We start from the raw sequence: 57,671 nt of genomic DNA, 5'->3' as shown, positions 1-57,671 counted from the left end.
TAATATGTTTGCCTTCCTCGATAAATCGGGCATGCTGGGCGAGGCGGAGTTTGCGCGTCCCGCAGGCGTGAGCTTGCGGCGAGTATGCACCGACGCGTACCGCGAAAAGGAGTGCGCTCAAAGCGCCGAGGATCTTACGATTGATGGAGTTGAGCCCAACGAGGAGTGCGAAATTTACGGCACGAGCGAGCTTTTTTACCTGCTAAAGCACGGCCTAGTCGATCCGCAAAAGGTGCGCGCAGGAAGGTGCGCGGCTAAATTTACCGCCGTAAAGCCCGTACTAAATGACATCAACGCCAAAACCTACGAGACCGGCGCGGACGGCACGCTGCGGCTAAAGGTGCAGTGCACGGCGGTTTTCGGCGAGCGCGTATATATCAGGCTAAGCGGCGGTTCACGGGAGTTTATAGCGCTAAATTCCACCGCGTTTACGAGGGAGAATTCCGCGGATTTGGATTCCAAGCATTCTAGCACGGCGCAGCAAGATAATTTAAAGCAGAATTTAGCACAGCAAAATTTTGCAGAACAGAATTCTACAGCACAAAATTCTATGCGACAAAATTTAGCGTCGCAGAATGTAAAATCACAAAATCTTACGAAGCAAAATTCTGCGGGATTGAATTTTATAGCTGAAAATCCAGCCACACGAAATTTGGCGTCGCAAAATTCTATCTTGCAAAATTCTACAGAGCAAAATTCGGAGGCTCAAAATTTTACAGCGAAAAATTTCGCGGATCAAAATTTCTCGCAGCAAAATTTCACGGCACGAGATTTTACCACGCAAAGCCTAGCGCCTGCAAATTCTAAAGTTAAAACGGGAGAATATTTTGCGCGCACTAACGGCGAGGCTTTTACGCTTAACCTCGGCGCAGGGGATTTTGAGCTTGGCTGCTTGGATGAAAATGCAAATTTCGCTAAAGCAAATTTTAGAGTAAATGAAAGAAAATAAAAGGTTAATTTGTATATAATTTCGTAAAATTTTTGCAAAGGAATTTTATGAAGACAAAACTACTAAGCGCAGCGCTATTTTGCGCTTTGGCTAGCTTTGCCGCGGGCGTAGAGATCAAATACGCTAGCGGGGCTTACGAGATTAGCGGGGTGGACGGCAGTGGATTTAGTGTCACGCAAAAGCAGATCTTAAAATGCACTCCCAAAATCACGGGCACCTACGAAAGCGTGAGCGAGAGCTCAATCAGGCTCTATCCTAAGCCGATGCTTAGCGCCGGGGTTAATTATTCGTGCGAGGCGCGCGGGGTGCGCTTTGAGTTCGAGACAGAGCCTTTTAGCACCGAGCATATCGCGCTTCTGCGTCCGGGGTTAGTGGCAATTAAATTTAATGATGCGGTTAGTAAGGATGCTCTACAGCAAGCGACTAGAATTTACCGCGCGCAGAATTTAGCCCAAAACGATATATCCTATGAGCTTAGCTCGCACGATGATCGGAATTTTTTATTCAGCTTCGATCCTAAGGCGCAAAACGTCGTATTGCAAATAGAATCCCTCACCTCAAAAGCGGGCGCAAAGCTGCAAAATCCAGTGGAGCTGCGCACGGATGAGGAGCCTTTTAATGATAGCATTAACGCTTCAAATTTAAGTGGCGTGCAGATCCGCCCTGCGGCTCTAAAAGACGGCTCACTTGCAGCTAGAGTGTGTTTTCCTAACTATATGGACGAGCTGTCCGCCAAATACGTAAGAATCGTAGGCGTGAGTAAATTTAGCCTCACTCAGCCGCGATATTATTATTATGACGAAGATGAAGAGGGCGGCGAAAGCGACGATCCTTCATGCTACTACTATGCAGATATAGTAAGCGACGAGTTTATGCCGAATAAAAGCTACGAGATTAGACTGCTAAAGGGCTTCGGAGATAGCTCATATATTTTGCGTGACGAGATCAAGCAAAGCGTAAAAATGGGCGACAGGCTGCCTTTCGTAGCCTTTAGCGACGAGAAAAATTTTATCCCAAAATCCGCTTCGTTAGCTTTTAAAAGCTCAAACGTAAATGAGGTTAAAATTTCGATTGCTAAAGTTCCTGAGCAAAATTTTAGGTATTTTTTAAACTTTGAAAGCAACGAAGATAGTGTAGGTGGGTTAGCTAGCGAGATCGCGGTTAAGAGCTTTGATATAGGGGGCGCTAAAAACGCCGTCGCAGAGCATAAAATCGCGATGGATTTTAAAGGCTATGAGGATGGAATTTATAAAATCACGGCGTTTTACAAAGTGGGCGAAAAGATGCAAGAGGTTTCGCGCGTAGCCTATCTTAGCGACATTACGGCTCAAGTGGTGCTGCTTGAGCGCGGTGCGCTAATTTATACTTCTAGGCTTAGTAATGGCGAGGAGCTAAGCAGAGCGAAGGTTAAAATTTACAGCGATAAAAACGAGCTAATCGTAGAGGATAAAACGGACGGAGATGGAATTTTGCGATTAGAAAATATGGAAATTCTAGCCAAAAATCCGCGCTCTATCGAGATTAGCAAAGGCGATGAGCATGCGTTCGTGCTGTTTAATAACGCCGTAGCAAGCGTCGAGAAAACGATTACTGCAAAGCGTCCGTTCGTTTATCTTGCAAGCGAGCTGATAAGTCCGAACGAGCGGCTTTTAGGCACGATCGTGATGAAAAATCGCGATTTTAGCTCTTTAAAAAATACGCCGATTAAATTTAAAATTTACGATCCTAGCGGCACTGTGGTCATCACGCGCGCGCAAAACACCGATGAGTTCGGCAGCGTTAAAATAGACGAGCTGATAGGCGAGAAAAGCGGCACTTACCGCCTGGATCTCATCTATGAGGACAAAATCATCGCTTCTAAAAGCTTCAGCGTAGAAAATTTCCTCCCAAACCGCATTAAAAATGAAATTCTCACTGCTAAAGACGAATATGGCGCGGATGAAATCATAACTTTAAAGCTAAGCTCAAACTATCTTGCAGGCGCGCCGGCTGGAGATTTGAAAGGCTCGCTGGAAGCAAACGCCTATGAAAAAGAGCTAAAAATTAAAGGCTACGAGGGCTTTTCGTTTCTAAACGATCGCTTAAAGAAAAAGGGCGCTACGCAGCTTCGCAGGGCAGAATTTACGCTAAGCCCCGCCGGTAAAAAGGAGCTTGCACTCTCGCCGGCAGCAGCTGATCTTAATGTCTCTAACGCCATAAATATTCTACTAAATTTCAGCGTAACCGAGGAGGGTAAAAACGTAAGTGCATATCGCAACCTAAGCTATCTGCCTTATGATCGTATCGTAGGAATTCGCGCGAACAAGGATTTTATTTCAAGCGGAGATAGCGTAAAATTCGGCTTTGCGCTACTAGATTCCAAAACTAAAACCGACGTCAAAGGCAAGATCGACGTTGAAATTTACCGAGACGATTTTACTTACGTTTATGACGGCAACAGATACGTCGAGCAAGAAAGCTTTAATCTCGTAAGCGCCGTTAGCACCGATGCGCGCGAGTTTGAGTACAAATTCCAAAACGGCGGCAATTATCTAATCGCCGCAAACGATTACTCAAGCGGCGCGAGTGCTGGCGTGCGCGTGGACGTAAGCGGCTGGGGATATTATGGACGGGTAAACGCTAAAGACGTGCAAAGCGCTAAAATCAAACTCGCAAGCGACAAGGTTAAAGCCGGAGATAAAATTAAAGGCGTCATCAATTCTCCGGTAGAAAGCGGCGTGCTAAATATCTCGCTCGTAGGCGAGCAGGTTTACGACTATAAAATTCTATCCATAAAAGGCGGTAGCGCGGAATTTGAGCTTAGTGTGCCGGAGAATTTCGTCGGCGGACACATCAACGCTGTAATCGCGCGCGCCGCGACACCCGCTGCGATGCCGCTTAGAGCCTATGCAAACGTGCCGGTGGCGCTAGATGCGAGCTCGCACAAGGCTAATGTGCAAATCCTAGCCGAGAAAAGCTACAAAAACGGGCAAAACGCGCAGATCAGCGTAAAAAGCGAGCCAAATTCCAAAGTCATACTCTACGCAGTCGATCTTGGAATTTTAGATATCGTCTCACAAGAGGAGCTTGATGCATTTAAGGCGTTTGACGTTAGCGCGTATTTTGCGATGCGATACTTCGACATTTACGATGATCTTAGCGTGTATCAAACTACTGCTAAAGAGCTAAGCTTCGGCGGCGACGGCGTGATGGCGAAAGCTAAACGGAATTTAAGCCCGGTCGAAAACAAAAAGCAGAAAAAATTTATCAAAATGCTGATCGCAAAAGCGGATGCAAACGGCGAGGCGAAATTTGAGCTTGCGATGCCGAAAAATTTTAACTCAACGATTCGACTAAGTGCCATGGCTATCGGAGAGGCGGCTACGATCGGCTCGGCAAACGTCGAAGCTAAGGTTCGAGACGACGTGATCATAAAACCGGCAGATCTAACCTACATGGTACGCGGCGATGAAATTTCCGTGCCGCTTACGCTCATCAATACGACTGATAAAGAACAAAAGGCGGTCTTAAAGATCAGCTCATCTCCTTCGGTTGCTATAAGCGGCGGTGAGGCAAATTTCACGCTCAAACCGCTTGAGGTCAAACATACGAACTTCACCGCGAGCGCACTTGATATTGCGGATGCGAACATTAAATTTGATCTTGACGCAAACGGGCAAAAATTTAGCAACGACGTGGAATTTGACATAATCAGCCAGTTCCCGCGCTCGAAGCTATTTCACGTAAGCTATGGCAATAAGCCGGTAACGCTCAAAATCGATCCGAGTTATAAAGAAATTTATACTCACATCAGCGCTACGCCTAATGCTTTTAGCCTAGCGGACGAGCTATATCTCTATCCTTACGGTTGCACCGAGCAGCTTACTTCAAAGATGGTAGCGGTTGATTATGTCGCACGCAAAGACTCCAATAAAACCTTAACCAACCGCGTAAACGAGTATGCAAGTAGAATTTTATCTCGCCTCAAACCTAGCGGCAGTTTCGGCTACTGGAGTGCTCACGGCGTTACTAATTACTACGCTTCGATTTACGCAAGCGACGTTTTACTAGAGCTTGACGCGCGCTATAAATTCCTTAGCAATAAGCAAAGATCGCTGATATTTAGCGCCTTAAAATCAGACTACGAAGATCAAGCGACGCTTCGAGTATATGCGGATTTCGTGCTAGATCAATACGGCAAGCTGGATGACGATGAAATAAATTTCATTTACGACAACGGCCTTTATGACAACTCGCCGATGGCTCGCATCGCTATGGCTGCGATACTTAAAAAGCACAATATGACGACCGAGTTTAACTTCATGCGTGAAAAAATAAACCAAATGGATTATGATTACGCCGAAGACGGAGCGGGCTTGACGTTTGCTAGCGACATAAGAGACGCTGCCTTTAAGCTCTACGCATTCGGCAAGGCGGGCATCAAAGACGATAGCACGGCTCGCACGGTCGATGCGATCATTCGCGATCTAAAAAATATAAACAACACGCAGGAGCGAGCGAGCGTCATACGCGGATTTGATGAGTATTTTAAGGACGCGAAAAAAGATATTAGCTTTGCTTTGAAATACGACGGCGAGACGAAAAATTTCAATTCGCCGCTGGATACCAAGCTTGCGGTTAAAGACGGCGCGATAGAATTTACGCCGATGAGCGGCAATGGCGAGCTATTTTTTACCGCTCTTGGCTTTGGATATGAAAGCGCGCCTTTAAAGCATGAGGCTTTGAGCATACAGAGCCTAAACGCTCATTCTATGGATAGCAAGAGGATTGAAATTTATCGTGAATTTATAGATGCTCGCGGCAACATAGTCGATCTAAACAAGCTTAAAGTAGGGCAGAAAATTTACTCTAAGATCAGCTGGCGAGCGAATTATTATCTTTATAATTTCGTAATCGATGAGGCGATGCCTAGCTGCTTTGAGGCGGTCAATGAACGCCTAGGCTCAGCTGCGCAGGCTAGAGTCGAGGGCATGCAAGATAGCGTGGCACTAGAACACACGGAGTATTTGTATGACCGAGTGCTTCGCTTCCCAAAAAGCGGCTATTTTTACTATGATCCACGAGACGGAGAGAATAGTAGCGGCGTCATCTATACGCCAATAAACGTGATTATGGCTGGCTCGTGCGCGCTTCCTGCGATCTCTATTGAGGATATGCAATACGAGCAGGTAAATAACTACGATCTACAAACGCTTAAATTTAAAGTCGCTCGCTAGGGGCGTAGCAATTTTAAGGCTCGGCGCGGATTTTGCATTAATTGCGATTTTCGCGCCGAGTGCGCTTTTGCGTTCACAAGCATTTTGCAAACGAGCGCCTGATAAAATTTTAAAATTTTAAATCTCGCTTGCCGAATTTTCAAATTTTATATTAATCCCTAAATTTCATAGCTTTTTACTATCCATTCATAACGTTATTCTATTTGACTTACCTTTAAATTCGAGTTATCATTTCTTTTAAATATACACTTTTAATTAAAGGAGTTGCAAATGCAAGACGTATCAAGACGTAGTTTTTTAAAGATTAGCGCGGTTGGCGCCGGAGCGCTTGCGCTGGGAGCTAGTAGCGCAAGCGCGGCGCAAAACGCCAAGGACGTTAAATTTGATGAGGAATACGACATCGTCATCATCGGCACCGGTTTTGCTGGACTTGCCGCAGCGATTAAAGCTAGCGGACGCGGTAAAAAGGTGCTGGTGCTTGAAAAAATGGGTCGCGCGGGCGGAAATTCCGTCATCAACGGCGGAAATATGGCCGCTCCTATGAATAAATTTCAAGTTGCGCAGGGCATCAAAGACAGTAAGGAGCTTTTTATCGCCGATGCCGTAAAAGACGGACTCGGGCTTAACCATACCGATCTTTTGGGCGTGATGTTTGATCGCAGCAACGATGCGGTGGATCTTTTGGTGGGCTGCGGAGCGGAGTTTAGCGATAAGTTGATCTTTGAAAGCGGCCACAGCGTCGCAAGAAGCTTGCAATCAACCAACGGCTCGGGCTCGGGCTACATCCAACCGATGATGAACAAGCTTCAAAACGATTCCAACGTCACGATCAAGACCCGCACGAAATTTGACGATTTTATCGTAGACGACAGCGGCCGCGTCGTGGGCGTAGAAGCGCGCGAGGAGTATAAATTTGATCCGAAGCTCTTTAACGACGATTTGGAAAATAAAAGCGGCGAGAAAAAGAGTTACAAAGCCAAAGACGGCGTTTTGCTAGCCTCGGGCGGATACGGGCGCGATCTATGGTACCGCCAGATCCAAGATCCGCGTGTAGTACCTACGATCGATAGCACCAATCACCCGGGAAGCTCGGCAGGAGCGATGCTTGCGGCAAATAGAATCGGCGCATTTACCCTTTTAACGTCATGGATTCAGTTCCTTCCGTATTGCTCGCCCGATGAAAAGGGCTTCGGCGCCGCGGTAAATTTCACCAACCACTGCTGCAACACCTACGGTCTAACCGTCGATCCAAAGACCGGCAAGCGCTTTATGGACGAGCATGCGGGACGCAAGATCAAGGCGGACGCTTGCTTTAAGGTTATCGGCGAGAGCGAGAAAAACGACAACTATCCGGTAAATGTCTGCGACTCTCAAGCCGTCGCCGCACGAAATCCGGTCTATACCTCAAGGCCGCTGGAAGCGGGCGTCGTGAAAAAATTCGACACGCTAGAGGAACTTGCGAAGGCTTACAATCTGCCGCTGGAGCCGTTTTTAAAGACCGTGGCCGATTATAACTCTTACGTTAAAGCGGGCAAAGACCCCGAATTCGGCAAAGTGGTTGATAAGCTAGACGGCATCGACGTTTCCAAGCCGCCGTTTTACGCAAGCCGCACGATGCCGAAGGTGCACCACACGATGGGCGGACTTGAGATCAACACCAAAGCCCAGGTCATCTCCAGCCTTACTCACGAGCCGATCCCGGGGCTCTGGGCTGCAGGCGAGGTAACCGGCGGCGTGCACGGCGCAAGCAGGCTCGGAACCTACGCGATCCTTGATTGTATGGTTTTCGGAATGATCGCAGGCGAAACAATCGGGGCTTAAATTTAGCACCTGCGAAATTTCGGCACGAAGCGGGCGTAAACGCGTGCTTTGTTAAATTTCGGCGCGAAGTAGCGGTATGTGCTTTGCGCCGAAATACTACATGTGTATTTAAAATTTTCGAGACAAAGACGCAAAGTGCGCCGTAGCATTTCAAAGCATTTTAAAATTTAAAACGCTTAAAATTCCGCGGCACGAGTTTTAAATTTGAATATCGCGCACTTTAAAATTTTATAGCGGCGGCAAAATTTCGCGCAGGCGGCGAGCAAATCCGTGCGCCGTAAATTTTAAAATTTACGCCTAAATTTCGGCTAGCGGAGCGGAATTTATTCGCTTTAAATTTGCGCTTTTAAAATTTTCTTTTCTAAATTTTTAAAATTCTATCACTAAGTCTTTACGTTAAATTTTAAATTTCGCTACGTGGGTGTATAATCTATAAAATTTCAACGCAAGGAGCAAAAAATGCAAGAAATTTCAAGACGAAATTTTATGAAAATCGGCGCGGCGGGAGCTCTGGCTTTGGCTGCAAGCAGTGCTAGTGCAACGCAAAACGCCAAAGACGTAAAATTTGACGAAGAATATGACGTTGTCGTTATCGGTAGCGGTTTTGCGGGCTCGATGGCGACACTTCAGGCTCTTAAGCGCGGCAAAAAAGTGCTTATGATCGAAAAGATGGGCCGTGCGGGCGGCAATTCCGTCATTAACGCCGGCAATATGGCGGTGCCAAATAACGAATTCCAAAAAGCCGCGGGTATCACGGATAGCAAAGAGGCTTTTATCGCAGATTGCCTAAAAGACGGGCTAAATTTAAATCACGTAGATTTGCTAGGCGTCATCTACGACCGCGCAGGCGACGCTTTTGAATACCTAAAAAGCATCGGAGTGGAGTTTTCGGGCAAGGTGATATCTGCTAGCGGACACTCGCTAAAGCGCGCCGTACAGGCCAAAAATGCCAGCGGCTCGGGCTACATCCAGCCGATGCATAAGGCGATCGAGGAAAATGCAAATGCCGTAATCAAAAAGCGTACTAAATTTGATGATTTCATCGTGGACGACAGCGGTCGCGTCGTGGGCGTAAAGTGTCGCGAAGAATATAAGTTCGATCCGCAGCTTGCTAGCGACGATAGGGAAAACAAAAGTGGTGAAGTAAAATTTTTTAAAGCCAAAGATGGTGTCATTTTGGCTGCGGGCGGATACAGTTCGGATAAATGGTTTCGCGCGCAGCAGGTGCCGTATCTAAAAGACAATATCGAAACCGTAAGCCAACCAGGCGCTACCGCAGGTGCGCTTATCGCGGCGATGAAGCTAGGTGCGAATCCTTTGCAACTCAGCTGGATTCAACTAAATCCTTATACTAATCCTAGCGAGAAGGGATTTGGTACTTCTGCGCTATTTTCAAATCACTGCGCTAACGACTATGGTCTAACCGTCGATCCAAAGACGGGCAAACGCTTTATGAACGAGCACGCCGGGCGCAAGATCAAAACCGAAGCGATCTTTAAATGCATGGCGGAGAGCGAAAATAACGACAACTATCCCGTAAATATCTGCGATCAAGCCGCAGTTGATGCAAATAATCCGGTCTATACGTCAAAAGGCGTAGAAGCAGGCTCAATTAAAAAATTTAATACCTTGGAAGAGCTTGCAAAATTTTATAAAATTCCGCTGGAGCCGTTTTTAAAAACCGTCGCGGATTTTAACGGCTATGTCAAAGCAGGAAGTGACCCGGAGTTTGGCAAGCCTTTGACAAAAGCCGATGTAGGCGGTATCGACGTATCAAAAGCTCCATTTTATGCGTGCCAAACAAGCCCGAAAATTCTTTACTGCATGGGCGGCGTGCAGATCAATACCAAAGCTCAGGTTATCGACGCAGCTAGCGGCGAGCCGATCGCAGGGCTATATGCAGCGGGCGAAATCACCGGTGGCGTTCACGGCGCAAGTAGGCTCGGTACGATGAGTATGGCCGATTGTATGGTCTTTGGCATGGTAGCGGCAGAAAATATCGGCGCATAAATTTGAATTCGCGCAGCTTAGTAGACAAAATAAAATTTGCGGAATTTCTACTTGGAATTCCGCAATAAAATTTACTATGCAGTTCTGCTAAAAATTCCGCGCGACGTCCTTTCGGGCGCTGCTGTACGTAAAATTAGCGCGGAATTTAAAAGATCGTTGATTAGCCGGCATAAAAAAGCTCATCGCCAAATTAAAATTTAAAAATAAAGCTGCGGATGAATTGGCGCAGAATTTTGAAATTCCATAGAAATTCTATGGAATTTTGGCGAAGTAAAATCGCAAAATTCCTAAGCATTTACCGATAAGTCGTAGAATTCGACTCCACAAATTTTACCTCAAGGAGCATTCGAGTGCTTAGTATTTTTAAAAATCCGTCGCAGCAGAAGCTTATTTTTCTAAGCTCGCTTGCTTTTGTGGCGTTTTTTAACTTCTCGTTTTTTAAAAATATCATAAACGCCTACGGAATCTCGGGGCTAAATTTTATCTATCTTGTCTGCGACGCGGTAATTTTGATCGCCCTTTTGACGCTATTTTTTACAATTTTTAGCTCGCGCTATACGACCAAGCCGATTTTGATGATATGCTTTTTTATTTCGTCGTTTACGGCGTATTTCATGGATAGCTATAACGTCGTAATCGATTCGGAGATGATCCGCAATGCAGCCCAGACGAACTTTGCCGAGTCAGCGGATCTTTTTAGCCCGAGACTAGCGATTTACGTGCTGGTGCTGGGCGTCTTGCCCTGCGTGCTGATTGCTCGCTCGCGCGTTAGCTACCGTCCGCTTAAATTTGAAATTTTAGCTAAGCTTAAAGCGGCTGGCATTTGCATAATAATCATTGCGGCGCTGCTTTTTGGATTTAGCAAATACTACGCGTCGTTTTTCAGAGAGCATAAAATTTTACGCAGCTACGCAAATCCCGGATATTGGATCTACAGCGGCGTTAAATTTGTCGCAAAATCCAAAAAGCAAGGCTCGCAGCCTCTGATGCAAATCGCTACGGACGCGCATATCGATGAAAATTCTACAAGCTCAAAAAAGCTCGTCGTCGTAGTCGTGGGCGAAGCGGCGAGAGCGGATAGATTTTCGCTAAACGGCTACGAGCGAGATACTAATCCGCTACTAGCCAAAGAGCAGGGTGTCGTAAGCCTAAGCAATACCCATTCTTGCGGCACTTCGACGGCGCAAAGCGTGCCATGCATGTTTTCGCTGCTAAATCGCGATGAATTTAGCGTCGAAAAGGCTGCAGAGGAGCAAAACGTATTAGACATACTAAACCGCGCTGATGACATGGCGATTTTGTGGCGCGATAATAATTCCGATTCCAAAGGTGTGGCGCTGCGCGTAAAATATCAGGATTTTAAAATTCCGCAAAATAATCCGATCTGCGACGTGGAGTGTAGGGACGAGGGGATGCTTGCGGGGCTTTATAAATTTGTCGCCGAAAACGCGGGCAAAGATGTATTAATCGTGCTGCATCAGATGGGCAATCACGGGCCTGCGTATTTTAAGCGCTATAAGAAAGAATTTGAAAAATTTAGCCCCGTTTGCCGCGATAACGAGCTTGAAAACTGCTCGCAGCAAGAAATTTCAAATGCCTACGATAACGCGATTTTATACACGGATTATTTTTTAAGCAAGGTTGTAGAATTTTTAAAACCATATTCTAAGACGTACGAAACGGCGATGATCTATATGAGTGATCACGGCGAGAGCCTCGGCGAGGGCGGCGTTTATCTGCACGGCATGCCCTATCTTTTCGCTCCCGAGGCGCAAAAGCATATCGGTGCGATTGTTTGGCTAGGTGAGGGAAAAATGCGCGAAAGATACGATCTGAGCGTACTTAAATCACATAAGGATGACGCTTTTTCGCACGATAATCTTTTTCACACGCTGCTTGGAATTTTTGAAGTAGATACTAAAGTGTATAACAAGGATTTGGATATTTTAAGCGGAATGAAAAATTAGAATTTTGCACTAAATTTCGTCGTAAATTGTGAGTGAAATTTTAGCAATAAAAAATTTTATTGGCAAAATTCTAATTTAAGCTTAGTTTGAAATTTTACCTAAACTTGAGCAAAATCTGCTCTAAAATTTTTTATGCAAAAGCTAATGCAGAGGCAAAGTGCTGCAAAAGCTTAATCTCTCATTTATCGTTGCGAGCTATGAATTTTTTAAATTTCATTAGAAATTTTACGTGCAGTTTTGATAAATGCCTGCGCTAGATGGTTTAGACGTTTGCCTTTTTTGTAGGCGATTATCAGCGTATTATCGAGCTCGCGCGCGCCTACATCAAAGAGCTTTATCCTACTTGCCTTATCTTCTTTTATCATCTGCGGTATGCTAAAGCACGCTCCCACGCCGCTTGCGACGATAGCATTGGCGATATCGAAAGTCTCCGTGCGACACAGCACTTTCGGCGCAAATCCCGCAGCAGCAAAAAATGCATCTATCTGCTCGGCGCTTCTTAGGCTTTGATTAGGCAGGATGAATCTTTCCTCTTTTAAGCGCGAAATGTCAATTTTAGGAACAGATTCGTTTTTAAACTCAAGCGAGAGCGGATGGGTGAAGCTTAGAGCGACATAGGTTTTTTGCGTTAGAATTTTAACCCCGTCAAGCCCGCTCATATCGATGGGTAGTATTAGCATACCGACATCAAGATCACCTTGAAGTAGCATTTCGCGAATGCTAAGCGCAGAAGAAAACTGCGTGATTTGTAGATCCGAATCCTTAAATTTCTTGCAAAACATCGGCAGTAGCGACGGTAGGAGATTATAGCCGTTTTGCGAAAAACCGATGCGAATTTTATCATTTTTTACGCCGCTTATTTCAGAGATATCGCTTTTTAGGTCGTTTATGGCGTCAAAAATGACTTTTGCTTTACTAGCATAAATTTTTCCCGCGTGCGTAAGCGAAATGGGATTACTCGTGCGGTTAAAAAGCTGCGTTCCAAGCTCACGTTCCAGTGATAAAATGCTCTGTGATAGCGACGGCTGCGGGATTTTAAGTGCCTCGGCAGCCTTAGTAAAGCTACGGAATTCTGCTACTTTTAATACTAGCTCCATGCGATGCAAATTCATTTAGCCTCTCCAATTGATAATTTAATTCTTATGAAATGATACACTAAATAATATTTGACTTATGTTAAAAATGAAACTAAAATTACGCTTTTAGTTTAGAACTTTAAACTTAAGCTAAGAATTTCTCAAATGGAGAGGAAAATGAGCGAATCAAATTTCAATAGACGTGATTTTTTGAAATCGGCCTGTATCAGCGTCGGCGCGCTTAGCCTTAGCGGCTGCGTGGATACCGACAAAAGTAAAAGCGAAGGCGGCGGCAACGAAGGCGGCCTTCCTAGTGTGGATGTACTCGTTATCGGTTCGGGAGGCGCGGGTTTGCGTGCAGCCGTAGCGGTAAGAAAGAGTAATCCAAATCTTAGCGTAGTCGTGGCTACGAAGATGATGCCTTCGCGCAACGCCACCTGTATGGCGGAAGGCGGTATCAACGGCGTTACTAGTTTCAGTGGCGGCGATTCGTATAAACTCCACGCCTACGACACCGTAAAGGGCGGCGCATATCTCGTAGATCAGGATGCTGCGATTAAATTTTGCGAGCTTGCGGGCCCTACGATTGCCGAGATGGATTACATCGGCACGCTATTTTCCAGAAACGCCAGCGGCGGCGTGGATGGCAAAGAAAGCGGCGTCCCGGGCGGCGTAGCGCAGCGCTTTATGGGCGGCGCGTCTAAAAAACGATGCAACTATTCCGCCGATAAGACGGGTCATATCTTGATGCACGCTTGTTTTGACGATGCGGTTAGCAACGGCGTGAAATTTTTAATCGATCACGAGCTTCTTGAGATCAGCGCGCCTGAGGGCAAATGCGAGGGCGTCGTACTTCGAAATATCCAAACCGGCGATTTTTATCCAGTGCTTTGCAAAGCCTTGGTAATAGCAACGGGCGGATATACGAGGATGTTTTACAACCGCACCTCGGTGCCTTATATCGCTACCGGCGACGGTATTGCGGCAGCGCTGCGCGCGGGTCTTGGATTTAGCGATCCGGAGATGGTGCAGTTTCACCCCACAGGCATCAAAAGCGGCGGCGCGCTCATCACCGAAGCGGCGCGCGGCGAGGGCGGGTATCTGCTTAATAACAAAGGCGAGCGCTTTATGAAAAACTACCACGAAAAGATGGAGCTTGCGCCGCGCGATGTCGTAGCTCGCGCGATCGAAACCGAGATCCGCGAGGGCAGGGGATACGGCGAGGGGCTCGGCGCATACGTGCTGCTTGACGTAAGACATCTCGGAAAAGATAAAATTTTAAAAGCCCTTCCTAAGATCAGACACACCGCCATTTTGTTTGAGGGTATCGATCTAATCGAACAGCCGATTCCGATTCGTCCGACGGCACACTACTCGATGGGCGGCATCGAAGTCGCAAAATTTGACGATATGAGCACTAAAATTTCGGGGCTTTACACTGCTGGCGAAGCGTCTTGTATTTCGATCCACGGCGCAAACCGCTTGGGCGGAAATTCTTTGACCGACGCAGTCGTAACGGGCAAACTCGCAGGACTAGGCGCAGCGGATTATGCCGCGAAGCAGGAGGGATTCGGCTCGGGTAAAAGAGCGAGCGAGCTGGCGCAAAAATGGCAGGCTAAATTTAAGCAGATCGCAAACGGCTCGGGCAAGGCAAACGAGATGTATGAGTTGCGCGAAGAGCTAGGCGCGCAGCTTTGGGATAATATGGGCATCTTTAGAACCGGCGAGAAGCTCGATCTGCTTTCGCAAAATTTAGAGAGTATCAGAGCGCGCTACGACGAGCTGCACGTTGCGGATGCAAATCCGGTTATGAATACCGCATTTACTGACTACGTCGAGCTTGGAAATTTGATCCTGCTTGCGCGCTGTGCGTGTTTGGCTGCGCAAAAGAGGCTGGAAAGCCGCGGCGCGCATACCAGAGAGGATTATCCGAAGCGCGACGATAAAAATTTCTTAAAGCACAGTATCGTGACGATGAACGATGCAGGCGAGCTAAGCTTGGGCTACAAAGAGGTCGTCGTTACGGAATTCTCTCTTGACGGAAGGAAACCTCAATGAAATTTATCATAGACCGCTTCGACGGAAGCAAAAATTATAAGCAAGCCTATGAGCTTAGTTTAGAGCAGATCAAAGGAAAGACCCTGCTTGGAGTTTTGCAGTTTATAAAGCAAAATTTAGACATCACTTTAAATTTTACCGCAGCGTGCCGTATGGCGATATGCGGAGCTTGTGCCGTGAGGGTAAACGGACACTCATATCTTGCCTGCGATACCAAGATGGAGGCTCTGCTTGCGGAGTATGAAAACCCCGATAGCTTTACGATCTCGCCGCTAAATAATTTCCGAGTGATTTCGGATCTAGTGGTGGATTGGGAGCCAAGTATCGAGAATTTAAGAAAAATCAAACCTACGATCACGCCTAAGAAAGAATTTAGCGCAGAGAAAGGCTGTAAGCAAAGCCCGGAGCAGATGGAACGCGTAAAAAAGCAGTGGGATTGTATTCTTTGCGGATGTTGCGCTAGCGAATGCAATAAGCTTGGAGCCGATGCGAGCGATTATATGCAGCCCTTTGTTTTTACGCATGCTAACCGCGCCGCGTTTGATTCAAGAAGCAGGGACGCTATGCCTCATCTAAAGCCTACGGTACTAAACGGATTATGGCTATGCGTGCACTGCCAAGAGTGCGCCGATCGCTGCCCTAAAGGCATAAGCGCTCAAAGCGATATCACCGCACTTCGCGCCCTAGCGATGAAAAAGGGCTTAACCGCAGGAAGCGGTCCTGGTCATGCAGAGGCATTCCTGTTAGACATCGTAGAGGGAAGCGGAAGATTAAACGAGATCAAGCTCGCTTTAAGAAGCGAAGGGGTATTTGCCAATATGGGCAAGATGGACGTAGCGGCAAATTTAATGGCTGCCGGCAAGATGAATCCTCTTCATGCTTTCGGCGGTGAGGAGATCGAAGGACATGCAGGGCTCGTTAAGATGATAGAGGCCGCACGTAAGGCTCAAGCTAGCGGCGAGATAGAATAAGGAGGAGAGGATGAATAACGAATTTGCATTTTTCCCGGGTTGCGTCTTAAGTCAAGCTGCAAAGGAATCTAAAATTTCACTTGAAGCGATCGCTCCGGTACTGGGTATTAAACTTCACGAGATAAAGGGCTGGAGCTGCTGTGGGGCTAGTCAAGCTCAATGCGTCGATCCTATGGCAAGCCTAGTAGCCAATGCCAGAAATATCGCGCTAGCCGAGGGTATGAATATGCCTCTGCTAACTACCTGCTCCACCTGTATGCTAACTCTAACTAAAGCAAAGCTAGCTTTGGATAAGGGAGCCAAAAGCTATATCAATACCTTTTTAAAAGAGGGCGGTATGCAGTATCAGGGAAGCACCGAGATAACGAGCCTGCTTTGGGTTCTATATCAAAGCTTAGACACGTTAAAAGCTAAGGTCACGAGGCCGCTAACAAATTTAAAAGTAGCTCTATTTTACGGCTGTCACTCATTAAGACCGGAGCGAGAGCTTAAAAAAGAAAGCTCGACCAATCCGAAAAGCTTTGAAGCTGTAGTTAGCGCACTTGGCGCTCAGATCGTGCCTTTTGAAAAGCGCCTTGATTGCTGCGGCTTTCACGCTAGCTATCCTGCGGTAAAATCGGTTCAAAAGATGTCAAGCGAGATCGTAAATGACGCTGCCGAGCACGGAGCGGACGTAGTAGTTACCCCTTGTCCGCTATGTCAGATGCAGCTTGATATCTATCAGGAGCGATACCAAGAAGCGATGAACTCCAAGGCAAGAAAGCCGATCATTCATCTATCTCAGCTGGTAGGACTTGCTCTTGGGCTAAGCAACGAACAGCTTGGACTAAATATCAATATCCAAGATGCAACGAAACTGGTAAGCTAGTTTTTGAGAAATTTTTAGAATTTTCTAAAGATTTAACGAATGGTTTTGCAAAAATACTTCGCTGCGGCGCACACATAGTGCGCCTCGCTAGTATTTCACAAAATCATCCAACCTACGCCTGCTTTATCTTGAACTGCTTTTCGATACTATAAAATTCTTGATAAAATTTCACTGCTTCGTAAATTTAACGCTTCATAAAATTTAATGCTTTCTCTGTCGTAATTTAAAGTTTAGCCCACCGCGCTAAATTTTAATCCGCCTTTTATTTTTAAATTTAAAACCTACTAGACGATGAATAAATATAAAATTTTAATTAAATCTAACAAAATTTAAGGTGCATGAATTCTAAATTTCGATAGAATGCCATTTAAAAATATCCTAAATTTCAGGAGGACATTATGGCTGATTTAGCTCAAATTTCGGCTAGACTTGATGCCGTTGAGCGTTTGCCGCGAATAAAAGCGGATGAGAGCATACAAGAAAGGCTTAAGAGCAAAGGTTTTTCGCGTCGCGATTTTATGAAATGGAGCGGAGCAATGACCGCGATGCTCGGGCTTCCGGCCGCATTTGCACCGAGCGTGGCGCGAGCTGCGGAACTTGCGGATCGCCTGCCAGTGATCTGGCTTCATATGGCGGAGTGCACGGGCTGTAGCGAGAGCTTACTTCGCACCGATACGCCTACGATCGATAGCCTTATATTTGATTACATCAGCCTCGAATACCACGAAACGATAATGGCTGCCGCAGGCTGGCAAGCCGAGGAAAATTTAGAGGGCGCGATCGAAAAATACAAGGGGCGCTATATCTTAATGGTCGAGGGCGGAATTCCAAGCGGCGAGAATGAATTTTTTCTAACAGTGGGTCCTGAGGGCAAAAGCGGAGCTCAGCACTGCAAGCACGCTGCCGAAGGAGCTGCGGCGATATTTGCTATCGGCACCTGTTCGAGCTTCGGCGGTATCCAAGCCGCGGCTCCGAATCCGACCGGCGCCGTAGGTTTGGATAAAATCATAAACAAGCCCGTCATCAACGTCCCGGGCTGTCCGCCTAGCGAAAAAAATATCGTCGGCAACGTGCTAAATTTCATCCTTTTCGGCACGCTTCCAAGCCTTGACGTTTACAACCGACCGAAATGGGCTTACGGGCTGCGCATCCACGATCTGTGCGAGCGTCGCGGACATTTCGACGCGGGCGAGTTTGTAGAAAGCTTCGGCGATGCGGGCGCAAAGGACGGATATTGCCTTTATAAAGTAGGCTGCAAGGGCCCTTATACGTTTAATAACTGCTCGCGCGAGCGCTTCAACTCCCACACTAGCTGGCCGGTACAAGCGGGTCACGGCTGTATAGGTTGCTCGGAGCCTGATTTTTGGGATCATATGGGACCTTTTGAGGAGCCTTTGGCGGATCGCCTTTATGAAAGTGTTTTCGGCGGGCTCGGCGCTGATGCTACCGCAGATAAGATAGGTGTCGGAATTTTAGCGATCACGGGTGTTGCGGTAGCGGCACACGCGGCGATTGCGTCATTTAAGAAAGATAAAGGGGAATAATCATGTCGCAAAGAATCGTAATAGATCCGATAACCAGAATAGAGGGACATTTAAGAATAGAGGTCGTAGTGGATGATGAAAACGTCGTCCGCGAGGCTTATAGTAGCTCGACGCTATGGCGCGGGCTTGAGACTATAGTAAAAAATAGAGATCCGCGCGACGCGGGATTTTTTATGCAAAGAATTTGCGGTGTCTGCACCTTCTCACATTACAAAGCGGGTATCGTCGCGGTAGAAAACGCCCTCGGTATTACTCCGCCGCTAAATGCCTTGCTAACGCGCACGCTGATGGCTAACGCGCTATTTTTGCACGATCATCCGGTGCATTTTTATCAGCTCCACGGGCTTGATTTCGTAGACGTCGTAAGCGCTCTTAGCGCCGATCCTAAAAAAGCGAGCGAGGAGGCGTTTAAATACTGCGATACCCCTTATGCGTGCGGTGCGGATAAACTAAAAGAGGTGCAAGATCGCGTGGGCGCTTTCGTTAAAAAAGGCGCTTTGGGGCCTTTTGCCAACGCCTACTTCGGCCACCCAACATATAAGTTTAGCCCGGAGCAAAATTTGATCGCTCTTTCGCACTATCTTGAGTGTTTGCGCATTCAGCGCACGGCGGCTCAGATGATGGCGATATTCGGTGCGAAACAGCCTCATCCGCAAAGCCTCACCGTAGGCGGCGTCACCTGCGTGATGGATATCCTAAGCCCTGCGAGACTGGGCGAATATATGTCTAAATTTAAAGAGGTCGCGGACTTCGTAAATCGCGCCTACTATCCTGATCTCGTAATGGCTGCGAAGGCTTACGGCAACGAGCCTAGCGTGCTAAACGATATCGGCGTGGCAAATTTATGGACGCATCAAGAATTCCAGCTTTCAAAGAACGAATGGCTATTTCAAAGCGGCATGATTATGAACGGCGATATTAGCAAGGTTTTGGAGCTGGATGAGAACAAGATCACCGAGGAGGCAACGCATGCGTGGTATAAAAACGATGCGGCGCTTCATCCTTACGACGGCGAGCAAGAGCCGAATTATACGGGCCTTAAGGACGGACAGAGCATCGACGCGCACGGCAAAGAAGCGCATACGAAGGTGCTCGATACCCAGGGCAAATACACCTGGATCAAAGCTCCGCGCTACGACGGCAAGCCGCTTCAGGTAGGACCGCTTGCAAATATCGTGGTAAATTACGCTAAGAAAAACGAGCGCGTAGTAAAGGTCGTGGATCAATTCCTAAAAGACGCTGGCTTGCCGCTTGAAGCGGTATTTTCGACGCTTGGACGAACGGCGTGCCGTATGATCGAAGCTAAAGTCGTAGCCGACAACGGACTGATTGCGCTAGAAAATTTGATCGCAAACATCAAAAGCGGCGATACCGAAACCTGCGCAAAATATGTAATCGATAACTCAAAAGAGTACAAAGGTTGCTATATCGGTCACGTGCCGCGCGGCGCACTTAGCCACTGGTGCAGGATCGAAAAGGGCGTCATCAAAAACTGGCAGGCGGTCGTACCTTCTACTTGGAACGCGACGCCGAAGGATAAAGACGGCGCTATGGGCGCTTACGAATCCTGCTTGATCGGGCTTAAACTTGCCGATCTTTCCAAGCCGCTAGAGATTATCCGCCGCATCCATTCATTCGATCCTTGCATCGCCTGCGCCGTGCATGTAATGGACGCTAAAGGAGCGGAGCTCGGCTGCTATAGGGTAGATCCCAGCAAAGGATAAACGATGAAAAAAAGATTTGCGGAATACGAGTTCTCCATCGGTCTTAGGCTCACGCACTGGCTGCGTGCGCTTTGCATTACGATTTTGGTGATTACCGGATATTACATCGCCTTTGTTTTCACCGCGCCCGAGATTAATCCCGAGCCGGTGCTTTTCATGCAGGCTAAATTTAGATTCGTGCATCTGATCTTCGGCTTTGCGATGATCGGTGCGGCGATCTTTAAAACCTACCTTTTCTTCTTTGATAAAAAGAGCAGAAAAGAGCTTTTAAGCATCAAGGATTTTTTTAGCCCGCGCGTCTGGATAGCTCAGATCAAATACTATATCTTTTTGGGCGAGCACCCGCATCTTCGCGGCGTTTATAACCCATTGCAGTTCATATCATATCTGGGCTTTTATCTAGTGCTGTTCGTAATCTGCCTAACGGGTATGATCTTATATGTGCATGTCTATCACGAAGGGCTCGGCGGCGCGCTATACGGGCTCTTGCGCCCGCTGGAAGCGGCGATGGGCGGTCTAAGCGAAGTGCGAATGATACATCATCTTTGTATGAATATCATCATAATCTTCGTACCGATCCACGTCTATATGGCGGTCTTTAATGCCGTCAAGGGCAAGGACGGCGCGATGGATGCGATCGTAAGCGGCTATAAATTTAAAAAGGAAGAGCACGCTTGAGGGTGCTGGTACTGGGTATCGGCAACGTCATCTACGCGGACGAGGGCATAGGCGTACACTTCGTCCGCGCGCTCGCGCAGAACTATAAGTTTTATCCTAAAGCCGCCGCACGAAATTCTATGGCGGGCGAGAATTTCGCGGCGCAGAATTTTATACAAAATTCTGTCCAAGTATCTGCGATACAAAATTCTACCTCGCAAAATTCTACAGAGCGCGACCCCTTGCAAAATTTTGCGGATGAAAATTTTATCTCCGAGCAAAATTTCGCAGCAGTAAATTTAGACCGAAATTCTACTTCAGAAAATTCCGCAAAGCAGGATTCCGCTTCAAATTTTACTTCGCAAAATTCCGTCATAAATTCCGTAGCCCAAAGCTCTATCAATTCGGATTTCATCGCCGTAAATTCAGCCGCGCCGAGCGATAGTGCGGATCAGATCAGCTTTATTGACGGCGGAACTCTGGCTAGCTTTTTGATGCCTACGATGGCGGAATTTGATGAAATTTTGCTCGTAGATTGCATAGACGCGGAGGGCGCAAAGGGCGGCGAGGTATATTTTTTCGACTACGACGCGATGCCTAAGCAGATCAGCTGGAGCGGTTCGGCGCACGAGGTCGAAATGCTTCAAACCCTGCAGATGATGGATCTTTGCGGCGATCTGCCTCACGTTAAAATTCTAGCTGTCGTGCCGCGGCGCATCGAGGAAGCAAGCTTTAAGTTAAGCTCCGTGATTTTAGAGTCCTCAAAAACCATGGAAAAAACGGCGCTTAAGTACTTATCGGATCTTGGCTTCGCGCATGAAAAAATCGCCGATCTTAGCGCCCAAGACATCGCGGATCGATTTGCAAAAAGGGGGCGAGATGATAGTAGCATATGAGTTTAACTACCTTAATGAAAACGCGCTGATAGCGCACTTCTTGCTGTTTTATGCTCGCAAAAGCGCACTTGAGTTTTGCCTGAAAAAAGAGGCGAGCTTAATAAGTCTTTTCGTGCGCGGCGGCGAGGATGAAATTTTAAAATTTAGCGACGAGGCGATGCCGCTGATTCCAAACTCTATATTTTTGGCAAAATCCTCCGTGCGCGTGGTGGACGAGGGCAACGCCGAAGCGAAAGCTCTGAAATTTAACGGCACGTTTGAAGGTGCCTCTTCGAGCGATTTAAGCAAATTTTTAGAGGATGAAATTTCGAATGCCCGTAGCGCGGCTAAATTTAATAATTTCACTCCGCGAGTGATGAAGGAATACCTCGCTCGCGCCGAGCCGTCTCAAAACGAATTCGGGATAATAAGCGGCGCCGGCGTTCTTAACGACGGTAAATTTGAAGCGGTAAGCAGGGAAAATTTCGCCAGCTTGCTGGAGCTTTGCCGCCTAAGCTTACTCCACGCCCAGAAGGTGCAGATCGAGCGCGGCGACGCAACTTTCACGCTCAAGGCGGACGTGGATTTTGGCGCCGACTTTCTGATAGCCGCGGGAGTGGGCGCGCTAGATGGGATTTTTGTGAGCGACGAAAAGAGTAAAATCGCGCTCGCAGCCTTCGAAAAGCCGCTTATAAGCCTAAAAACCAATGCGATCTTTAGAAAAAACCACGAGGACGCGCCTAAATTTTTTGACGTAAAGCTTGCGGGCGACATATTCGTATTTGCGCTGGGGCGCGCTTTGGCAAGCGACGGGATCTATTTTTTAAGCGCAAAATGCGAAAGCGCAGCGCAGAAAGATAAAATTTTTAAGGTCGCGCCGCTGCAAAACGGCTTTTTGATCGTGCAAAACGAGGACTTTTTAAGCGACAGCGCAAGCTCTTATCTGAAAAACTCAAACGACAAAAACTCCGCTCCTTTTGCGCTTACGTGCCGCGAGAAGGGGGTTTTGAACGACTCCAAAAAACGCGTTTTGCGCTGCTTTTTGGGCGTGGGCACGGACGACGAGATCGCAATTTACGGCGAAAGCTCTAAAAAAATTCTGCTTAAATTTAATCTGCCGCGCAGTTTTGACGAACTTAAGGCTCAAATTTGCGCGGACGAAACAGGCGCGAAACTATTTGAAAATTTTAGCGCCAAATTTAACGTAGACGCCGCGAAAATCCATGAAATTTTAAAAAGCGCAAATGCGGGATTTTACGGTATCTTTAGCGTCGCCGCGCAGCTTATCTGGGGGCGCGATGCGGCGTTTTTGATGGCGAGCGCGGAGGATTTTGCGGGCGGCAAAGGGGTGCGGCTTGATTTTTGCACGGACGAGCGCGGCTATGTGCAAGCGGACAAAATTTTACGCTCGGCGATGAGCTATGCGCTCGCAGGCGCCAATGAAAAGCTATTTGCGTTCGGATTTTTCGATAGTTTGAGCTACTTTTTAAGCGATTTGGCGGATGAGCGCAAAGAGGATTTTGACGTTTTGATCTTCGGCGGAGCGATGTTTAGCGGGCGCAAATTTGCGGATTTGATGCTTAAGCTTTGCAAAAATTTTGACGCGAGCTTTAGCGACAGCTTCGCGCTTCAAGCTCGCTAGATCGGGCATATATGCGTATTTTTGGCAAAGCTTCGAAGCCTTATTCGCAAAACAGCGAGTTGCGCGGGCATTGCGGTGCCGATAGCTGCGCCATGCGGGCTAAGCTTAGCACAAACGAGATCGCGCGAAATTTTAAAAAAGCGGCAAAAGGCGCAGAAGCAAAGGATCAAATTTTATTAAATTTGGAGCACATTTTGCAGCGTCCGGAACGCTTTGTCCGCCCGCCGCGAGCGCATTTTGCTCGCAAAATGGCTTCTGCGTCGCGCAATTTATGAAAGTATGTGCATGAAAGCGGCTAAATTTGAGGTTTTCGGAGCGGTGCAGGGGGTCGGGTTTCGCCCGTTCGTCTACAAGCTTGCCGTAGATTTGGGGTTGAAAGGCGAGGTTTATAACGACGGCGAGGGCGTTAAAATCGTCGTTTGCGCAGACCTTTTCGGAGCGCAACAGAACCCGGTCGATAAAAATTCCGCCCCTTTAAATTTCGATCAACCCAATTTTAACGAAATTCAAGCACAGAAAGTATCGTTATCAGCTACTCGGTCTTTAAATTCTACCGAGTCGGATTCTAACGAGACCGCAAGCTCGTCACTAAATTTTACGGGCTTAAATTTAAATCTGAACTCCATTTCGCCGCAAAGCGCACCGAACTTACCGAATGATTCGGCCGGCTCGCTACGTGATCTAGCAAACGATTTAGCAAATCCGCCTGATTTGACGAGCTTGCCGTATGATTTGACGAGAGATTTTCAAGCCGCAGCGAGCGAGAAATTTTTACCCAACTTATCCGAGCTAAATCTAAACGGGCAGGGCTCCATCTCGCCAGCTTTGCCCGAGCAAAACCTCCGCTCACAGGATTTACAGGACTCCAAGCGCGATTTGCAAAACGCCGAGCAAGATCTGCGCGAAGAAGAAATTTTAAAAATTTTCGAGCAGCGCCTTCGCAGCGAGGCGCCGCCGCTTTGCCGAATTGATAGAATCATCCGCACAGATATTAATACGCAAGATTTTGCGCAGAATTTTACTGATTTTAAGATCACGCAGTCCAAAGAGGGGCGTAAATTTAACCCAATTTTGCCCGATTTTGCGATCTGCGATCAGTGCAAAAAAGAGTTTTACGACCCGCAAAACCCGCGCTTCCACTATCCTTTTATAAACTGCACCGATTGCGGCCCGCGCCTTAGTATTATCGCCGCGCTGCCGTATGACCGCGCAAATACCACGATGAGGGCATTTGAGATGTGCGAGTTCTGCCGCGGCGAATACACGGATCCGCTCACGCGCCGCTATCACGCCGAGCCGATCTCCTGCCCGCACTGCGGCCCGCAGCTGTTTTTATGTGGCGCGGACGGCGAAATTTTATCAAGCGGCGAGGAGGCGATAGCGCGCACGGCGGAGCTTTTGCGGCGTGGGCAGATCGGCGCGATCAAAGGTATGGGCGGCTTTCACATCGTCTGCGATGCGACGAACGAGCGCGCGGTACGCATGCTGCGAACGCTCAAAAAGCGCCCGAGCAAGCCTTTTGCGATCATGTGTCGCGACGCAGCGCAAGCAGGGCGCGCAGCGAACCTAAGCGCAGAAGAGGAGGCGCTGATAGACTGTAACGTCAAGCCGATCGTGATTTTAAAAAAGCGTGAATTTGTTTGGCGCACAGAGGCCGGCTTTGCGGCTGATTTCGGTACGCAAAATTTAAAGGCGCGAGGCGAAAATTCTATATCGCCGAAATTTGCTGGCAATCCAGAGGATTTGGCGCAAGAGCAGGACTCTGCGTTACGAAATTTACGCAATTTAGCGGCACAAAATTTTAGCGCGCAAAATATTGGAGTTTGCGCGGAGCAGGGCGGGTTGCATAGTGCGCAAATTTTTAGCAAAACGGCGCGACGTAGTTTCGCCTGCGATGCGTCGGTTGCAGACAAATCTAGCTCGCGGAGCGCAGAAAACGAGCTAGGACGCGGATCGAATGGGTCTGGTTCGCAGTGCGCGGCTAAAAATTTGAACTCGCCGCAAGCAGAAGGCGAGGCGGAGCTGCGATATACGACTAACAAATTAAATTTACAGTCCGCAGCAGATAGCCAAGACTCGCGATGCGCGGCGAATGAGCCTGATTCTCGGCTTGCGCCGGACGAGTCTATTTCGCAAAATTCGGCGAATATGCAGGGCTTGCGACATGCTGCAAATAAGGCAGATTTGCAATGTGCAGTGAACGAGCCGAGTTCGCAACAGACGTTAAATTCGCAAGGCTCATCATTAACTCAGCCGCACACGACGGACGCGCGCGACGCCCATTCCGATAGCGAGGGCGATTTCGTGCGTTTGCCCGCGAGTTTTTCGGCGATTTTTAGAGCAGGCGCGATTTTTATCGCTCCAAGCGTGGCGCCGAACCTTAATAAAATCGGCATTTTCCTAGCCAATACCGGCGTGCATCTGCTGCTTTTTGAATACTTTGATCGCCCGATCGTCGCCACAAGCGCCAATATAAGCGGCGAGCCCATTATTTTTAACGCCGAGGAGTTGCGCGAGAAGCTGGGCGGCGTAATCTCGTTTTACCTGGATAACGACCGCGAAATTTTAACGCCGAGCGACGATAGCATCGCCTTTTTACCGCAGTTTGAAGCGAGGACTTCGGCGCCTACTTCAAAAACGGCTCATAGCTCTGGTAAAATTTCCGCATCGCTTCCGACCTACACTGAGATAAGAAGCTCCGCGCAAAATTCCATTCTAGCGCAGAATTCCGTCATAAATTCTGCGGGCGCACGAACCCTTACCGCACCGCAAAATTTTAAGGAAAATTCCGCCGCCGAAATAAATTCTGACTGCGAAACGGAATCCGCCCACGGCGCAGGTTTAGCAAATTCTGCAAGTGCTGCAAATTCTACAAATCTCGCAGATGCCGCAAAATACGCAAGCACTGCAAATTTAACGAGCTACACAAATCATTCCGCCGAAGCGGACGCTTTAGATCGCGCGCTGTTTTTGCGAACATCTCGCGGAATGAATCCAAAAATTTTCCCTAGCAAATTTCATCTCAAAGGCACTTTCCTGGCGCTCGGAGCGGAGCTTAAGAACCAGTTTGCGATCTACAAAGACGGGCAAATTTTCATCTCGCCCTACATCGGCGATCTTAAAAACGTCGCCACGAATGAGCGATTTTTCGCGCTTTTGGATATGTTCGTGCGCGCCTACGAGCTGAAGTTCGACGCCGTCATCGCAGATCTGCACCCGCAGTTTTCGCACACGCGATTTTTCGAGCAGCGCGGATATCCAGTGATCCGCTACCAGCACCATTTCGCGCATCTGGTGTCGAATCTAGCGCAAAATGAGCTGCTTTTTAGCGGCAAAAAATACCTCGGTTTCTGCTTCGACGGCACCGGCTACGGCAAGGACGGCACGATCTGGGGGGGCGAGGTGATGGTGTTTGACCCGCACGGCTATCGTCGCGTGGCTAAATTCGACGAGATCGCGCTTATCGGCGGCGAGAATGCGATCAAAAACATCTACAAACTTGCGCTCGCGCTCATATTTAAATTTAATGCAAAGGACGCTGCGCACGAGTTTTTAGCAAAATTTAACGTAAGCGAAGTCGCAAATTTAGAAAAAATCGCGCCGCGTGCCATCCGCTCAAGCTCGCTAGGGCGGCTGTTCGATGCGTTTGCTGCGGTTATCTGCAACCTGCGAACCGTAAGCTTCGACGGTGAAGCGGGCATGCGACTTGAGAACCTATATATCGACGGCTGCGAGCAGAGCTATGAATTTACGCTGCAAAAGGAGGGCGAAAATTTTATCCAAAACGTGCCGCATTTCGCTTCACAGCAACGAAGCGCCGATGATTTGGCGCGAGCGGGGCAGGGCGGTTTAAATGCGCAAAATCATAGCGGTGCGAAAGATAGCTGCACGTTGCAAGGCGATTTTAAAGAGCTTGCGAACGATGCAGCGAGTAAAAATGAGCTTGGACTAGCGGCTCAAAACATCGCCGAAAGCAGCGATAAAAAGAATGAAAGTTCCGCCGTAAATTCTATAAACCAAGCGTCTGTCCTAAATTTAATAAATCTTGAAAGCAAAGACGCTTCTAACGCCGATCAATCCCCGCAAAATAGAGCTTGCGCGCCGAGCCTTGAGGGCGAATGCTACGTGATCGATTACGAAGAGGCGTTTTTGCAGGCTTTGCGCGATGAGCCGCGCTTGGCCGCGACGAAATTTATAAACGCCATCGCAAATTTCATCGCGGAGTTTGCAGAAGGCTTCGGACTCGAGGTCGTGCTAAGCGGCGGGGTCTTTCAAAACGCGACGCTTCTAAATCTTACGTGCGAAAAGCTACGCGAACGAGGGATAAAATTTCATCTAAATCGCGCCATTCCTTGCAACGACAGCGGCATCGCATACGGACAGCTCGCGGCGTATCTAAGCGAAATTTCGCGTTAAGCTCGTTCATAAAAAGTAACTATCGCGCTAAGCCGACTCGGTAAAATTTTATTAGTATCTCGCCGATAAATTTGATTGAGCTCTACGCTATGCTCGCACTTTGCGATACGCTACGGGCGATAAAATACACCGCAGATAGCTTCTCGAAAATCGCAAAATCAGCGAACAAATTTACGCCTTGCCGTCTCTATATGTCGTAGCCGAAACGTTAAAATTTTAAAATTTAACGGCGCACCGTTGCTGCCATAGAGTCACGGCGCACTGCTATGGTAATCGATGCAAAATTCTACCGCGGCGCGTGGCTAGATACTGCGCAGATCCCAAACTAAGACGCTATTTAACGCCCGATTCTTAAAATTTGGACGCAAGCTCGCGGTAGAATTTAAAATAACGTAGCACCGGTAAATTTCATCGCGTTAGCACTAAAATATAACGCGAAATCGCGAGCAAAATTTCAAAATAAGCGCGGTGCCTTGGAGCTTTAAATTTTAAAAAATAAGCCAAATTAGCGCGAAATTCTTACTATTTGAGCGGAATTTCGGTAAAATTACGTTCAAAATACGCGAAATAGGGGGACACTATGAAAAAAGAGGAAAAAGAGAGCGCCGTAAGATTTAGCATTTCGCTGCCGACGAAGCTTTTTGAGGATCTCGATGAGATGGTGCGCGCCAAGCAATACCTAAGCCGCAGCGAGTTTATCCGCGATCTCATACGCGAAAAGATGGTCGAGGGCGTACTTCACGGAGATGGCGAGGATGACTGCGTGGGCGTGCTTTGCATCGCTTACGATCATCACCAAAGCGATCTGATCGAGCAGCTCGTAGAGATCGAGCATCACGCAAACGTCACCATCGTCAGCACCAGCCACTTCCACATCGACGAGCGCCACTGCTTCGAGGAGATCACGATGCGGGATAAAATTTCAAAGATCGAGCGACTCAGCGCCAAAATCGGCGCGCTAAAAGGGGTGAAATTTTCCAAGCTCGTAAAGGCGGTCATCACCGAAGCGTAGGGCTTTTGTACGTTTTTAAAAAACAGCGCGTCGCGCTAAATTTATGCGCTTTTAAATTTAAACGCAGCGGTTGCGCGATTTTTATAGGTTACGAAGCGCGATTCTCGATCGAGTAGCGAATTCGGGCAGCGCGGTTGCGCAAGGCGTGCAAATAAAATTTGTTTAAATTTACACGGCGAGCGCAAAATTTTATAAATTTTAATCAAAAAGCATTCTTGCTACGGGTTTAAATTTACGCGCAGGCACGAAACCGGTGCAGCAGCTCGCGACTAAATTTTATAGGTGCCGCTTTCGTGCCGCATTTGCAAAGCCGAGCTAGCGTAAAATGGATATGAGCACGACCGCCGCATTGATGATGTTTGGCACGCCGGAGAGCACGCGCGAGATTGTAGAGTGCCGGGATCAAATCCACTCGCAAGCCCTGAATTTAGCGCTTCTATCTACGGCGATCTTTAGTTTATTTTGAGCCGTTACGAGCTGCGAGGTCTAAATTTAGAGAGTGCAGCTTTGCAATCTGTGAGCAGGTGATTAAATTTAAAGCAGCGTCTTTGCTCGCTAGCTTTAAATTTTGCGTAGAGCCTTCGCAAACAGCGCACGAAATTTAGATAAAACTAAAGCGCGTAAATTTCAAGCTTCATTAAATTTCATAAAATTCCGCACTTCGATATAAAATTTATCAAATTTACGCCGTTTAAAGCAAAAACGTGGTATTTTACGCGCAAAATTTATTATCCAAGGAGAAAAAATGTGTAAAGATTGCGGCTGTTCCATCGGCCACACTCACGAAGCGGGCGCCCATTCGCACGCAGATATGACACACGAGCATGTCCACACCCACGCGAACGGCACCGTCCACTCCCACGCCCATATGCACGAGGCGGGGATCGATCATGAGCACGACGCGCACGATCACATCCACGCAAATGTCGCTATTAGCGACACCAAGACGATCGAGGTGATGAGTAAAATTTTAAGCGCCAACGACGAGGAGGCCGCTCACAACAGAGCCCATTTTGACGAGGATAAAATTTTATGCTTAAATTTGATGAGTAGCCCCGGTAGCGGTAAAACGACGCTACTTGAGGCCACTATCAAAAGCGGCAAATTTAAAATCGGCGTCATCGAGGGCGACCTGGAAACTAACCGCGACGCCGATCGCATCATAAAAGCGGGCGCGCAGGCCCATCAGATCAGCACCGGCGAGACCTGCCATCTGGACGCCTTTATGGTCCACGAGGGGCTTCATCATATCGATACTAAGAATTTGGATCTGGTTTTCATAGAAAACGTCGGAAACCTCGTCTGCCCTGCGGCATTTGACGTAGGCGCGCACCTGAACGTAGTGCTTCTAAGCGTGCCCGAGGGCAGCGATAAGATCGCAAAATACCCGGTAATATTTCGCCGCGCAGACTGCGTCGTAATCACCAAAACAGCGCTGCTACCGCATTTTGACTTCGATATACAGGAGGTAGTGCGCGAAGTGCACAAGCTCAATCCGAAAGCCGACGTCATCGCGCTTGATAGTAAAAGCGGCGAGGGCGTGGAGAAATGGCTGAAATTCCTACAATACAAGAAGGAATTTCGTTAATGTGCCTTTCAATCCCTTCAAAAATCATCTCGATCGACGAAAATAATTTCGCGACGGTGGAGACTCTGGGCGTGCGCCGCGGCGTGAGCTTGGATCTGCTCCCTGAGCCCGCGGCGGTCGGGGAGTACGTGCTGATCCACGTTGGTTTTGCGATGGAGAAGATCGATACGCAGCGAGCGAAGGAGAGTATCGAAATTTACGAGCAGATCGCAAAGCAGATGAGAGCGGAAGAGAGCTCCGTATATCAAAGCATAGAGCCGAGAGCCGGCGCAGAGAATTAAAACGGCTTGCAAACCCGTAAAATTTAAGGTAAATAATGGATCTAATCAAGGATTTTAGGGATAAGGAGCTGATTTTAGCGCTTAGCAAGCTGATAATTTCCAAAAGCAAAAAGCCGCTAAACATCATGGAGATTTGCGGCGGACACACGCACTCGATCATGAAATTCGGCCTTCCGAGCCTGGTCGGCGAAAATATCAAATTTATCCACGGCCCCGGCTGTCCAGTGTGCGTGATGCCGCGCAGTCGCATCGACGAGGCGATCAAGCTCGCCGCGATGCCGCAGAGTATTTTTTGCACTCTAGCAGACATGCTTCGAGTTCCTGGCTCTCGCACGAGCTTACAGAAGCTGCGGGGCGATGGGCACGACATCAGAGCGCTTTATAGTCCGCTTGATTGCATAAAGATCGCGCAGGAAAATCCGCAAAAAACGGTGATATTTTTTGCGATCGGCTTTGAGACGACGACGCCGATGAGCGCCGTGCTTATCGATAAAGCGCTAAGCTTGGGGCTAAAAAATCTCTTTTTTCACATCAATCACGTCACGGTGCCCGCGCCCGTGCGAGCGATCTTAGACGACGCAGACGTGCAAATAGACGCGTTTTTAGGGCCTAGTCACGTAAGCGTGATCACCGGCGCGAAGGTCTACGAGAGCATTGCGCACGATTACAAAAAACCGATCGCCGTAAGCGGATTTGAGCCGCTTGACATAATGGCGGGCGTATTAAATTTGGTGGAGCAGCAAAACGCCGGTACTTACGAGGTTTTCAATGAATACGAGCGCGTCGTAAAAGAGGGCGGCAACCAAAAAGCGCAAAATTTAATAGATAAATATTTTGAAATTTGCGATTTTCCGTGGCGAGGGCTCGGCGAAATTCCAAAAAGTGGCATGAAGTTGCGCCCGCAGTACGCGGCGCTGGATGCCAGGGTGCAGTTTGATTGCAGCGTACAGAGCGCTCCCGAGAGCAAGGCCTGTATCTGCGGCGAAATTTTACGCGGCAAAAAAAGCCCGTATGATTGCAAGGTTTTCGGCAAGCACTGCACGCCGCAAAACCCGATAGGATCGTGCATGGTCTCAAGCGAAGGGGCGTGCGCGGCGTACTATAAATACGGCGACGTCAAGAACGCGGGCTAAATTTTGCGCGCGGTATCGCAGAGCGTAAATTTTAAAAATAAGTCGTACTTTAAAATTTTAATCGAAGAAAAACGTTGCGCTAAATTTGCTTTAAAATTTTGCGCCGCGCCGTAGCGGCACGGCTTGTTCGGCTGCGGAATACGGGCTTTAAATTTAAAACCGAGTGAAAAGGAAAAATTTGAACGAAACTATACTTTTAAGCCACGGCGGCGGCGGCGAGGAGATGAATAGGCTCATCAACGAGACCATCTTTGCGGCGTTTGATAATGAAATTTTACGCGCGAACAACGACAGCGCGATACTAAATTTAAATTTAGACGATTTAAATTTAGACGCCAGGGCGGGTGTTGATCGCGCGGCGCCGAGCTCTGCTTTGAATTCTGCGAGCCCTAGCGGCGAGCTAGCTTTCAGCACCGATAGTTTCGTGGTTACGCCGCTGTTTTTTAACGGCGGCGACATCGGCAAGATCGCCGTTTGCGGCACCGTCAACGACCTTGCGATGGTGGGCGCAAAGCCGCTGTTTTTAAGCTGCGCGCTCATCATCGAGGAGGGGCTTAGCCTAAGCGAGCTGCGACGCATTTTGGACTCGATGGCAAGCACCGCGCGAAGCTGCGGCGTTCGTATCGTTTGCGGCGACACAAAGGTCGTGCCGCGCGGCAAATGTGATAAAATTTTCATCAACACCAGCGGCATCGGCCGTGTTTTGCGACCTGCGCGCGTGCAAAACATCAAAGCGGGCGCAAAAATCCTGCTTAGCGGCGACATCGGGCGGCACGGGGCGGTGATACTCGCGGCGCGCGACGAGATCGCGCTAAGCAGCGAGCTACAAAGCGACTGCAAACCGCTTTGCGCTGCGGTCGAAAAGCTGATCTTGCAAGGCGTGAAAATCCAAGCGATGCGAGATGCGACACGAGGCGGGCTCAGCGCGGTTTTAAACGAATTTGCAAGCTCCAGCGGGCTTGAATTTTTGGTGCGCGAAGAGGATATCAAAATCAGCGATGAAGTAGTTGGCGTGTGCGAGCTGCTGGGCTTCGAGCCGTACGAGCTTGCAAACGAAGGCACTTTCGTAGCGATCGTAGAAGATGGTGCCGAGGCAGATAGGGCGCTTGAGATACTGCGCGAATTTGACGCAAATGCCGCAATCATCGGCGAGGTACGCGAAGTAGGACACGACAAAGGCGAATTTAAGGGCGCTTTGACGCCTAGACCTAGTACACATGATGGATCTGTGGGTGCGAGCGACGCGGGCACAGTATCAGAAAATAGGGCGGGACAATTTCAAACTCTGCATGCGGCAAAAGGGCGAGTGATTTTGCAAAACGCCTACGGCTCGCAGCGTTTTTTGGAGCTTCCAAAGGGCGAGTTGCTGCCGAGGATTTGTTAAATTTACACACAAATTTATGCCTAAATTTTAGGCGTATTTTTAAATTTACAACAAAATTTTGCACAAAATACGGCGAGGTCGTAAAATTTAGAGGAAAAAATGCATGAACTATCGATCGTAGCGGATCTTGTGGCGCTATGCGAAAAGGCGCTAAACGCCGAAATAGCAAAGAAAAAAGGCGCGGCGCAGCAAGGCGATAAAAATCGCTGTAACATCGCCAATACCGCCAATGAAAATACGGATTTCGCAAATACCGACATAGGCACCGAGAATACCGAAAATACGGGCGTTGCGGATACGGACTCGAACAGCAAAAACGGTGATTTTTATAAAAATTTGGATGCAAATCCGCAGACGCTTTGTGATACACCTATCGCAAAAAGTCCGCAGATAAGGGAACTGCACGTAAAAATAGGGCGGCTAAGCGGCGTGGAAGCGCATTATTTGCAAAACTGCTACGAAGTCTTTCGCGCAGGTACCGTCTGCGAAAATGCGGATCTCATCATCCATACCCAAGAAATCGTCGTAAAATGTAAAAACTGCGGTTTTAGCGGGGATTTGACGCAGAACGACTTTTCTTGCCCGCGCTGCAAAAGCTCCGAAATCAGCGTGATCGACGGCGAAGATATGTATCTGATGCGCCTGGTTATTGAATAAAAGAGGGCACTCATCTTGGCGCGATAGCTTCTCATATTTCAAATTTAAACTCTTGCTCTTGCCATAAGCAGAATTTCATTTCCACCCAATTCAAATATCATCTATTTTGATTCTTACAGAAAACACATTTGTCCTACTGATTTCATTTGAAGTCACAGATAAATTATTGAATATAGATTTATGTAAAAATTCTTCTAATAAAAACCATTGATAAAAACACCAAATGCGTCAAAAATACATGAAATTATTCATATAATTATACGTTAATTTCATATTAGATTTTTACTTGAAAATTATAGTTTTCAATATAAGATATCTAAGACTATAGGGATTGTAGCGCTTCTCAATACTATTTATCGTATATCTCTCCTAAAGAACCCAAAGATTAAATGTAAATTTTCTATCATTAGGTTTTATTCTGCCTTGCTTATCGTTCCATTTAGCTTTTAAATTTAAAGTCAATTTACTTTATGATATAGAACACGTCGCGCAGGATAAAATAAAAAATTTCATAATTTACTAGCGTAAAAGCCAAATTGCCCTACGTTTACTCGCAGATTGATTATTTGCCCTCTTTCGGAATTCAACCTTTATAGCACATTTTCAGATTTTATCAGATTCTTGGACAAAAAACTATTATCGTTTGGTTAATGACGATACTGCATTTTTATTTAATATAGCCATTCTAATGCCTATTTTAACTGAGGCTTTAGGATTGATCGCTTAGGCTAGGATCAAAAACAATCGCCCTTGCGTGACCTTATAAAAACAGTGAAAATTCTGAAACAAGTTAATTCCGTCTTATCAAAGAAACAATCTATTTTTCTTATAACTACTCCAGTCTGCCGGGTGCCGTGAAATTTAAATCAGTATTAATTAAATTAAAATTCCATATTGTCTATGATCTCTTTCAGCGCCATAGTACTCATATGTGTATCGTCGGAAAAATACACGTCCTTTACGCCGCTTTTTATCAGCTCGCTTAGAATTTCTTTAGTATCTATGAATATATATTGCTTGCTCTCACCACGAAGCAGCTCAAAAAAGCTGCTCTTCCCATATTTCTTATCCAAAATATGATCGTAATACAGATCGTATTTATCCACCATCGGCATAAAATATAGTTTTATGCCTGATTCATCTAAGAGCTTCTGTATTTCATTTAAATTTCTATTTAGCGCTGCGATATTTTCGGCATTTGATTTATCTAGTCCATATAGATCTTCATAATAAAACAATAACCCGCTTTGATCTTTGGAGGTAAAGAAATCCCCGTCTAGCTTCAGATAATACACTTTTGATAAAAAGGCATGATCGTTGAATCGGTAAGCTATGCGATATAAAATACTATTGTAATTGAGCGTGTTTATAAAAAATGGCTTTGGGGTTTGCAGATATGATGAGGCGCGTTTTTGAGCTATTAAATTTGATCTTTCGTTTTTAAATTTATCCAAATCAAAGGCAAATCTATCCACCGCTCGTCTTTCGATAGATTCCAGTATGATGTATTTTGGCTTTAATTTTTCCAATAGATCGGAATTTATGAGCGAAAATAGCGTTTTGTAATAGTTTTCGTTGATTAGCGGAATATTTAAAACCGTAAGATTCTTATCGCTTTGGATATAGTCCTGATAATACGGGTTTAGTCCGCCCCCACCGCCGTTAGAAAAGCTATCGCCTATGGTTATTACATCCACCTGTTTTATTTTAAAATCTGAGTCTAAAATATCATGAGTTCTAGGTAGGGTTACTGCCGTTTTTCTAGGAAAATACGAGCTTATCTTATACGACAACCTGCCGAGATCGCCTATCATCATACCATCGTTTCTATCAAAAATATCTTTTGTTATACAAAACCACATTAGTGCGTGATATGCGATGAAGCAGATGAGTATTAAAAATAGAAATTTAAGTTTAGTTTTGTAACTCACTCTATCTCCTAAAAATTAAAATATAAAAATTCCGATACGGTGTTTAAATTTGATAAAGCCGTAAGAAGCAAAAATGCAACTGCTACGATATAAAATTTCTCTACTTTACGCGAGTTGAGCAGCTGCATAGAATTCTTGCAGCATAGAATTAAGATAAATCCCACTAATAGCCATATTATGCTATCGCGTCTGCCTCCGATATGAATCAGGTATCCTCCGAATTCTACGTTAAAATGCTGCAAAAATTTAAAAATATGTCTGAGCGGATCCGGTAACACCACACCGCTCATCCCGCACATTCCTTTTAATACTTTTATCGCATCGCTCCAATCTTTAGCTCTAAAAAACACCCAGGTAATATTTACGAAGTTAAAGGTTATAAACCAAGCTAGAACTTTATTCATTCTAAGGCCTAAATTATGCCAAAATCTATGAATCATGAGTGCCAATCCGTGTAAAAACCCCCAAAATATAAAAGTCCAGCCTGCCCCATGCCAAATGCCGCCTATTATAAAGGTGAGCATTAAATTTAAATATGTCCTCGCCCTACCCTTGCGGTTACCGCCCAGCGGTATATAAACATAATCGCGTAAAAACCTACTTAGCGTAATATGCCATCTGCGCCAGAAGTCTTGTATGTCGCTAGCCTTATACGGCGAATTAAAATTTATCGGAAGCTTGATATTAAAAAGAAGTGCTGCTCCGATTGCCATATCGCAATACCCGCTAAAATCGAAATAAAGCTGAAAGGTATATGAGAGGCTGGTCGCCCACGCTTCTATTAGCGATAAAATTTCAGCCTTATCAAAGCCGTTGCTCGCCCAAACGGCGAAGGTGTCGGCGATGAGAACTTTTTTAAATAGACCTAAAGAAAATACAAAAAGTCCAAGAGCAATGTTTTTATAACTTGGCACTTTATTTTTAAGATTGTCAAACTGCGGCATAACCTCCTTGTGATGAACGATTGGACCCGCTATGAGCTGCGGAAAAAATGTAACAAAGAGGCAATAATTTAAAAAATTATATTCTTTAGTGCCCCCCCCGTTATATGAATCTACTAGATAGGCGATCTGCTGAAACGTAAAAAACGAAATTGCAAGCGGAAGGAGTAAATTTAAACTATGAATGTGCAGATTAAAGGCAAAATTTAAATTATCGATCAAAAAGTCCGAGTACTTAAAATATCCAAGTAGCGCTAAATTTGCAGCTATTGCGACAATCAAGATCGCCTTTTTTGAAATTTTTGCATCACTTTTATTTAGCTCCATTCCGAAACAATAATTAAATATCATCGAACATAAGATTATAGGCAGATACGCGATGTTCCACCAAGCGTAAAAAAATAGCGATGAAGCGACTAAAAATCCCTTTGACAGCTCGCTTAAACGTCTTTTGTTTAGGAAAAAATATATAAAAAATGTTATTGGTAAAAATGCAAATATAAATTCATATGAGTTAAAAAGCATCTATTCTCCAAATCCATTATAAACTTCATATTCGCATACTCGCCCGCGATCTAAACGCCGATAGATAAGCTATAAATCGGCTGCTTTGCATAAGATACACCGGAAAGGCAAAATGAAATTATGAATTATAGAGCAATCCGCCTAAATTTAGGCTTTATAGCGCAACGCTTTGGATGTAGAATTTGCCGCAAATTTTTTATCACGGAGCTTTTGTGAGACAGAATTTTGCGATCTTACGGCGCGAAATTTTAAAATTTGGCAACGCGGGGTTTCTAAAATTTATTTAAATTTCAAACCCCGCAAGTATAATCCGCCATAAAATTTTAAAAATCTAAAGGCAAAAAATGAAGCGCGATACTTTAAACGCCATAAAATTTCGCGGTATAACCTCTAGCGTTTTGGCAATATGCTGTTATCTGATCATTTGGGTTTGTTGTGAGTTTTTGCACGATATTACGATGAGAGGATTTTTCGCCGCTGCGACCATAATCGTCGCCGTAATTTTTACTTCGATGAGCTTTAAGCTTTCGGCAACCAAAATGATCTCAGATATCTCCGCTAGCAAAGTCTTTAACGCGTATCGCGCTATGTTTTTTGCCTACGCGATATATGCCGCCTTGCTGGGCGCGATGCTATTTTATTCGATAAATTATATCGGTCTTGATATTTGGGATTACGCTCCGCAGCAAAACGGCAGCTCCTTCGAAGGAGCCTTTTATTGCGTAATGGGTGCGCTTTATGCAGGCTTGGAGCATCTATCCGAGATCGGAAAATCTCAAATCATAGCTCTTTGGAGCACCGCAAATATTATGCTGGCACTCATCGTTCTTTGGAAGCGGGTCGCCACACTATACTTGCTCGGCAAGGCAAGCGGAAGTAAAATTTTCTATCTTTGCGCCGTGATAACTTTAATTTGGGGAGCGCTTCCTAAACTTTTTAAAATACTACACGTCGAACAGTCGTGGTATGGCAGCGCACCTGCCCGCTATGCCGCACTTACGGTAATCATTTTATCTGAAATTTTAGAAATTATCGCTTGGATTAGAATTAAAGGAATTTCAGGCGCAGAGCTTTGGAATAAAAGCTTATGGGCGATGCCTACAAAATAAATCAAAAAACCAATCGGTATCGCTTGGCATCGGGCAGTATCCTATTAGCCTAGAGGAGACGGGTAAAAATTTTTACTAGCAAAATTTTGCGTAAAATCGCAAAATTCCGCCTTGCAAAAGTATTTGAAATTCCCACGACAAAATGAAATTTATATAAAAATTTATCTGGATTTTATACCGATCGGCTATAATTCCGCTATTCTAACCCCGCATATTTTAGCGGAATTTTCAAGGAGAAAAAATGCTTAAACTTCACTCAATCCTTCTTGGTGCAGCGCTTTGCGCTAGCCTGGCTTTTGCAGATCGCACGATTACCGATCAGCTCGGCCGCAAGGTCACAATCCCGGATCAAGTAAATCGTATCGTCGTGCTACACCACGAAGCGCTCAATGTCTTAAACGAAATCAACGCCCAAGATAAGGTCGTAGGCATCCTAAAAAGCTGGGAGCAGCGCCTAGGCAAAGAGTATAATCGCTTGGCGCCGAGTTTTAAAAACCTACCTAATCCGGGCGATATCAAAGATGTCAATTACGAAGCTCTGCTTAGTCTAAAGCCCGATGCGGTCGTAGTGGTCAACTACTTCCCTAAAGAATATATCGCTAAAATGGAGGAGTTAAAAATCCCAGTCGTAGGCATTTCATTTTTTAGCTCTGCACAAGAGGAAAAAGCTAAGCTAAATCCGACCTTTAAAGATGAACGCGATAGCTTCGCCGCCTACGATGAGGGCTTTTACGAGGGGGTTAAAATTCTAGGCGAACTAAGCAATCACGAAAAGGATGCCGCTGAACTAATAGATTTCGTTAAAAAATCGCAAGCTGATTTAAATGCCAAATTTAGCAATTTTATCGTAGATAAAAGACCTAGAGTTTATATGGCGAATCCCGATCTTACGACCTACGGTAGTGGCAAATATACTGGCGTAATGCTAGCAAGAGCGGGTGCGACAAACGTCGCCGCTGCAGATATAAAGGGCTACAAGCAGGTTTCGCCGGAGCAAATTTTAGCATGGAATCCGCAGATTATCTTAGTACAAAATCGCTATCCTCAAGTACCTGCCGAGCTTAAAGCAAACCCTGCGCTAAAAGGTCTTAGCGCCGTGAAAGAGGATAGAATTTATCTAATGCCTGAATTCGTTAAAGCCTGGGGGCATCCGACTGCTGAAGCGATGGCGCTTGGTGAGGAATGGCTTGCGATGAAACTTTATCCGCAAAATTTTAAGGACGCAAACTTTGATAAAAAAGTAGAGGAATTCTACGAGAAATTTTACCGCGTCAAATATCAAAAATAATGCTAAACGTAATCCTGCTTCTTTTTTGGGTAGTGCTGGCGCTAATCTCGCTCGCTAGCGGGCAGTTTCATATACCGTTAGAAGAAATTTTTAAAATTCTCTTTAGCGGAGGCGGCGATGAAGCTGCCAAAAGTGTGATGATGGATGTTAGAATTCCACGCATTCTACTCTCCAGCCTTTGCGGTGGAGCGCTTGCTATCGCGGGTTTGAGCTTACAGGCGGTATTTAAAAACCCGCTCGTTGGCCCGCACATCGTAGGCGTTAGCACTGCAGCGGCATTCGGCGGCGCGCTTTGTATTTTGCTAGGATTGAGCGGCTTATGGCTTGCGGGTTTTGCATTTTGCTTCGGGCTTGCAGCGCTATTTTTGCTCTATCTTTTGGCAAAATTCGTAGCACGCGCCGATATTTTCTCGCTCATTTTGGCAGGTATAGTCATTAACGGCGTATTTGCCGCACTTACGAGCTTGGTGCAGTATCTGGCAGACGATGAGGAAGTGCTGCCTAATATCGTCTTTTGGCTACTAGGAAGCTTCGTAAGCGCAGGATATGATAAAGTAATTTTGATGTGCGCGATCGCCCTGCCCGCTTCTGCAGTCTTAATCGCGCTGAGATGGCGGTTTAATCTACTCAGCCTAAATGATGATGATTTGCGCGTGCTAGGCGTGGATGTTAAGTTTCTGCGCTGCACGATCCTAGCGCTTTGCACCGCTCTGATCGCCGTACAAGTTAGCGTCAGCGGAAATATCGGCTGGGTAGGTCTTGTAGTGCCGCACGCCACCAGGCTCATCGCGGGCAGCGACCACGTGAAGCTAATGCCTGCCTGCTTCATCACAGGAGCGATCTTTATGCTGGCAATCGACGATCTATCTCGCTCGCTAAGTAGCGCCGAAATTCCTTTGGGAATTCTATCCGCTCTCATCGGAAGCCCGATCTTTGCCCTACTTCTAAAAAGGAGTGCCAAAAATGCAAAATCTAATTGAGGTAAAAAATGCTGGCTTTTACTACGAGGCGGAAAAATTCTGCTTTCGCAACTTAAGCTTCGAGCTTTCCAGCTCTCAAACATTAGCGATTTTGGGCTTAAACGGGCAAGGCAAAAGTACGCTAATGTCGTGTATGATGGGGATTTTGCAGCCTAAAGAAGGCGAGATCGTGCGCAAGGCAAAATTTGCTTTCTTGCCTCAAAGCTTTAACGTCGCGTTTGATTACAGCGTGCTTGACATCGTACTGATGGGGCGGGTACGCGAGATCTCGCTCTTTTCAAAACCGGGCAAAAAGGATATTCAAATCTGCCTTGACGCTCTGGATACGCTAGGCGTCGCCCATCTGCAAAAGCGCAGCTTTAACGCCCTTAGCGGCGGGCAGAGGCAGCTCGTGCTCTTTGCTAGAGCCCTAGCTAGCGGTAGCGACGTGCTGTTTTTGGACGAGCCTGCCAGCGCGCTTGATATCAAAAACCAAGACCGCGTGCTAAGCCTCATCGCGAATCTGCGCTCAAATAGCGATGCGAGCATAGTTTTTACCACCCATCAGCCTAACCACGCCCTCGCAGTCGCCGATCGCACACTGATCTTGCGAAATGATCTTAGCTACAACTACGGCGTAAGTAACGAAATTTTAACCGAAGCCGCGCTTAGCTCGCTCTACGGCGTACAGATCAAAACGGCGAAATTTGACGTTGCGGGCGAGCAAATCCCCAGCATCACGCAAATTTTCAGCGCGCAGGTGAAGTAGCGGCGCGACAAAGCAACTCATCAATCGGCGCGCAATTTTAAATCGCAGAATTTTGTCTTTAGCTAAATTTAAATCGCAGAATTTTGTCTTGAAATGCCGTCTTGAAATTCCGATTAAAATTTTATATCGAGGTTTTGCCATAGAATTCCAGTCTAAATTCCATAGTAGAATTCTACCTGCGGTTTGCTGACTTTCAAAGCGTGCTATGAAAGTATGTCGCGCTTGAGATTTTGAAATTTCACAGTGGAATTCTACCCCGCAAATCCATAGGCTAAATTCCGTTTTAAAATCCCATGACGGAATTTTATATTTGCCTGGTGGAATTCCGAAATTCCGCAGTATGTGCTTGTCTGCAACGAAATTTGGCTGCGATGAAATTTAAAAATTTTAAATTTAGCTATTTAATTCCTGCTTTACATCGATTTATGTATACTTCGGGATAAATTTTAAAAAGGCTTATTATGCAAGATCTCGTATCTCAGGCAAGAAAAGAGGGGATGATCAGCACCGGCATCGATCTGTTTTTAGCGGCAGTGCCTGCGACTTTAGTTGCGCTAGATATTGCTAAGGACGATATGCTAGGACTTAGCGGCAACAAGACGGCTACCTATATCACTGTCGGAATTATTTTTGCTCTTTTGTGTGTTTCGGTATTTTTCAGGCTAAGAACGCTCCGCAAAATTTCAATGCTTAGCGGCATAAGGGCGGCGGCACTTTACCGCAACTGCGTAATTGTCTGCATCTGTGTCATTGCCATAACAAGCATCTTTTTATCGATTCCTTTGTCGATCTCACACAAACATTTGGCAATGATATTGTGCATTTTGATAGCGTTTGCAGGCGCAATCTACATGATCGTAGCGTGGTTTTGCATAAATTTCACTCTAGCGCGCGTAAGCGGCGTGGGGATCTTTGAGACATATGTGTGGTTATGCGTCATCCTTTTTCCGTTAAATGCACTATACCATTTGATATTCCCCATAACCCTCATAATAACCGGCATCGTGCATCTGCTAGCCTGGAGCAAGATAGAAAAGATAAGCGTAAAAGTTTAAAATTTCGCAAATATCTTGTCGCGATAGAATTCCGATTTTTGCGATTTAATCCGTGTTTTATGTTTGTTTATATATACTTCGAGTCAAATTTTTAAAAAGGGTTTATATATGCAATTCATTGTATCTCAGGCAAGAAAAGAAGGGATGATCAGCACCGGCATCGATCTGTTTTTGGCGGCGCTACCCGCGGTTTTTATCGTAGTAGGCTATGTCTCTTTCAGCGAGCCATGGCACCTTGACGACGAGACGATAAATTATATCGCTAGCGGAATTTTGATCGCTTTTATTTGTGTTTCGGCATTTTTCAGATTGCAGGCACTCCGAAAAATTTCAGCGCTTAGCGGCATAAAAGCAGCGACGCTTTATCGCAACTGCATAATAATCTGCGTCTGCTTTTTCGCGCTAGCGCTCGTACTCAATCACCTTTATCCGAGAGAGCCTGACGCAGACGGCGGGCAGAGTGATAATCCATTTGCGGCGATATTTGGACTAGCACTTTTCGTAGGCGTTATTTACATAATCGTCGCATGGTTTCGCATAAATTTTTCGCTTGCGCGCGTAAGCGGCGTAAGTACCTTTCGAACTTATGTGTGGCTCTGCGTGGGACTTTTCGTGCTAAACATACTATGCAATGCAGCGATTATTGCTATAGCCATTTCCGAGCCACGGACCGAGCAGGTCTCGGCTTTGGCTATTGCTGTCGTAATGCTTAAACTACTCCTACCGTTTGTCGCTCTTGTGATAACTAGCATCGTGCATCTGCTAGCCTGGAGCAAGATAGAAAAGATAAGCGCGGAGGTTTAAATTTTAAATTTCATAAACCTCTTGTCACGATAAAATTTCGCTCTTTTCGGTTTGATTAGCGTTTTAACATCTGCTTTTTGCATATTGAAATAAATTTTTAAAAGGAGTTATACGACGTGCAAGACACCGTATCTCAAGCAAGAAAAAATGGGATGATCAGCACCGGCATTGATCTATTTTTAGCGGCGTTACCGGTGGTTTTGATGGCGATAGACTTTGTTTTTGAGGGCATACCGGGGTATCCATATAATATCGTGATCATAGGTGGAATTTTTATCGCTCTTATCTGTTTCTCGGTGATTTATAGGCTAAGAGCGCTCCGCAAAATTTCAATGCTTAGCGGCATAAAAGCGGCGGCGCTTTACCGCAACTGCGTAATTCTCTGCATATGCTTCGTGGCGCTTTTATTATTTTATCCGGCAGGTTGTTACAGAGAAGTAACGATGAAAGAGATGATAGAAGAAACTATATGGAATTTAGCGGTGCCCGCAGCCGCAATCTACATAATCGTAGCGTGGCTTCGCATAAATTTCTCTTTGGCGCGCATAAGCGGCGTGATGACCTTTCGGATCTATGTGTGGCTCTGCGCCTTCTTTTTCGCGTTAAATTGGCTATGTGGCGCAGGGCCCTTCGGTTTGGCTGCCTCCAAGCCGCAAATTGGCGATTCCGATGCGGTTTTAATTATCGCGTCATTGAAGGAATTTTTGCCGTTTGCTGCCTTGATAATAACTAGCATCGTGCATCTGCTAGCTTGGAGCAAGATAGAAAAGCTCACCTAAGCCGAAGCGCTTTCGTTTTGCGGCGACCACGCCTTTTGCAAGTCTAAACCGCAATGTCCAAGCCGCGCCATCCGGCACAGCGTCGCCACACGCAGAAAAGCCGCAAGATAGCGCGTAAATTTAGAAAATTCAAAGGATAAAAATGAAAGAAATTTCAAAGCAAGATCTACTTCGCAAGGCGAAATTCCGCGGAGTTTTAGGCGCCGTGATTTTGCTAGGCATCGGCATAAGCGGCACGGTGGGCGTAAGCGACATAGACGAGGACGCGGTCGCGATTTTTAGAGTTTTAGCGCTGCTAGCGACACTAGCGATATTTTACGACTGCTTCGTTTGCCTAGAAAAGGCGCTAGGCGTGCGCTTCGTTAAGACCTATAGGCTGATAGAAAGCATCCCAATCGTCGCTATTTTGTGCTACTGCGCCATGATAGTAGCGCTAAAAGATGGCGCGATGCTAGGTCTACTCTACACCCTACTCTACGTCCTTTCGACGTGCGCAGCGGTGATAATCTGGGGCGTATTAAACTGCCGCCTAGCCACACTTAGCGGCGTGGATTTATTTAAAATCTACGGCATAGTGGTGTCCGTGACGTGGCCCTGCGAAGCGGTATCGGGCACGCTAGCTAAAATAGGCGTAATCCTCGCGCTGCCGTATCTAATCACAGCGTCGCTGGTAACAGCGTTTTCGGGGATTTTGCTAATCATAGCGTGGATAAAATTCAACCCCGCAAGGTTATGCGGCGCGGAAAATTCTAGCGAGCTTGACGGCGCCAAGCTAGGCGCGGACGGCGAAAAACCGAGCATTTACAGCAAACTCGCCACTTTTAAGAAATCGGACGCGGACGATGCGAAAAAGCCCGCTTCCAAGGCGAGCGCAGATACCGCAAAAATGCCTGCTTCCAAAGTGAGCGCAGATGATACGACCGCCGCAAGACGCCCGGGCAACCCTGGATTTAAATTCTAACTCTATTCGCAAGACGGAATTTCGCAAAATTTTTAAAATTTAAGGCGCAAAATTTATCGCGACGCGCAATGCACCAGGCGGAAACACGGAATTTTGATTTAATTTTATCCGCTACGAACGCGCAAAATTTAGGGCAAAATTCCAAGCTGAAATTCCGCGATCAATTTAAAATTTTAAGCAGAGGTTCAATCCAAAAATTCCGACGAAGCAAAATCCAAGCCAAAATTCCAGCTGAAATTCTAAACTAAATTCCGATCTAAATCCCTAATCCAGCTTATTTCTAAAAAGCGACGCGGCCAGTGCCATCGTGCCCGCGCCGATCAGCAGCAGCGGTACGATGAGATGCCACAGCTCGCCTAGGCCCGCGCCCTCTAGATAGATCCGCCACATGCAGTTGTTGGCATAATACATCGGATCGAGGTGCGCTATGTAGTAAAACCACCGCGGCATCGCGTCCGCAGGCGTTATCAACCCGCTTATCATAATGCACGGCAGCAGGAACAAAAACGAGCTCACGACCGATTGTAGCGAGGTTTTGCAAACAGTCGAGATCACGAGACCGATGCCTACGTTGCAGGCGCTAAAGATCGCGATGATCGCAAAAAGATGCGCAAAGCGCCCGCGGAATGGAATTTCGAAGTAAAATACGCAGATCAAAAACAGCGCGAGCCCCTGCGCGATCGCGATCAGCACGGGCGGCACGGCTTTGCCGATCAGCATCTCAAGCGGGTTCGCGGGCGTCATCAGCATCATATCGAAGCTCCCCTCCTCGCGCTCGCGGGAGACGCTAAACGCCGATAGCATCAGCACCTGAATCATCGAAAGCCCCAAAATCATCCCCGTCATGATCGTGTAGCGCGTGATCGTGTTTTCGTTAAAAACATAGCGCGGATTTATGCTGATTAAATTAACAAAATGCTGCGCGTTGTATTCCCCAGCTATGGCCTGCACGAAGCCGATGACGGTGTTTGCCAAGGTCGTATTGCGCGAATCTGCGATGATCAAAATCTCATGCGTGTCCTTAAAATCGCTGCCGAAATAGATCCCGATGATCGCCTCTCCCTCGCTTACCGCGCGGCGCAGGCAAGTTAGGTCTTTGCAGCCAAGTTCGGTCTTAAACATCGGCGTAGCGGCGATGCTCTGCACCAGCGCGGTGGACGTCGCATCGCGGGCGTCGTCCAAAATCGCGTAGCGCACCTGCTCGGGGGTGAAATTCGCGCCGTAGCCGAATATGATCGCCTGCACCAGCACCGGCACGATCAGCACCATACGCGTGCCCTTATCGCGAAACATCGCCAAAAATTCCTTTTTTATCAGCGCGCGAATTCGAAGCAGGGATTTTCGCAGAGCGTTCATCGCGCGCCCCTTTTAAATTTAGCGGCGCCTTTAAATTTAATTCTATTTTTAAATTTAGAGGTGCGGGCTCGCGGCACGGAATTGAAAGCGAAATTTAAACGCACTGTGGGCGCCGATTTAATTTTGCGCGGCTCGGGCGTAAATTTCCGCAGCGCGAGCCTGAGCTTATACGACGCGAACATGAAATTTAAAATTTCAGATCTATTGCGCGGCAGCTCGGGCGTAAATTTTAAAAGCGCGAGTTTAAATTTACGCAGCGGCAAGGAGATGAAATTTAAAAATGCGTTTGTGAGGCTAAATTTGCTAAATTTTTCCGTGCGCCCTACTTCGTAGCCGTGCCGTGCAGCTGCGCTACGAAGTCGCACTATGCGGCGTCGCGCAGAATTCAAATATTGATTAATCTTAACCGCGCGCCGTTTTTCTGTAGCGTCGTGCGTATGCTGCGAAGTAAGCCGCGCCGTACGCCCTGTTTCGGCACTATCTACGCGCGGCAAAACGCAGCGCGGAGCGAACGGCAGCTCTTGAATAAATTTTAAAATTTTAAATCCACGCTGCAATATAAAATTTTGCGCTGTGTCCGCAAGACGCGCTGAAACGCGCGTAAATTTTAAAATTTCAAACCCATTACGCGACGGCGCGAGCGTTAAATTTAAAAGCTCCGTCGCCCTTTGTAAGCCAAAGCTTCTTGCGGCGAGAAATTTTAAAAATTTCATCGTATGCCTATTCAGAGCGTAAAATTTCATTCTTTGCACTCCCCGTGAAAGCAAAACATTCGTTGCTCGCCCTACTTCATAGCGCGAAATTTTACCGCTTGCGGCTCGGATCAAAGCGGAGTATTTATGCAAGCAAACGGCGTAAATTTCGCTACGCCACGCTTCGTAGTTACGCCGTGCAGCTGCGCTACAAAGTCGCGCTATGCGGCGCTGCGCGGAATCCAAACCGCTCGCATGATTAAACTTAACCGCACGCCATTTTTCTACCGCGTCGTACGTATGTTGCGAAGTAAGCCGCGCCGCACGCCCTGCTTCGGCTTTATCCGCGCGTAGCGAAGTGCAGCGTAGAGCACGTGTTAAAGCATGGCGTAGAGCATGCAGCGGCTTGTGAATAAACTTTAAAATTTTAAATCCGCACTTCGATATAAAATTTTGTGCGATGTGTGCATAATGCACACATCCGGGCACAAATTTTAAAATTCTAAATCTGTGCTGTGTTATGAAATTTTGCACGGCGTTCGTGAGACGCGCTAGAGCGTGCGTGAACTTTAAAAATCCCATCGCGCGCCCTCTCTCGTAGCTACGTCGTAAGATTGCGCCGCCAAAGCTTGTTTTAATTAAAATTCCAAACCGATTGCACGGCATAGGCGAAAATTTTAAAAATTCCGCCGCTTGTTTTTGCGGCTCGAAGCGGCTTTTTGAGCTCTCTGCGGCGCTAAATTTTAAAATTTCAGATCTACGCCCTGCCGCCTGTTTATGCGAGCCAAAATACCTCGCGCTAAGAAATTTTAAAATTTCAAGCCCACGCTCCGTTTGCTTGCGCAAAAATTCTAAAATTTTCATCGCGTCCTTTCTTTTGGCGACGTAAAATTCCGCCATCGATGCCTCGAGCGAAAGCGAAACATTAATTGCGCTGATTTTTGCGGCGCGAAATTTCTCCGCGCAAGTGTAAAGCAAAAATAAATTTTTCATCGTGCGCCCCTTTTTACGCTAAGCACGCATAAGCTGAAAAACAGAACCGCTCCGAGCGCCTGAATGGCGAGGTTTACCCACAGCGTCGCGCTCTGTCCGCCCGAGAGGAAGCAGATGCGAAAAGACTCGACCGCGTATGTGGGCGGCAGCAGGTGCCCGATGAAGTTGACCGCTGCGGGCAGTCCGCGCAGATCAAATATCATGCCGCTAAGCAGCGTCACGGGCATATAGCCGATGACGATAGCGTATTCCTGCGCTAGGAATTGATTTTTGCAGATCGCCGAGATCAGCATGCCTAGGCAGGTCATCTCCAGCACGAATACGCAAAGCGTCGCCAGCAGCATCGCTACGCTGCCGCGGATCGGGATGCCCAAAAGCGTCTGCCCATAAACGAGCGTCATCGCGCCGCCCAAAAGCGCTAGGAAATAATACGCGCCGACCTTGGCAGTGACGATCTCAAGCGCGCTTGCGTTGGAGTTGTAAAGCGAGGCGATCGTGCCGCGGTCCCATTCGCGCGAGATCACGACCGCGACCATAAATAGGCAGATGAGGCCCAAAATCCCCACGTACTCGGCAGATACGAGATACCACGTCGATTCGTTGGCTTCATTGAACCAGCTGCGATAGTTCACGCTGACGGGCCTTGCCGCGGCGTTTAAATTTGCGTTTAAAAAGCCGTAATCTTGCGCCAAAACCTGCTCGATTATGCCCGCGACATAGACGTAGCTAAGAAGTGCTAGCTGCGACTGAGTGGCGTTTTGGATAAGGAAAATTTCGGCGCCGTTTTTGTCTGAGTTGCTCGAGCCACCGCCTGCACCATACGCGCCGCCGCCGTTATTTGCAGCGCCGCCTGTACCGCTTGCGTCGTTAGCGTAAGGGCTTGCATTTTGGAGATCATCCGCACCGCCGATGAGGCCTGTATTCGTATCGCCTGCGCCGCCTATTAAATTTACGCTGCCTTGATTTGCGCCTATGTCGCCTGCGCCGCTACTAGAATTTGCAGTCGCGCCCATACTACCGCCGCTAGAATTTGCGGTCGCGCTGCTTGAATTTACTCCGCTGCCGCCCGCTTCCGCGCCGTTGCGGTGCAAACTCTCGCCGCTTGCGCCGCCTGTGGAGGCGTTTATGTCGCTCTCCGTGCCCGCGCCTCTGTCCTCAAGCGGACGGACATTTTCGCCGCTACTCGTATTTTGGAGATCGCTTGTGCTGCCCGTGGAGAAGCTGTCGTCGCTAGAGAGGTTTAAATTTATGCCGCCATTTGCGCCGCCGAGTCCGCCCAAAGTGTTTTGAAATTTCGCCGCAAAGCGCGGATCAAAATACAAAATACTCTCGATCTCGTGCGCCTTAAAATCCCTCCTCGCGCTCTCTAAGTCCGTGTAAACGCGGGTTTGCAAGTATTTTGAGCCCAAAAACCCGCCGAGCAGATCCCGCTCGATTTTGGAGCCTAGATCGCTTACGAAGCCCACCTTGACGGGCTTTATGTCCATTCGCATCGCGTATCCGTAGATCACGACCAAAATTAGCGGCATCAAAAACGCGATCACGAGCGCCGATCGGTCCTTTGCGATCTGCGCAAACTCCTTTTTTACGAGGATTTTTAAAAAGGTAAAGTTCATCCGCCCTGCCCCTGTGCTCGGATTTTACGCCGCTGCGCCGCTCGCGGCAAGCCTCTAAATTTTGATCGCACAAATTCGGCGACTACTGCACTTTGAAATTTTAGCTGCGGGATCGCATTCGGCACGCCCCCAAATTTTAATTGCAAAAGCGCGGCAACCGAGATTTGAAATTTTAACGGCGCAGACGGACTGCTCGCGCCTATTTTGCTCATCGCGCCCTGAAATTTTAGCCGCTTGATCGTATACGGCGAGATTTGAAATTTTAAGCAGTTGCGAAGCACGGCCTCGCTGCGGAATTTCTGACGCAAAAGCTCCGCGGCGGCACAAAATCCGCGATGAAATTTTTGCACCAGGGCTTTAAATTTATAAGCTGTTCGCAGACTGACTGCCATTTTAAATTTGCGATCTGTTTGCAGAGCAACCGCCCTTTTAAATTTATAATCCGTTTGCGAGCCGCTCGCGCTTTGAAATTTACGGCGCAGACGAAGCGGGCTTGTTTCGCCGCAGAGCTCGCGCAGTACCCATCTACAAAATCCGCGCCGTATCCCGCTGCGCGATATCTCATTCAAAATTCTGCTGCCGCTTGAAATTTCGCAATCTCTTAAAATTTCACCGACATTTAAAATTTTATTATCGCTCCAAATTTCGCCGCTGCTAAAAATCCCGCTGTCGCTTGGAATTTTACCGACATTAAGAGCCAAGCCGCTCAAAATTCCGCTGCCGTTTGAAATTTCATCGCCCCGCAAGAGCCTTTCGCTGCTTGGAATTTTATCGCGTGGGGGCGCAGGTTTTCGCTCCGCCCGCATAAAATTCGGATCAAAAATCCTCGCGGCTCGCGCAAAATTTAGATCAAAAGCCCTCATCGCCCGCCTCGCTTCTAAATTTTTGCACCTCGTTTATGAACGCCTGCTGCACGCTAAGCCGCCGCCCGTGCTGCACGCAGACCTCGTCGGGGCTGCCCAGCGCCAGGATTTTGCCGCGATCTTGGATCAAAAACCGATCGCAATACTCCGCCTCCTCCATAAAATGCGTCGTCACAACCACGCTCACGCCGGTGCGCGCGAGCGCATTTATGCGGTTCCAAAAGAGCCTGCGCGAGAGCGGATCGGCACCGCTGGTGGCCTCGTCGAGAAACAAAATCTCGGGGCGGTGGATGAGCGCGCACGCCATGCTGAGGTTGCGCCCCGCGCCAAACGGCAAGTTCTGCCACGTCTCGTTTCGCAGCCGCTGCAAGCCAAACTCGCTCAAAAGCTCCTCTATACGCCGCTTTAGCGCTACTCCGCCGATGCCGTAGCTGCGGCCGAAATACTCTAAATTTTGATAGCAGCTTAGTTTTTTGTAAAGCGAAAATTTCTGAGAGACATAGCCGATGCGCGATCTGATCGATGATTTGGCGTGGCGCAGATCCTCACCCATGACCGAGATCTCGCCCCCGCTCATCCCCAAAAGCGCGCAGATCATGCGAAAGGTCGTCGTCTTGCCCGCGCCGTTTGGGCCCAGAAGGCCGAAAATCTCGCCCTTTTTGACCTCGAAGCTCGTATTTTCCACGGCGGTGAATGAGCCGAATTTTTTACTCACGTCGCGCACTTTGATGACGGTTTGCGCCGCATCGAAGCTCCTTTTTTCGTAGCCGAAGTTTGCCGCGCCGATCTCCGCTCTGTTTAAAAAAATATACGCATCCTCTAGGCTTGCCTCGCGCGGGCTGAGTTTAAATTTAGCGCTTCCGTTTTCGTTAAATTTAGCGTCCTCGTTTTCGTTTGAAATTTTAAAATTTTCGTCGCGCCCGTTTTCAGGATCCGTGCCTTTGTCGCTCCCGTTTTCGCGCTCTGTATTTTCATCATCACCCTCTAGGCTCGCGTTTAAAAACTCCTGCAGATCGCGCAGGCTTATCGGCTCATCGCTTAGCAGATCGACGCTGCCGTCTCTGGGGCAGATGTCGATGAGCGGGGAGTTTTTTAAAAATCTTTGCGTCTTAAACATCAAGCGGCGCGCCAGGCTCTGATAATCCTCGCCGCCGATGCGAAAGGTGCGGTCCTGCAGCGCTGCGGTGATCTTTGCCGCGCGCTCCTGCGCTATGATCTTGCCGCCGAGCAAAATCAGCGTCAGATCGGCATCCGCCGCCTCATCGAAATACGCCGTCGAAAATATGCATTTCGCGCCGCTTTGATCCAGATACTCGCGCACGATCGCCCACAGCTCGCTGCGCGAGAGCGGATCGACGCCGACGGTGGGCTCATCGAGCACCAAAAGCCGCGGACGAGCCGCAATAGCGCAGGCGACGCCTAGCTTTTGTTTCATCCCGCCGGAGAGCGAATCTACGGCGTAATCTTTAAATTTCAAAAGTCCCACGCGGCGCAAAAGCCCGCGCAGATACTCCTCGCCGTCTTTTAGATCGAGCCCTTTTAGGCCCGCGAAAATGTTTAAATTTTGCCAGACGCTAAGCTCCTCGTAAAGCCCCAAGCTCTGCGACATATAGCCGTTTGCGCGGACGAATTCTTTATTTTCGCCGCTGGGGGTGAAGCCTGCGAATTTTATTTCGCCGCAATCGGGCGCGATGATGCCGCAGATGAGCTTTAAAAGCGTGGATTTGCCCGCGCCGTCGGGGCCCGTGAGGCTGATGAGCCGCGGCGCATCGCCAATTCGCAGATCAAAATTTTCAAAAACGACGTTTTTGCTGCGATCCTCTCGCAGGTAAAATTTCTTTAAATTTACGATATTTAGTAGATCCAAGCCTAGCTCCAAATTTTATTGCTCGCCCCGTCGCTTGGCGCGACGAACGAGACCTATGCATGCCAAAAAGGCGCTCTTTGTCGCGACGCCTTACTTCTGCAGCCGCAAAGACGTCTTGATTTCGCAGCCGCTACGGCGTCTTAGTTTTGTGATAGTCGCGGCATATTGGTTTTACAACCGCCGCGCGCTTTAAACTTCGCGACGCGCGTCAAACAATTTCGCCCAAACCTCGCATAAATTCGACGTAACTTACCGCAAGCGCGCGAAACTAAGCCCTATCGCGTCTGGGCGCCCTGCAATCGCCCGCTCGAATTCGAGTACCCGCACGATCGGCGTTGCTTACGGCTCGCGCCGAATATTCCGCGCGCCGCCCGATCCGTCTTGAGCGCGTGCATATCGCATCGGCTAGCCGCGCCGCTAACGATGCGCATGAGCGGGGCGGTCTTCAAAACATGAAGCGACCCGTAAGTATCCGCGATAAATTTGCTTCAAAACGCAAACGAAAGCGAGTTTCAGACACCTGGCGACTTATGAGTGCCGAGCTCTTTATCTGCGCTGCGCCTCTCGGGGTAAAATTTTACCGCTGTCATGTATTTTGGCGAAATTTTACCTAATCTCGGCTTTCCTTAGCATAGTACCGACTTCAGCTACCGCGCCCTTTTGGTAAAATTTCACGGCCGCCCGCAACCTGTATTTAATCGCGCTGCTTATTTTGTAGTGAAATTTTAGCCGTCCTTACTTCAGTACTCAATCGTCGCTAGTTTACCGCAAATGACCGCTAAAAACAAAGCCCGTTGCCGCTCTACCGCCCGGCTTTTACCTTGTCGCCGCCGAGCCGCAAATTTTAAAATTTAACCCGCGCTGCTTTGCGCTAAAATTTCGCTAAAATTTTACTCGCCACATTACAAAACCCCGATCTTTTATCCAAAGCTGCCGCCTACTCGCACAAAACTCGCGCGATAAATTTTGCGCGCCTTCGCACGGCCCTACCTAAGCGCGCAGCATTTTATCGCCGCCGAGACGATGCATTTTAGGCACAGCAAAAATTTATCGCCCTGCTCTGCCGAACAGGCGCCGTTTAAATTTTACCTCAAAACGCGCTTTTAAAATTTCATCAGGCTCACGCCGTATGCACGGCTCGCGCGGCATTGCGTAAAATTTTACCGGGCGACGAGCTTTGCTATCCAAATTTTGCCCGCAGTATCCAAAGTGCCGCCTGCGCGCCAAATTTTGCTCGTGCATTAAAATTTCGCGCGTAGAGTTTGCTCGTTAAAATTCCACGCTTATCGGCTGGCCTAAGCGAAACTGCCCATCTTCGTCGCTGAAATCGGCGCGCGCCTCCCACACGAGATCTGCGCGCAGCTCCTCGGTCTGCACCGTGCGCGGCGTGTACATCGCGGTTTGGCTCACGTATGCGACCTTTGCGCTCGCGCTAGAGCCGTCCGCGGCGATGATCCGCACGCTCTGTCCGGCGCGCAGGAAGCGGAGCTGATTTTCGCTTAGATAAAATTTCGCGCGCTTATTTTTTACTTCGCTGAGCTCAAAAACGCCCACGCTGGGTATGCTGATGTCGCCAAGCTCCTTAAGGCGCGCTCTGATCTGCCCGCTAAAGGGCGCTTTTAGCACGCTTTGCGTCTCGATTTGGTAATTCAGATATTTTAGATTTTCCTCGCAGCTTGCTAAATTTGCGCGGGCGGCGCCGACATCCTCGCCGCGGTAGCCGCTTTGAAGCTGGCGCAGATTGGCCTGTGCGCTTTGCAGCTGAGCTTGCGTGCGCTTCATCGAGTAAAACGCCTCGTCGATCTGCTGCTTGGACGCAGAGTTGCTTTTGCCTAGGCTCTTGAGGCGCTCGTTCGTCAAAGTAGCGAGCTGTAGGGCGTTTTGCAGCGCACTTACGTTCGCCGCCGCCATCTCGATCTCCTCGCTACGAAAGCCGCTTTGCAGTTTTTGCAAGCTAAATTTAAGCCCGTCGCACCTCGCGATCTGAACCTGTCTTTGAAAACTCAGATCCGCCGTATCCAGAGCCGCCAAGACGTCGCCAGCCTGCACGAAATCGCCCTCGTCGCGATAAAGCGCGCTAATGCGGCCGCTGCGCTCGAAGCTAAGCGAGCTCTGCCTGATGTCGATGATGCCGTAGGCTTTGTGCGCGACCTCTTCGCGCCTATCGAGATTGAAGTAGATCGCCGCGGCGAGGGCGGCCAGCGCAAAAACGACGAAAAATAGAAGCCTTTTCATAGATCGCCTTAAATTTTGATATGCGGTTATTATAAAATAACTTTTCTAATGCGGCGCTGATATTTGAGGCTCGGACGGTGATTTTATAAATCGATCGCATTAAATTGCCGTATTGAATTGACCGCCGCGAGCGGGCTAGATTTTGAGCTTGGGCGGATAAAATTTAGCCTATCTGCGCGATTTTAAGCGGTACGGCTTGTAAAACACAGCGACTTTTTGAACTAAAAATTTTAAAATTTTAGTGCGGAGGCTCTGTTTGAAAGCGGAGCTTGAAATTTTGACGTGCGGGTGCCTCGCTAGTACTGCGGGCGGAATTTTGTCGCGAAAGCGAAATTTTATCGCGCTAGCGGCATCAAGCATCGCAAGCGAAATTTATCGTTTATTGCACGAATAGCGCGCAAGTTGCCGCGAACTAAATTTTATCGCGGCAATTGTTTAGAGCTATTCGGCGCAGCGAGCCGGAATTTGCGGCTCCCGCTAGCGATAAATTTTACGCGGCATGAGCAGGCGGCGCTTGAATGTGGCGGAAATTCTAACGCTGTGGCGAGTAAAATTTAAGAGGGCTTCGCTCGGAAGCGGAGCGCGAAATTTAATGGGGAAATTTAGCGAGATTTGGGCTCATCGAGCCTAAATCTCGCTCGGTCGCATAAAAATTGAAATATTTAAAACTCGCCTCCAACCGCGACGATCCACTTATCGGCCCTTGCCTGCCAGTGCTCGTCGCCCTTAAAATCGATCGTAAGACCTACGAATTTGCCGTTTATGAAGGCGCGCGAATGTTTAAATTTATATCCCTCTGCACCCCAAGCGCCGATGAGATCAGCCTTTTTAAGCACCGGCAAAAACGCGCTCATACCGCTGCAAAAATCGCTGCCGTGGCGCTCGATGTTGCCAACGCCTATGAGCGCGACCTTGCGTCCGTCAAAATCAGTTTTGTTCAAAAGCTCCAATTTGTCGTCAAATTTAGCCTGGATCTGTCCGTCGCCGTGCGTCGAAGCCGCAAAAATAAACGTGCCCGCTCCTGCCAAATCCTCCTCATTTAGCTCTTTGGCCTCCTTGATTTCAAAGCCGAGCTTTGAAGCGATGTATTCGCTCACGACCTTCGTATCGCCACCTTTGGTGGCGTAAACTAATAGTTTTTTCATTTTCTCTCCTTAAAAATAAGAATGATTCTAACAAAATAAGATAAATTTTGAGTGAAATAAAAATTTTATAAGGCGTCCAGATACGGCACAATGCCTCGTATCCAGCTAATTTTAAGCGGCAGCGAGCCGGTAAATTTTAACGCCGCCGCTTAACCGCTCGTATAAAAATCCATAGTATAATGCCGCCCGTAGCTCATTATAAAGGAGAAAACATGAAGAATTTCACATTATGTTTGATCGCAGCGATCGCACTTTGTGGCTGCGCGACTCCGCAGGATCGATACGGCGGAGATGTTTATGACGCGAGCGAGACGAACCGCATGAGGCAGAGCGATCGGATCGAGATCGTCGATGTCCTGCCCGCCAAAATCAACGTAGAGCGCTCCGAGGGCAATACTGGTAAAATTTTAGGCGGCGTCGCAGGCGGAACTACGGGCGCGGTCATCGGGCATAAGCTCGGCAAACATAGCAGCAGCAGACGCTTAGCTGAGACCGTGGGGCTAGTAGGCGGCGCGGTAGTGGGCGCGGTCGCCGGAGATGCGATCCAAAACTCCCAAAAAACGGTGCAAGGCTCCAATATCATCTACAAGCTAAACGGCAAGGAGTACTCATCCGTGCAAGCCGATCCGCCGTGTAGATTTAGACGCGGCAAGTCTCTGCTGATCCACACGGGCAGCGAAACGCGGGTGCAGCCAAACTCAGGATGTTAACAGAACTCGGTATGTTAAATTTAAAGCCGCCCAAAGCTTGCGGTGAAATTTTAAAATTTCACCGCGACGTTTAAAATTTAAGAGCGGCTAATTCACGAAATTTAAAGCAATCTATGAAATTTTAAAGGGCGCTAGTTTTGTAAATTTGCGCCCTTGAAATTTTAAAATTTTAAGGGGATAAATTTGAAAAAGCGTAAGTACGTTTTATCGCTATTAGCTCTGCTTTCAATCGTTTTCGTTATGAAATTTCCTTTTAGCGACGATGCAATTTTAAAAAAATACTTAGACACTACCTTTCTTGATAGAGTTCAGCGCGATGATAGAGGCGGATTACCTCCTAAATTTTATATCATAGAAGAAAACCCAACTACGGATGAGATAATGCGAACCTTAAAATTAATGGTCGAAAATGACGTAAATAAAACCGCGGTTATATCGAAACATCAGTATTTTGAGGGTGGCGGACTGATAGAAAACGTTTCAGTTGAGAGGCTAGAGCCTTTCGAAGCTTTAAAGAAATATTACACCATAAAAGAGGCTACGAACGACATCGTTAAAGGGGGCAAATGGGAGGATGGTAAACCAACAGAACAATATGTGGATATACCCATTAGACAAGCTTTCGCGGTTCTAAGCGCCGACGAGGACCTTGTGGATATCTACGCAAAGGATAGTTTTATCAATAAGAGAAGTTGTATAGAATATAGAAAAATTTCATTTTACGGCTCTTACGATAACTATGAAGAATACCATAATAAGGTTCTACACTACGGCAGTTATGGTGTTAATAATTTTAAGGAAGAGGTATACAACTATATAAGATATATTTTAGATAATAACAATTACGAGGGCTATATAAAGACATTTGGACAAATAGTCAATAATTATTATGTAAATTGCAAGATAGATTAAGGGCGATAAAAATTCAATCACATAGTTTTAAAGTAGTTGCGAAGAAAACCGCTAAAATCTATAAATACAAATTTTAAGATACCCAAATAGAATATTGTATAAAGAAATAAAGAGCACTAAATAGAATTTATCGCAAGATTAAAACATATCAGATACCCTATCTAAATTTAATCCCAAATTCTATCCGAGTCTTTAAATTTACCCAAACTCTCTTGCGTATTTTATCCCCAAATCATACGCCTTTTCATTTAGCGCACGGGTTTTTTCAGGCACAGAGCGGAGCATTTGCTCTTTTACGAGCCCTGAGTCCAT

42 protein-coding genes and 3 pseudogenes (2 of these 45 cut by a window edge) are annotated in these 57,671 nt (G+C 47.3%); 34 read left to right on the top strand and 11 right to left on the bottom strand.

Features of this window, described 5'->3' with window-relative positions; translation table 11 throughout:
• The 5 genes from Q0144_RS00810 to Q0144_RS00790 all read left to right on the top strand — a co-directional run.
• Positions 1 to 949, top strand: partial view of a transglycosylase domain-containing protein gene (locus tag Q0144_RS00810; RefSeq protein ID WP_298060936.1) — the final stretch only. 2,690 nt of this gene lie to the left of the window's left edge; 949 of the gene's 3,639 nt are visible here — the last part of the coding sequence; the start codon falls outside the window, past its left edge; its stop codon occupies positions 947 to 949.
• A 47-nt stretch (positions 950 to 996) separates the two neighbouring features.
• Entirely contained in the window at positions 997 to 6,165 is a 5,169-nt protein-coding gene (locus tag Q0144_RS00805) for an alpha-2-macroglobulin family protein (protein WP_298060934.1), read from the top strand.
• 270 nt (positions 6,166 to 6,435) lie between these two features.
• Positions 6,436 to 7,986, top strand: coding sequence for a flavocytochrome c (locus Q0144_RS00800; protein WP_298060932.1), 1,551 nt, complete (start codon positions 6,436 to 6,438; stop codon positions 7,984 to 7,986).
• A 459-nt stretch (positions 7,987 to 8,445) separates the two neighbouring features.
• Positions 8,446 to 9,996, top strand: coding sequence for a flavocytochrome c (locus Q0144_RS00795; protein ID WP_298060930.1), 1,551 nt, complete (start codon positions 8,446 to 8,448; stop codon positions 9,994 to 9,996).
• 350 nt (positions 9,997 to 10,346) lie between these two features.
• Complete coding sequence (locus Q0144_RS00790; RefSeq protein ID WP_298060929.1) at positions 10,347 to 11,963, top strand: phosphoethanolamine--lipid A transferase; 1,617 nt, start codon at positions 10,347 to 10,349, stop codon at positions 11,961 to 11,963.
• A gap of 206 nt (positions 11,964 to 12,169) precedes the next feature.
• Here Q0144_RS00790 and Q0144_RS00785 read toward each other — a convergent pair whose 3' ends face one another.
• The gene (locus Q0144_RS00785) at positions 12,170 to 13,060 is read right to left on the bottom strand and encodes a LysR family transcriptional regulator (RefSeq protein WP_298060927.1); all 891 of its coding nucleotides are present in this window, start codon (positions 13,058 to 13,060) and stop codon (positions 12,170 to 12,172) included.
• 156 nt (positions 13,061 to 13,216) lie between these two features.
• Between Q0144_RS00785 and sdhA the strand changes: the two genes are divergently transcribed.
• The 19 genes and pseudogenes from sdhA to Q0144_RS00690 all read left to right on the top strand — a co-directional run bounded on the left by sdhA (position 13,217) and on the right by Q0144_RS00690 (position 33,849).
• Complete coding sequence (sdhA, locus tag Q0144_RS00780) at positions 13,217 to 15,097, top strand: 8-methylmenaquinol:fumarate reductase flavoprotein subunit (RefSeq protein WP_298060925.1); 1,881 nt, start codon at positions 13,217 to 13,219, stop codon at positions 15,095 to 15,097.
• Positions 15,094 to 16,068 (top strand): 8-methylmenaquinol:fumarate reductase iron-sulfur subunit, encoded by a 975-nt coding sequence (gene sdhB / locus Q0144_RS00775; RefSeq protein ID WP_298060923.1) that lies wholly within the window; start codon positions 15,094 to 15,096, stop codon positions 16,066 to 16,068. Before sdhA ends, sdhB begins: the two co-directional genes overlap by 4 nt.
• Positions 16,069 to 16,078: 10 nt before the next feature.
• Positions 16,079 to 16,936: an 8-methylmenaquinol:fumarate reductase membrane anchor subunit gene (gene sdhE / locus Q0144_RS00770; RefSeq protein ID WP_298060921.1), complete on the top strand. Its 858-nt coding sequence runs from the start codon at positions 16,079 to 16,081 to the stop codon at positions 16,934 to 16,936.
• A gap of 398 nt (positions 16,937 to 17,334) precedes the next feature.
• A complete protein-coding gene (locus tag Q0144_RS00765) occupies positions 17,335 to 18,480 on the top strand; it encodes a hydrogenase small subunit (RefSeq protein WP_298060919.1) in 1,146 nt (381 codons plus the stop codon).
• 2 nt (positions 18,481 to 18,482) lie between these two features.
• On the top strand, positions 18,483 to 20,204 hold the full coding sequence (locus tag Q0144_RS00760) for a nickel-dependent hydrogenase large subunit (protein WP_298060918.1): 1,722 nt from the start codon (positions 18,483 to 18,485) through the stop codon (positions 20,202 to 20,204).
• Between the two features lie 3 nt (positions 20,205 to 20,207).
• Entirely contained in the window at positions 20,208 to 20,882 is a 675-nt protein-coding gene (gene cybH / locus Q0144_RS00755; protein ID WP_298060916.1) for a Ni/Fe-hydrogenase, b-type cytochrome subunit, read from the top strand.
• Positions 20,879 to 20,974, top strand: a pseudogene (locus Q0144_RS00750) (hydrogenase expression/formation protein); the annotation flags it as partial. The gene cybH and the pseudogene Q0144_RS00750, both read left to right, overlap by 4 nt.
• A 27-nt stretch (positions 20,975 to 21,001) precedes the next feature.
• A complete protein-coding gene (locus Q0144_RS00745) occupies positions 21,002 to 21,757 on the top strand; it encodes a hydrogenase maturation protease (RefSeq protein WP_298060967.1) in 756 nt (251 codons plus the stop codon).
• The gene (locus Q0144_RS00740) at positions 21,741 to 23,378 is read left to right on the top strand and encodes a hypothetical protein (protein WP_298060915.1); all 1,638 of its coding nucleotides are present in this window, start codon (positions 21,741 to 21,743) and stop codon (positions 23,376 to 23,378) included. The genes Q0144_RS00745 and Q0144_RS00740 overlap by 17 nt, the downstream gene beginning before the upstream one ends.
• A gap of 279 nt (positions 23,379 to 23,657) precedes the next feature.
• Positions 23,658 to 24,998 (top strand): annotated as a pseudogene (locus Q0144_RS00735) (Sua5/YciO/YrdC/YwlC family protein); the annotation flags it as partial.
• A gap of 528 nt (positions 24,999 to 25,526) precedes the next feature.
• Positions 25,527 to 25,970: pseudogene (locus Q0144_RS00730) on the top strand (Sua5/YciO/YrdC/YwlC family protein); the annotation flags it as partial.
• Between the two features lie 396 nt (positions 25,971 to 26,366).
• Entirely contained in the window at positions 26,367 to 27,794 is a 1,428-nt protein-coding gene (locus tag Q0144_RS00725; protein WP_298060966.1) for a hypothetical protein, read from the top strand.
• Between the two features lie 580 nt (positions 27,795 to 28,374).
• A complete protein-coding gene (nikR, locus tag Q0144_RS00720) occupies positions 28,375 to 28,806 on the top strand; it encodes a nickel-responsive transcriptional regulator NikR (RefSeq protein ID WP_005870445.1) in 432 nt (143 codons plus the stop codon).
• A gap of 325 nt (positions 28,807 to 29,131) precedes the next feature.
• Entirely contained in the window at positions 29,132 to 29,272 is a 141-nt protein-coding gene (locus Q0144_RS00715; protein ID WP_298060913.1) for a hypothetical protein, read from the top strand.
• Between the two features lie 279 nt (positions 29,273 to 29,551).
• Positions 29,552 to 30,394, top strand: coding sequence for a hydrogenase nickel incorporation protein HypB (hypB, locus tag Q0144_RS00710; RefSeq protein ID WP_298060912.1), 843 nt, complete (start codon positions 29,552 to 29,554; stop codon positions 30,392 to 30,394).
• Complete coding sequence (locus Q0144_RS00705; protein WP_298040960.1) at positions 30,394 to 30,675, top strand: HypC/HybG/HupF family hydrogenase formation chaperone; 282 nt, start codon at positions 30,394 to 30,396, stop codon at positions 30,673 to 30,675. The genes hypB and Q0144_RS00705 overlap by 1 nt, the downstream gene beginning before the upstream one ends.
• Positions 30,676 to 30,710: 35 nt before the next feature.
• Positions 30,711 to 31,808, top strand: a complete 1,098-nt coding sequence (hypD, locus tag Q0144_RS00700; protein WP_298060911.1) for a hydrogenase formation protein HypD — start codon at positions 30,711 to 30,713, stop codon at positions 31,806 to 31,808.
• A 178-nt stretch (positions 31,809 to 31,986) separates the two neighbouring features.
• A complete protein-coding gene (hypE, locus tag Q0144_RS00695) occupies positions 31,987 to 33,192 on the top strand; it encodes a hydrogenase expression/formation protein HypE (protein WP_298060910.1) in 1,206 nt (401 codons plus the stop codon).
• Between the two features lie 99 nt (positions 33,193 to 33,291).
• Positions 33,292 to 33,849, top strand: a complete 558-nt coding sequence (locus tag Q0144_RS00690) for a hydrogenase maturation nickel metallochaperone HypA (RefSeq protein ID WP_298060908.1) — start codon at positions 33,292 to 33,294, stop codon at positions 33,847 to 33,849.
• An 881-nt stretch (positions 33,850 to 34,730) separates the two neighbouring features.
• Here the strand turns inward: Q0144_RS00690 and Q0144_RS00685 are convergent.
• Together Q0144_RS00685 and Q0144_RS00680 are read right to left on the bottom strand one after the other, a co-directional pair.
• Positions 34,731 to 35,780, bottom strand: coding sequence for a hypothetical protein (locus tag Q0144_RS00685; protein ID WP_297943427.1), 1,050 nt, complete (start codon positions 35,778 to 35,780; stop codon positions 34,731 to 34,733).
• Positions 35,781 to 35,788: 8 nt separating this feature from the next.
• Positions 35,789 to 37,246: an MBOAT family protein gene (locus Q0144_RS00680; RefSeq protein WP_298060907.1), complete on the bottom strand. Its 1,458-nt coding sequence runs from the start codon at positions 37,244 to 37,246 to the stop codon at positions 35,789 to 35,791.
• A gap of 344 nt (positions 37,247 to 37,590) precedes the next feature.
• On the opposite strand from Q0144_RS00680, the gene Q0144_RS00675 reads away from it, so the two are divergent.
• The 8 genes from Q0144_RS00675 (at position 37,591) to Q0144_RS00640 (ending at position 44,970) form a co-directional block, all read left to right on the top strand.
• Positions 37,591 to 38,355, top strand: coding sequence for a hypothetical protein (locus Q0144_RS00675; RefSeq protein WP_298060905.1), 765 nt, complete (start codon positions 37,591 to 37,593; stop codon positions 38,353 to 38,355).
• A gap of 241 nt (positions 38,356 to 38,596) precedes the next feature.
• Entirely contained in the window at positions 38,597 to 39,643 is a 1,047-nt protein-coding gene (locus tag Q0144_RS00670; protein ID WP_177388356.1) for an ABC transporter substrate-binding protein, read from the top strand.
• Positions 39,643 to 40,623, top strand: coding sequence for an iron ABC transporter permease (locus Q0144_RS00665; RefSeq protein ID WP_298060904.1), 981 nt, complete (start codon positions 39,643 to 39,645; stop codon positions 40,621 to 40,623). Before Q0144_RS00670 ends, Q0144_RS00665 begins: the two co-directional genes overlap by 1 nt.
• Positions 40,607 to 41,371, top strand: coding sequence for an ABC transporter ATP-binding protein (locus Q0144_RS00660; RefSeq protein WP_298060902.1), 765 nt, complete (start codon positions 40,607 to 40,609; stop codon positions 41,369 to 41,371). The genes Q0144_RS00665 and Q0144_RS00660 overlap by 17 nt, the downstream gene beginning before the upstream one ends.
• A 461-nt stretch (positions 41,372 to 41,832) precedes the next feature.
• A complete protein-coding gene (locus Q0144_RS00655; protein ID WP_298060901.1) occupies positions 41,833 to 42,426 on the top strand; it encodes a hypothetical protein in 594 nt (197 codons plus the stop codon).
• Positions 42,427 to 42,534: 108 nt separating this feature from the next.
• Positions 42,535 to 43,230, top strand: a complete 696-nt coding sequence (locus Q0144_RS00650) for a hypothetical protein (RefSeq protein WP_298060899.1) — start codon at positions 42,535 to 42,537, stop codon at positions 43,228 to 43,230.
• Between the two features lie 116 nt (positions 43,231 to 43,346).
• Positions 43,347 to 44,009 (top strand): hypothetical protein, encoded by a 663-nt coding sequence (locus Q0144_RS00645; protein ID WP_298060898.1) that lies wholly within the window; start codon positions 43,347 to 43,349, stop codon positions 44,007 to 44,009.
• Positions 44,010 to 44,151: 142 nt separating this feature from the next.
• Positions 44,152 to 44,970 (top strand): hypothetical protein, encoded by an 819-nt coding sequence (locus tag Q0144_RS00640; protein WP_298060897.1) that lies wholly within the window; start codon positions 44,152 to 44,154, stop codon positions 44,968 to 44,970.
• Between the two features lie 264 nt (positions 44,971 to 45,234).
• On the opposite strand, the gene Q0144_RS00635 is transcribed toward Q0144_RS00640, so the two are convergent.
• The 7 genes from Q0144_RS00635 to Q0144_RS00605 all read right to left on the bottom strand — a co-directional run bounded on the left by Q0144_RS00635 (position 45,235) and on the right by Q0144_RS00605 (position 55,737).
• Entirely contained in the window at positions 45,235 to 46,326 is a 1,092-nt protein-coding gene (locus tag Q0144_RS00635; protein WP_298060896.1) for an ABC transporter permease, read from the bottom strand.
• Positions 46,323 to 48,011 (bottom strand): hypothetical protein, encoded by a 1,689-nt coding sequence (locus Q0144_RS00630; RefSeq protein WP_298060894.1) that lies wholly within the window; start codon positions 48,009 to 48,011, stop codon positions 46,323 to 46,325. The genes Q0144_RS00635 and Q0144_RS00630 overlap by 4 nt, the downstream gene beginning before the upstream one ends.
• Entirely contained in the window at positions 48,008 to 49,627 is a 1,620-nt protein-coding gene (locus Q0144_RS00625) for an ABC transporter permease (RefSeq protein ID WP_298060893.1), read from the bottom strand. Before Q0144_RS00625 ends, Q0144_RS00630 begins: the two co-directional genes overlap by 4 nt.
• A complete protein-coding gene (locus Q0144_RS00620) occupies positions 49,624 to 50,490 on the bottom strand; it encodes a hypothetical protein (RefSeq protein ID WP_298060892.1) in 867 nt (288 codons plus the stop codon). The genes Q0144_RS00625 and Q0144_RS00620 overlap by 4 nt, the downstream gene beginning before the upstream one ends.
• On the bottom strand, positions 50,477 to 52,357 hold the full coding sequence (locus Q0144_RS00615) for an ATP-binding cassette domain-containing protein (RefSeq protein ID WP_298060890.1): 1,881 nt from the start codon (positions 52,355 to 52,357) through the stop codon (positions 50,477 to 50,479). The genes Q0144_RS00620 and Q0144_RS00615 overlap by 14 nt, the downstream gene beginning before the upstream one ends.
• 1,269 nt (positions 52,358 to 53,626) lie before the next feature.
• Positions 53,627 to 54,592 (bottom strand): HlyD family efflux transporter periplasmic adaptor subunit, encoded by a 966-nt coding sequence (locus tag Q0144_RS00610; RefSeq protein WP_298060889.1) that lies wholly within the window; start codon positions 54,590 to 54,592, stop codon positions 53,627 to 53,629.
• Positions 54,593 to 55,254: 662 nt separating this feature from the next.
• Entirely contained in the window at positions 55,255 to 55,737 is a 483-nt protein-coding gene (locus Q0144_RS00605) for a flavodoxin domain-containing protein (RefSeq protein ID WP_298060888.1), read from the bottom strand.
• A 212-nt stretch (positions 55,738 to 55,949) separates the two neighbouring features.
• On the opposite strand from Q0144_RS00605, the gene Q0144_RS00600 reads away from it, so the two are divergent.
• Positions 55,950 to 56,447 carry a hypothetical protein gene (locus Q0144_RS00600; RefSeq protein WP_298060886.1) on the top strand — a complete coding sequence of 166 codons (498 nt, stop codon included), beginning with the start codon at positions 55,950 to 55,952 and terminating at the stop codon, positions 56,445 to 56,447.
• 183 nt (positions 56,448 to 56,630) lie between these two features.
• Positions 56,631 to 57,359 (top strand): hypothetical protein, encoded by a 729-nt coding sequence (locus tag Q0144_RS00595; RefSeq protein WP_298060885.1) that lies wholly within the window; start codon positions 56,631 to 56,633, stop codon positions 57,357 to 57,359.
• A gap of 198 nt (positions 57,360 to 57,557) precedes the next feature.
• Here the strand turns inward: Q0144_RS00595 and Q0144_RS00590 are convergent, their stop codons facing one another.
• Positions 57,558 to 57,671, bottom strand: the 3' portion of a protein-coding gene (locus Q0144_RS00590) for a 2-oxoacid:acceptor oxidoreductase family protein (RefSeq protein WP_298060884.1). 432 nt of this gene lie beyond the right edge of the window; the window shows 114 of its 546 coding nt (coding positions 433-546); its start codon lies off the right edge, out of view — the gene reads right to left on this strand; its stop codon occupies positions 57,558 to 57,560.

Source organism: uncultured Campylobacter sp., assembly GCF_938045345.1.
Classification (GTDB): domain Bacteria; phylum Campylobacterota; class Campylobacteria; order Campylobacterales; family Campylobacteraceae; genus Campylobacter_B.
The sequence above is the reverse complement of the archived record's forward strand: the minus strand, read 5'-3'. Positions and strand labels throughout refer to the sequence as shown.

Excerpts from the sequence above, each read along its gene's own strand:
- Q0144_RS00805 (WP_298060934.1), top strand. The coding sequence starts at position 997 with ATGAAGACAAAACTACTAAGCGCAGCGCTATTTTGCGCTTTGGCTAGC.
- Q0144_RS00800 (WP_298060932.1), top strand. The coding sequence starts at position 6,436 with ATGCAAGACGTATCAAGACGTAGTTTTTTAAAGATTAGCGCGGTTGGC.
- Q0144_RS00795 (WP_298060930.1), top strand. The coding sequence starts at position 8,446 with ATGCAAGAAATTTCAAGACGAAATTTTATGAAAATCGGCGCGGCGGGA.
- Q0144_RS00785 (WP_298060927.1), bottom strand. The coding sequence starts at position 13,060 with ATGGAGCTAGTATTAAAAGTAGCAGAATTCCGTAGCTTTACTAAGGCT.
- sdhA (WP_298060925.1), top strand. The coding sequence starts at position 13,217 with ATGAGCGAATCAAATTTCAATAGACGTGATTTTTTGAAATCGGCCTGT.
- sdhB (WP_298060923.1), top strand. The coding sequence starts at position 15,094 with ATGAAATTTATCATAGACCGCTTCGACGGAAGCAAAAATTATAAGCAA.
- sdhE (WP_298060921.1), top strand. The coding sequence starts at position 16,079 with ATGAATAACGAATTTGCATTTTTCCCGGGTTGCGTCTTAAGTCAAGCT.
- Q0144_RS00765 (WP_298060919.1), top strand. The coding sequence starts at position 17,335 with ATGGCTGATTTAGCTCAAATTTCGGCTAGACTTGATGCCGTTGAGCGT.
- Q0144_RS00760 (WP_298060918.1), top strand. The coding sequence starts at position 18,483 with ATGTCGCAAAGAATCGTAATAGATCCGATAACCAGAATAGAGGGACAT.
- cybH (WP_298060916.1), top strand. The coding sequence starts at position 20,208 with ATGAAAAAAAGATTTGCGGAATACGAGTTCTCCATCGGTCTTAGGCTC.
- Q0144_RS00745 (WP_298060967.1), top strand. The coding sequence starts at position 21,002 with ATGGCGGGCGAGAATTTCGCGGCGCAGAATTTTATACAAAATTCTGTC.
- Q0144_RS00740 (WP_298060915.1), top strand. The coding sequence starts at position 21,741 with ATGATAGTAGCATATGAGTTTAACTACCTTAATGAAAACGCGCTGATA.
- Q0144_RS00725 (WP_298060966.1), top strand. The coding sequence starts at position 26,367 with ATGAATCCAAAAATTTTCCCTAGCAAATTTCATCTCAAAGGCACTTTC.
- nikR (WP_005870445.1), top strand. The coding sequence starts at position 28,375 with ATGAAAAAAGAGGAAAAAGAGAGCGCCGTAAGATTTAGCATTTCGCTG.
- Q0144_RS00715 (WP_298060913.1), top strand. The coding sequence starts at position 29,132 with ATGGATATGAGCACGACCGCCGCATTGATGATGTTTGGCACGCCGGAG.
- hypB (WP_298060912.1), top strand. The coding sequence starts at position 29,552 with ATGTGTAAAGATTGCGGCTGTTCCATCGGCCACACTCACGAAGCGGGC.
- Q0144_RS00705 (WP_298040960.1), top strand. The coding sequence starts at position 30,394 with ATGTGCCTTTCAATCCCTTCAAAAATCATCTCGATCGACGAAAATAAT.
- hypD (WP_298060911.1), top strand. The coding sequence starts at position 30,711 with ATGGATCTAATCAAGGATTTTAGGGATAAGGAGCTGATTTTAGCGCTT.
- Q0144_RS00690 (WP_298060908.1), top strand. The coding sequence starts at position 33,292 with ATGCATGAACTATCGATCGTAGCGGATCTTGTGGCGCTATGCGAAAAG.
- Q0144_RS00680 (WP_298060907.1), bottom strand. The coding sequence starts at position 37,246 with ATGCTTTTTAACTCATATGAATTTATATTTGCATTTTTACCAATAACA.
- Q0144_RS00675 (WP_298060905.1), top strand. The coding sequence starts at position 37,591 with ATGAAGCGCGATACTTTAAACGCCATAAAATTTCGCGGTATAACCTCT.
- Q0144_RS00670 (WP_177388356.1), top strand. The coding sequence starts at position 38,597 with ATGCTTAAACTTCACTCAATCCTTCTTGGTGCAGCGCTTTGCGCTAGC.
- Q0144_RS00665 (WP_298060904.1), top strand. The coding sequence starts at position 39,643 with ATGCTAAACGTAATCCTGCTTCTTTTTTGGGTAGTGCTGGCGCTAATC.
- Q0144_RS00660 (WP_298060902.1), top strand. The coding sequence starts at position 40,607 with ATGCAAAATCTAATTGAGGTAAAAAATGCTGGCTTTTACTACGAGGCG.
- Q0144_RS00655 (WP_298060901.1), top strand. The coding sequence starts at position 41,833 with ATGCAAGATCTCGTATCTCAGGCAAGAAAAGAGGGGATGATCAGCACC.
- Q0144_RS00650 (WP_298060899.1), top strand. The coding sequence starts at position 42,535 with ATGCAATTCATTGTATCTCAGGCAAGAAAAGAAGGGATGATCAGCACC.
- Q0144_RS00640 (WP_298060897.1), top strand. The coding sequence starts at position 44,152 with ATGAAAGAAATTTCAAAGCAAGATCTACTTCGCAAGGCGAAATTCCGC.
- Q0144_RS00635 (WP_298060896.1), bottom strand. The coding sequence starts at position 46,326 with ATGAACGCTCTGCGAAAATCCCTGCTTCGAATTCGCGCGCTGATAAAA.
- Q0144_RS00630 (WP_298060894.1), bottom strand. The coding sequence starts at position 48,011 with ATGAAAAATTTATTTTTGCTTTACACTTGCGCGGAGAAATTTCGCGCC.
- Q0144_RS00625 (WP_298060893.1), bottom strand. The coding sequence starts at position 49,627 with ATGAACTTTACCTTTTTAAAAATCCTCGTAAAAAAGGAGTTTGCGCAG.
- Q0144_RS00620 (WP_298060892.1), bottom strand. The coding sequence starts at position 50,490 with ATGAGGGCTTTTGATCTAAATTTTGCGCGAGCCGCGAGGATTTTTGAT.
- Q0144_RS00610 (WP_298060889.1), bottom strand. The coding sequence starts at position 54,592 with ATGAAAAGGCTTCTATTTTTCGTCGTTTTTGCGCTGGCCGCCCTCGCC.
- Q0144_RS00605 (WP_298060888.1), bottom strand. The coding sequence starts at position 55,737 with ATGAAAAAACTATTAGTTTACGCCACCAAAGGTGGCGATACGAAGGTC.
- Q0144_RS00600 (WP_298060886.1), top strand. The coding sequence starts at position 55,950 with ATGAAGAATTTCACATTATGTTTGATCGCAGCGATCGCACTTTGTGGC.